Source organism: Alteromonas sp. K632G, from assembly GCF_017653625.1.
Classification (GTDB): Bacteria; Pseudomonadota; Gammaproteobacteria; order Enterobacterales; family Alteromonadaceae; genus Alteromonas; species Alteromonas naphthalenivorans.
Window position 1 is genome coordinate 57,672 of sequence record NZ_JAGGDM010000016.1, and the last position, 57,671, is coordinate 115,342.

55 protein-coding genes, 1 tRNA gene and 1 pseudogene (2 of these 57 cut by a window edge) are annotated in these 57,671 nt (G+C 44.5%); 39 read left to right on the top strand and 18 right to left on the bottom strand.

All coding sequences use genetic code 11. From position 1 onward, the window contains the following. A protein-coding gene (locus J5X92_RS15450; protein ID WP_013786384.1) for a transcriptional repressor crosses the window boundary here: on the bottom strand, nucleotides 1-348 show its 5' portion. Its footprint begins 126 nt before the window's first position; only the first 348 of its 474 coding nucleotides appear in the window; the start codon lies at nucleotides 346-348; its stop codon lies off the left edge, out of view. 74 nt (nucleotides 349-422) lie between these two features. After that, nucleotides 423-869 (bottom strand): sigma D regulator, encoded by a 447-nt coding sequence (gene rsd / locus J5X92_RS15455; RefSeq protein WP_013786383.1) that lies wholly within the window; start codon nucleotides 867-869, stop codon nucleotides 423-425. 171 nt (nucleotides 870-1,040) lie between these two features. Here rsd and nudC point away from each other — a divergent pair, with 171 nt between their 5' ends. The 3 genes from nudC (at nucleotide 1,041) to J5X92_RS15470 (ending at nucleotide 3,796) form a co-directional block, all read left to right on the top strand. Then, nucleotides 1,041-1,874: an NAD(+) diphosphatase gene (nudC, locus tag J5X92_RS15460; RefSeq protein ID WP_013786382.1), complete on the top strand. Its 834-nt coding sequence runs from the start codon at nucleotides 1,041-1,043 to the stop codon at nucleotides 1,872-1,874. Nucleotides 1,875-2,117: 243 nt separating this feature from the next. Then, a complete protein-coding gene (gene hemE, locus J5X92_RS15465; RefSeq protein WP_013786381.1) occupies nucleotides 2,118-3,209 on the top strand; it encodes a uroporphyrinogen decarboxylase in 1,092 nt (363 codons plus the stop codon). Nucleotides 3,210-3,265: 56 nt separating this feature from the next. Beyond that, on the top strand, nucleotides 3,266-3,796 hold the full coding sequence (locus J5X92_RS15470; RefSeq protein WP_126873306.1) for a hypothetical protein: 531 nt from the start codon (nucleotides 3,266-3,268) through the stop codon (nucleotides 3,794-3,796). 47 nt (nucleotides 3,797-3,843) lie between these two features. Here J5X92_RS15470 and queG read toward each other — a convergent pair whose 3' ends face one another. Further along, nucleotides 3,844-4,995 carry a tRNA epoxyqueuosine(34) reductase QueG gene (queG, locus tag J5X92_RS15475; protein ID WP_126873305.1) on the bottom strand — a complete coding sequence of 384 codons (1,152 nt, stop codon included), beginning with the start codon at nucleotides 4,993-4,995 and terminating at the stop codon, nucleotides 3,844-3,846. Nucleotides 4,996-5,001: 6 nt separating this feature from the next. On the opposite strand from queG, the gene J5X92_RS15480 reads away from it, so the two are divergent. The 14 genes from J5X92_RS15480 to J5X92_RS15545 all read left to right on the top strand — a co-directional run bounded on the left by J5X92_RS15480 (nucleotide 5,002) and on the right by J5X92_RS15545 (nucleotide 21,791). Next, the gene (locus J5X92_RS15480) at nucleotides 5,002-6,501 is read left to right on the top strand and encodes an NAD(P)H-hydrate dehydratase (protein WP_126873304.1); all 1,500 of its coding nucleotides are present in this window, start codon (nucleotides 5,002-5,004) and stop codon (nucleotides 6,499-6,501) included. 74 nt (nucleotides 6,502-6,575) lie between these two features. Then, complete coding sequence (tsaE, locus tag J5X92_RS15485; protein WP_013786377.1) at nucleotides 6,576-7,058, top strand: tRNA (adenosine(37)-N6)-threonylcarbamoyltransferase complex ATPase subunit type 1 TsaE; 483 nt, start codon at nucleotides 6,576-6,578, stop codon at nucleotides 7,056-7,058. A gap of 65 nt (nucleotides 7,059-7,123) precedes the next feature. Continuing rightward, a complete protein-coding gene (locus tag J5X92_RS15490) occupies nucleotides 7,124-8,503 on the top strand; it encodes an N-acetylmuramoyl-L-alanine amidase (protein WP_126873303.1) in 1,380 nt (459 codons plus the stop codon). 35 nt (nucleotides 8,504-8,538) lie between these two features. Further along, entirely contained in the window at nucleotides 8,539-10,308 is a 1,770-nt protein-coding gene (mutL, locus tag J5X92_RS15495; RefSeq protein WP_208806055.1) for a DNA mismatch repair endonuclease MutL, read from the top strand. After that, nucleotides 10,301-11,260 carry a tRNA (adenosine(37)-N6)-dimethylallyltransferase MiaA gene (gene miaA, locus J5X92_RS15500; RefSeq protein ID WP_013786374.1) on the top strand — a complete coding sequence of 320 codons (960 nt, stop codon included), beginning with the start codon at nucleotides 10,301-10,303 and terminating at the stop codon, nucleotides 11,258-11,260. The genes mutL and miaA overlap by 8 nt, the downstream gene beginning before the upstream one ends. A gap of 74 nt (nucleotides 11,261-11,334) precedes the next feature. After that, nucleotides 11,335-11,586 carry an RNA chaperone Hfq gene (gene hfq / locus J5X92_RS15505; protein WP_013786373.1) on the top strand — a complete coding sequence of 84 codons (252 nt, stop codon included), beginning with the start codon at nucleotides 11,335-11,337 and terminating at the stop codon, nucleotides 11,584-11,586. 17 nt (nucleotides 11,587-11,603) lie between these two features. Next, nucleotides 11,604-12,893, top strand: coding sequence for a ribosome rescue GTPase HflX (gene hflX, locus J5X92_RS15510; protein WP_126873300.1), 1,290 nt, complete (start codon nucleotides 11,604-11,606; stop codon nucleotides 12,891-12,893). Nucleotides 12,894-12,964: 71 nt separating this feature from the next. Further along, a complete protein-coding gene (hflK, locus tag J5X92_RS15515; protein WP_013786371.1) occupies nucleotides 12,965-14,116 on the top strand; it encodes an FtsH protease activity modulator HflK in 1,152 nt (383 codons plus the stop codon). 5 nt (nucleotides 14,117-14,121) lie between these two features. Continuing rightward, nucleotides 14,122-15,003, top strand: coding sequence for a protease modulator HflC (gene hflC, locus J5X92_RS15520; protein ID WP_013786370.1), 882 nt, complete (start codon nucleotides 14,122-14,124; stop codon nucleotides 15,001-15,003). Between the two features lie 290 nt (nucleotides 15,004-15,293). After that, on the top strand, nucleotides 15,294-16,892 hold the full coding sequence (locus J5X92_RS15525) for an AbgT family transporter (RefSeq protein WP_049791847.1): 1,599 nt from the start codon (nucleotides 15,294-15,296) through the stop codon (nucleotides 16,890-16,892). Nucleotides 16,893-17,049: 157 nt separating this feature from the next. Then, a complete protein-coding gene (gene hemH / locus J5X92_RS15530; RefSeq protein ID WP_129740290.1) occupies nucleotides 17,050-18,129 on the top strand; it encodes a ferrochelatase in 1,080 nt (359 codons plus the stop codon). Between the two features lie 36 nt (nucleotides 18,130-18,165). Beyond that, nucleotides 18,166-18,579, top strand: a complete 414-nt coding sequence (locus J5X92_RS15535; protein ID WP_013786367.1) for a DUF4112 domain-containing protein — start codon at nucleotides 18,166-18,168, stop codon at nucleotides 18,577-18,579. A 131-nt stretch (nucleotides 18,580-18,710) separates the two neighbouring features. Continuing rightward, entirely contained in the window at nucleotides 18,711-20,351 is a 1,641-nt protein-coding gene (locus J5X92_RS15540; RefSeq protein ID WP_013786366.1) for an acetolactate synthase large subunit, read from the top strand. A gap of 9 nt (nucleotides 20,352-20,360) precedes the next feature. Next, on the top strand, nucleotides 20,361-21,791 hold the full coding sequence (locus J5X92_RS15545) for an aldehyde dehydrogenase family protein (protein WP_208806056.1): 1,431 nt from the start codon (nucleotides 20,361-20,363) through the stop codon (nucleotides 21,789-21,791). A gap of 75 nt (nucleotides 21,792-21,866) precedes the next feature. On the opposite strand, the gene J5X92_RS15550 is transcribed toward J5X92_RS15545, so the two are convergent. Then, complete coding sequence (locus J5X92_RS15550) at nucleotides 21,867-22,226, bottom strand: DUF2237 domain-containing protein (RefSeq protein WP_041452628.1); 360 nt, start codon at nucleotides 22,224-22,226, stop codon at nucleotides 21,867-21,869. Nucleotides 22,227-22,394: 168 nt separating this feature from the next. Here J5X92_RS15550 and ubiG point away from each other — a divergent pair, with 168 nt between their 5' ends. The 5 genes from ubiG to J5X92_RS15575 all read left to right on the top strand — a co-directional run bounded on the left by ubiG (nucleotide 22,395) and on the right by J5X92_RS15575 (nucleotide 26,862). After that, complete coding sequence (gene ubiG, locus J5X92_RS15555) at nucleotides 22,395-23,204, top strand: bifunctional 2-polyprenyl-6-hydroxyphenol methylase/3-demethylubiquinol 3-O-methyltransferase UbiG (RefSeq protein WP_208806057.1); 810 nt, start codon at nucleotides 22,395-22,397, stop codon at nucleotides 23,202-23,204. A gap of 316 nt (nucleotides 23,205-23,520) precedes the next feature. Continuing rightward, a complete protein-coding gene (locus tag J5X92_RS15560) occupies nucleotides 23,521-24,462 on the top strand; it encodes a triacylglycerol lipase (protein ID WP_244360867.1) in 942 nt (313 codons plus the stop codon). Nucleotides 24,463-24,527: 65 nt separating this feature from the next. Beyond that, nucleotides 24,528-25,472, top strand: coding sequence for a lipase chaperone family protein (locus J5X92_RS15565; RefSeq protein WP_208806058.1), 945 nt, complete (start codon nucleotides 24,528-24,530; stop codon nucleotides 25,470-25,472). Between the two features lie 113 nt (nucleotides 25,473-25,585). Then, on the top strand, nucleotides 25,586-26,203 hold the full coding sequence (locus tag J5X92_RS15570) for a glutathione S-transferase family protein (RefSeq protein WP_208806059.1): 618 nt from the start codon (nucleotides 25,586-25,588) through the stop codon (nucleotides 26,201-26,203). Further along, nucleotides 26,203-26,862 (top strand): glutathione S-transferase N-terminal domain-containing protein, encoded by a 660-nt coding sequence (locus J5X92_RS15575; RefSeq protein ID WP_126873293.1) that lies wholly within the window; start codon nucleotides 26,203-26,205, stop codon nucleotides 26,860-26,862. The genes J5X92_RS15570 and J5X92_RS15575 overlap by 1 nt, the downstream gene beginning before the upstream one ends. A 39-nt stretch (nucleotides 26,863-26,901) precedes the next feature. Here J5X92_RS15575 and J5X92_RS15580 read toward each other — a convergent pair whose 3' ends face one another. Further along, nucleotides 26,902-27,852 (bottom strand): homocysteine S-methyltransferase family protein, encoded by a 951-nt coding sequence (locus J5X92_RS15580; RefSeq protein WP_208806060.1) that lies wholly within the window; start codon nucleotides 27,850-27,852, stop codon nucleotides 26,902-26,904. Nucleotides 27,853-27,883: 31 nt separating this feature from the next. Beyond that, nucleotides 27,884-29,107 (bottom strand): ROK family transcriptional regulator, encoded by a 1,224-nt coding sequence (locus J5X92_RS15585; RefSeq protein WP_208806061.1) that lies wholly within the window; start codon nucleotides 29,105-29,107, stop codon nucleotides 27,884-27,886. Nucleotides 29,108-29,447: 340 nt separating this feature from the next. Between J5X92_RS15585 and J5X92_RS15590 the strand changes: the two genes are divergently transcribed. Beyond that, nucleotides 29,448-30,413, top strand: a complete 966-nt coding sequence (locus J5X92_RS15590) for a carbohydrate kinase (RefSeq protein WP_208806062.1) — start codon at nucleotides 29,448-29,450, stop codon at nucleotides 30,411-30,413. 107 nt (nucleotides 30,414-30,520) lie between these two features. Here the strand turns inward: J5X92_RS15590 and J5X92_RS15595 are convergent, their stop codons facing one another. From J5X92_RS15595 to J5X92_RS15605, 3 genes are all read right to left on the bottom strand, one after another. Next, nucleotides 30,521-31,315: a hypothetical protein gene (locus tag J5X92_RS15595; RefSeq protein WP_208806063.1), complete on the bottom strand. Its 795-nt coding sequence runs from the start codon at nucleotides 31,313-31,315 to the stop codon at nucleotides 30,521-30,523. 155 nt (nucleotides 31,316-31,470) lie between these two features. Next, entirely contained in the window at nucleotides 31,471-33,072 is a 1,602-nt protein-coding gene (locus J5X92_RS15600) for a cisplatin damage response ATP-dependent DNA ligase (protein WP_013786354.1), read from the bottom strand. A 2-nt stretch (nucleotides 33,073-33,074) separates the two neighbouring features. Beyond that, nucleotides 33,075-34,157, bottom strand: a complete 1,083-nt coding sequence (locus J5X92_RS15605) for a ligase-associated DNA damage response exonuclease (RefSeq protein WP_244360873.1) — start codon at nucleotides 34,155-34,157, stop codon at nucleotides 33,075-33,077. 207 nt (nucleotides 34,158-34,364) lie between these two features. Between J5X92_RS15605 and J5X92_RS15610 the strand changes: the two genes are divergently transcribed. Continuing rightward, nucleotides 34,365-36,878, top strand: coding sequence for a ligase-associated DNA damage response DEXH box helicase (locus tag J5X92_RS15610; protein WP_013786352.1), 2,514 nt, complete (start codon nucleotides 34,365-34,367; stop codon nucleotides 36,876-36,878). 5 nt (nucleotides 36,879-36,883) lie between these two features. Here the strand turns inward: J5X92_RS15610 and J5X92_RS15615 are convergent, their stop codons facing one another. Beyond that, nucleotides 36,884-37,087, bottom strand: coding sequence for a hypothetical protein (locus J5X92_RS15615; protein WP_126873289.1), 204 nt, complete (start codon nucleotides 37,085-37,087; stop codon nucleotides 36,884-36,886). A gap of 89 nt (nucleotides 37,088-37,176) precedes the next feature. Between J5X92_RS15615 and pdeM the strand changes: the two genes are divergently transcribed. Then, a complete protein-coding gene (gene pdeM / locus J5X92_RS15620; protein ID WP_013786351.1) occupies nucleotides 37,177-37,911 on the top strand; it encodes a ligase-associated DNA damage response endonuclease PdeM in 735 nt (244 codons plus the stop codon). Nucleotides 37,912-38,011: 100 nt separating this feature from the next. Here pdeM and J5X92_RS15625 read toward each other — a convergent pair whose 3' ends face one another. Next, complete coding sequence (locus J5X92_RS15625; RefSeq protein WP_208806064.1) at nucleotides 38,012-38,905, bottom strand: carbon-nitrogen hydrolase; 894 nt, start codon at nucleotides 38,903-38,905, stop codon at nucleotides 38,012-38,014. Then, entirely contained in the window at nucleotides 38,892-39,956 is a 1,065-nt protein-coding gene (locus tag J5X92_RS15630; RefSeq protein ID WP_013786349.1) for an agmatine deiminase family protein, read from the bottom strand. Before J5X92_RS15630 ends, J5X92_RS15625 begins: the two co-directional genes overlap by 14 nt. A 471-nt stretch (nucleotides 39,957-40,427) precedes the next feature. On the opposite strand from J5X92_RS15630, the gene folE reads away from it, so the two are divergent. Beyond that, nucleotides 40,428-41,111, top strand: coding sequence for a GTP cyclohydrolase I FolE (gene folE / locus J5X92_RS15635; RefSeq protein WP_208806065.1), 684 nt, complete (start codon nucleotides 40,428-40,430; stop codon nucleotides 41,109-41,111). A 79-nt stretch (nucleotides 41,112-41,190) separates the two neighbouring features. On the opposite strand, the gene J5X92_RS15640 is transcribed toward folE, so the two are convergent. The 4 genes from J5X92_RS15640 to J5X92_RS15655 all read right to left on the bottom strand — a co-directional run bounded on the left by J5X92_RS15640 (nucleotide 41,191) and on the right by J5X92_RS15655 (nucleotide 45,311). Continuing rightward, nucleotides 41,191-41,379 (bottom strand): CPXCG motif-containing cysteine-rich protein, encoded by a 189-nt coding sequence (locus J5X92_RS15640; protein ID WP_129740275.1) that lies wholly within the window; start codon nucleotides 41,377-41,379, stop codon nucleotides 41,191-41,193. Between the two features lie 250 nt (nucleotides 41,380-41,629). Beyond that, a complete protein-coding gene (locus tag J5X92_RS15645) occupies nucleotides 41,630-43,579 on the bottom strand; it encodes an alpha-amylase family glycosyl hydrolase (RefSeq protein WP_208806074.1) in 1,950 nt (649 codons plus the stop codon). A 348-nt stretch (nucleotides 43,580-43,927) separates the two neighbouring features. Then, nucleotides 43,928-44,311, bottom strand: a complete 384-nt coding sequence (locus J5X92_RS15650; protein WP_208806066.1) for a VOC family protein — start codon at nucleotides 44,309-44,311, stop codon at nucleotides 43,928-43,930. Nucleotides 44,312-44,360: 49 nt separating this feature from the next. Next, a complete protein-coding gene (locus J5X92_RS15655; protein ID WP_208806067.1) occupies nucleotides 44,361-45,311 on the bottom strand; it encodes an aldo/keto reductase in 951 nt (316 codons plus the stop codon). Nucleotides 45,312-45,490: 179 nt separating this feature from the next. On the opposite strand from J5X92_RS15655, the gene J5X92_RS15660 reads away from it, so the two are divergent. From J5X92_RS15660 to J5X92_RS21465, 6 genes and pseudogenes are all read left to right on the top strand, one after another. After that, the gene (locus J5X92_RS15660; RefSeq protein ID WP_208806075.1) at nucleotides 45,491-45,988 is read left to right on the top strand and encodes a lipocalin family protein; all 498 of its coding nucleotides are present in this window, start codon (nucleotides 45,491-45,493) and stop codon (nucleotides 45,986-45,988) included. An 84-nt stretch (nucleotides 45,989-46,072) separates the two neighbouring features. Then, nucleotides 46,073-46,630 (top strand): alkylphosphonate utilization protein, encoded by a 558-nt coding sequence (locus tag J5X92_RS15665; RefSeq protein WP_208806068.1) that lies wholly within the window; start codon nucleotides 46,073-46,075, stop codon nucleotides 46,628-46,630. 28 nt (nucleotides 46,631-46,658) lie between these two features. Next, nucleotides 46,659-47,717, top strand: a complete 1,059-nt coding sequence (pyrC, locus tag J5X92_RS15670; protein WP_208806069.1) for a dihydroorotase — start codon at nucleotides 46,659-46,661, stop codon at nucleotides 47,715-47,717. A gap of 33 nt (nucleotides 47,718-47,750) precedes the next feature. Beyond that, nucleotides 47,751-49,133, top strand: coding sequence for an ATP-dependent RNA helicase DbpA (dbpA, locus tag J5X92_RS15675; protein WP_208806070.1), 1,383 nt, complete (start codon nucleotides 47,751-47,753; stop codon nucleotides 49,131-49,133). Between the two features lie 146 nt (nucleotides 49,134-49,279). After that, a pseudogene (locus J5X92_RS21460) lies at nucleotides 49,280-49,420 on the top strand (ACT domain-containing protein); the annotation flags it as partial. Between the two features lie 18 nt (nucleotides 49,421-49,438). Continuing rightward, nucleotides 49,439-49,624, top strand: a complete 186-nt coding sequence (locus J5X92_RS21465; RefSeq protein WP_260563531.1) for an ACT domain-containing protein — start codon at nucleotides 49,439-49,441, stop codon at nucleotides 49,622-49,624. Between the two features lie 139 nt (nucleotides 49,625-49,763). Here J5X92_RS21465 and J5X92_RS15685 read toward each other — a convergent pair whose 3' ends face one another. Further along, complete coding sequence (locus tag J5X92_RS15685; protein ID WP_208806071.1) at nucleotides 49,764-51,824, bottom strand: M13 family metallopeptidase; 2,061 nt, start codon at nucleotides 51,822-51,824, stop codon at nucleotides 49,764-49,766. Between the two features lie 353 nt (nucleotides 51,825-52,177). Here J5X92_RS15685 and J5X92_RS15690 point away from each other — a divergent pair, with 353 nt between their 5' ends. The 5 genes from J5X92_RS15690 to nusG all read left to right on the top strand — a co-directional run bounded on the left by J5X92_RS15690 (nucleotide 52,178) and on the right by nusG (nucleotide 55,997). Continuing rightward, entirely contained in the window at nucleotides 52,178-52,792 is a 615-nt protein-coding gene (locus J5X92_RS15690) for an RraA family protein (protein WP_126873279.1), read from the top strand. Between the two features lie 88 nt (nucleotides 52,793-52,880). Further along, nucleotides 52,881-54,722, top strand: a complete 1,842-nt coding sequence (locus J5X92_RS15695; protein WP_126873278.1) for an ABC transporter ATP-binding protein — start codon at nucleotides 52,881-52,883, stop codon at nucleotides 54,720-54,722. Nucleotides 54,723-54,932: 210 nt separating this feature from the next. Further along, nucleotides 54,933-55,009, top strand: a tRNA-Trp gene (locus J5X92_RS15700). Nucleotides 55,010-55,067: 58 nt separating this feature from the next. After that, nucleotides 55,068-55,445, top strand: a complete 378-nt coding sequence (gene secE, locus J5X92_RS15705) for a preprotein translocase subunit SecE (protein WP_126873277.1) — start codon at nucleotides 55,068-55,070, stop codon at nucleotides 55,443-55,445. A gap of 3 nt (nucleotides 55,446-55,448) precedes the next feature. Further along, nucleotides 55,449-55,997 (top strand): transcription termination/antitermination protein NusG, encoded by a 549-nt coding sequence (gene nusG, locus J5X92_RS15710; protein ID WP_013786334.1) that lies wholly within the window; start codon nucleotides 55,449-55,451, stop codon nucleotides 55,995-55,997. Between the two features lie 332 nt (nucleotides 55,998-56,329). Here the strand turns inward: nusG and J5X92_RS15715 are convergent, their stop codons facing one another. Further along, nucleotides 56,330-56,470 (bottom strand): hypothetical protein, encoded by a 141-nt coding sequence (locus tag J5X92_RS15715; RefSeq protein WP_013786333.1) that lies wholly within the window; start codon nucleotides 56,468-56,470, stop codon nucleotides 56,330-56,332. 247 nt (nucleotides 56,471-56,717) lie between these two features. Between J5X92_RS15715 and rplK the strand changes: the two genes are divergently transcribed. Together rplK and rplA are read left to right on the top strand one after the other, a co-directional pair. After that, nucleotides 56,718-57,146 carry a 50S ribosomal protein L11 gene (gene rplK, locus J5X92_RS15720; RefSeq protein ID WP_013786332.1) on the top strand — a complete coding sequence of 143 codons (429 nt, stop codon included), beginning with the start codon at nucleotides 56,718-56,720 and terminating at the stop codon, nucleotides 57,144-57,146. 4 nt (nucleotides 57,147-57,150) lie between these two features. Next, on the top strand, nucleotides 57,151-57,671 hold the 5' portion of the coding sequence (gene rplA / locus J5X92_RS15725; protein ID WP_126873276.1) for a 50S ribosomal protein L1. Its footprint extends 175 nt past the window's final position; the window shows 521 of its 696 coding nt (coding positions 1-521); the start codon lies at nucleotides 57,151-57,153; its stop codon lies beyond the right edge, outside the window.

Genomic DNA, 57,671 nt, shown 5'->3' on the forward strand with positions numbered 1-57,671 from the left:
TGTTTCTTTCAAACCTTCAGACTGTATCTCTGCAACGTCACCACAACTGTCGCAAATAAGAAACTGTACAGGGTGGTTGCAACCAAAATGATAACAGGCTACGAATGCATTGGTCGACTCAAGGCGATGAATAAAACCGAAATCGAGTAAAAAATCGAGGGCTCGGTAAACGGTGGCAGGTTTTGCACCGGATTCAGTCTCTTTTAGCGCATCTAGCAATTCATAGGCCCCCATTGGACCGTGCTTAGCGACTAATATTTCGTACACTTTCTCTCGAAGAGGGGTAAATCTAGCGCCTCTTTGCTCGCAGTATGCGCGAGCTTTGTGGATAAGCGTGGCTTTATTCATTTATTGCTACCGTGGCTATTTTACTAATTATATTGGTAATGACGTCATTAATGACAGATGTTTACCCGCTTTATTTACTCTACGTTGGCGTACATGTGTGCAATTAATTGGTCCTCTAAAGCAAAGCGCTCTTCAAGAGTTTCACCAATATTCGCAAGCTCACTGTCAAAAACGGCCGCTTGTTCAATAGTAAATGCCTCTGCGAATTTATCATTAAATTGTAAGGCTGAGTCAGTGGTTTGCGTAAGTTTTGGGTAAAGACGCTGCTTTAACGCTTTACCTTCTGCTTCATCGTCAACCAACATATCAAAGACCTCGAAGTGCCCAGCGGAAAGGTAATCCATTAGGTTTTCACAAAAATTAGCGATGTCATTTGCTTCAGGTAATGACTCGCCTTGCTGGTCTAAACCGGCTAAATGGCAATAGGACACAAGCAGCGACTGTCTGGCTAACAGCCAATTATCGACAGTGTCACTTTTGCCACCCCATTTAACTTTTACCTTCTCTAACTGCTGTAACATTTCATGATCCTTTCAATCAGCGCTTTCTATTAATCCAGCACCTGCTATTTTCCAGCATTCCATCCTAGTATAACACTCAGCCTATACGACACAAATTGAACCCACTGAGTTGTCGTAATTAAATATATGTTATCTTATCTTGTATATCTTTAATGGGTGGATAACAGTTTTATGATGATAAAGCGCAGCGATTGTGAAATCGAGACTGAGATTGGACAGTGGATCATTTTTACCAAAGGTCGGATTGTCATTCGTAAAGGCGAAATAAATGTTCCTTTAGCGCATATTAATGAATTTACCTTCCTCGAAAATTATCGCGAAGAGGTTCATCAACTCCCCCCACTACATGAATCTGCTCAGAAAAGCCCCCCCGTCTTTGTCGTCGATCTCGGTGCTGAAACAATAGAAGACGAACAATGGGACTCGGTGTCATTACGCCATTTATTGTTCGAGCAACAAGATATCGGTTTTTCAGTTGTAGGTCGGGCGTGGCAATATGTCCATTTTTTAAGAACCCATCAGTTTTGTGGCCAATGTGGTTCGCATACCGAAAGAGTAAATTGGGAAATGGCCGTGCATTGCCATCGCTGCCATCACAGAAGTTATCCCCGTGTATCGCCTTGCATTATTGTTTCAATACACAACAATGAAAAGTTGCTATTGGCAAAAGGGGTTAGGCACAAAGAAGCAAATATGTATTCTACTCTTGCTGGATTTGTCGAAAGCGGCGAAAGCTTAGAAGAAGCCGTCCATCGGGAAGTATTTGAAGAGGTGGGGGTAAAAGTAAAGAACTTACGTTACATCGATAGCCAGCCCTGGCCATTCCCGCATTCTATAATGGTTGGCTTTATTGCTGAATATGAAAGTGGTGAAATTCGGTGTCAGGAAAATGAAATTGATGATGCTCAGTGGTTTAGTGTGGATGCACTGCCAACCATTCCACCGCCATTTTCGATTGCAGGGCAACTCATCGCCAAAACCCTGTCGCAATTAGCAGACAAATAAAAAACCCTGCCGAAGCAGGGTTTCAATGAGTTTAGCACGGTCCCTTTGCGGGCTTCTTTGTCGTAGCTGTATATATTAGTAGCAAACACTTACTAGTAGTGCAAGCCCCTTTTTCAAGTATTGTTCGTCGTATTATTAGGTGTAAGTATCGCAAGTTGCCAAATTAAGACAGCTTTTTAGCACAAAATGAAACGAATGCTGGTATAATTTCGCCGTTTTATTTTTCTAATTTCAGGTGAATATATGTCGCAAAAAGCTACCAGTGCTGCTAAACCCGCTTTAAAGAATGATCGTTACCTACGGGCGTTATCAAAGCAACCTGTCGATGTCACACCTGTATGGATGATGCGACAAGCTGGCCGCTATTTACCTGAATACAAAGCAACCCGTGCCGTTGCTGGCGACTTTATGTCTTTATGCAAAAATGCCGAACTTGCCTGTGAGGTTACTTTACAGCCGCTTCGTCGTTTTCCCTTAGATGCTGCTATTTTATTTTCAGACATTCTAACGATTCCTGATGCAATGGGCTTAGAGCTTTATTTTGAAACCGGCGAAGGCCCGCGTTTTAAAAAGCCGATTACGTGCAAAGCCGACGTAGATAAAATTGGTTTGCCAGACCCAGAAGGCGAGTTGCAGTATGTAATGAATGCAGTGCGCACCATCCGTCGTGAACTAAATGGCGACGTGCCGTTAATTGGTTTTTCTGGCAGCCCGTGGACGCTCGCTACTTATATGGTAGAAGGTGGCTCGAGTAAGGCCTTTACTAAAATCAAAAAAATGGCGTTTGCTGAACCCGCTATATTGCATGCTCTATTAGAGAAGCTGGCCGATTCCGTCACGGAATACCTTAATGCCCAAATAGCTGCAGGTGCGCAATCAGTCATGATTTTCGATACTTGGGGCGGTGTGTTGTCACCACGTGATTATAAAGACTTTTCATTGCAATATATGGCGCGTATTGTTGATGGACTTACCCGTGAAGCCGATGGCAGAAAAGTACCGGTTACTTTGTTTACTAAAAACGGCGGCATGTGGTTAGAGTCAATTGCGGCTACTGGTTGCGATGCAGTAGGCCTTGATTGGACTATTGATATCGCAGAAGCCCGTGCGCGCATTGGCGACAAGGTAGCGTTACAAGGCAATATGGACCCTTCCATGCTTTATGCCTCGCCTGAAAGAATTCGTGAAGAAGTTGGCACTATCTTATCGGGCTATGGCGAAGGATCTGGCCATGTATTCAATCTAGGTCATGGTATTCACTTAGATGTACCACCAGAAAATGCAGGTGTGTTTGTGAATTCAGTTCACGAACTCAGTGCGCCTTATCATAAGTAGTCATATTCGTAGCTAAATGATTAGCTACGACTCGCCAGCAAGCTGGTAAGGAAATCATGAAACCCTGGGTTGTTATTGTACTCATCCTCTTTATTGCCGTGACAGGTTATCAGTTCGGCTTTTACCACGGTAAGTTGGCTAGTTCCAACGTGGAAAAAGAGCGTTTGAATACTGTGCTGGAGCGTTCGCGCACCACTGCAAGTAGCAACCTCAGGGTGATTAAAGCTACCCCTCAAATGTCTGGTGAAGCACACGTACAGACCTCTGACGGTGCTCACACACTTACTACGAATGAAGCACTATCAGACCTTCAGGTTCAAAACGAAATAACGGAATTTTTAGCGTTTCATCCAAGTGGGCAAAAACTTATCCTGAATACGTTTGAATGCACGCAAACAGAATGTGAGTTTACAGGGGAATACTCTGGCAGTCATGCGGGGTTTAAACGAATGCTTAACGACTTAAAAGCGCAGTCGTGGTGGCATTTTGGTGAAATGCATGAAGTGAGCAATATCGAAGAGGGAAACCCCCAAATTGGTGTTAAGTTTTCTTCTAGGCCCGTGCTTATCAGCGATGCAACGACCTAGTCAGGTTTTAATATAACCGGCTTTATTTAACGAGTACTTTGGTTTTGTTAAGCGTCTCGTGGTAACCCTTTCTCTACTGCTCGGGTTAATCTTTTTTGTTGTCTGTTTGCTTTCTCTTCTAATGCTAAGCCCACTTTTTTATTTTCTTGTTGTGCTAATGCCCACGAAATGTGTCGGTCCACTTTATCGCTCACTTTTCCAAGATTTGTCTGAAGGGCATTAACAGTTTGTTCGCTGTAGTTGGCATTTCCCAATGCGACGGCAATATTACGTTGCCATTTTTCAAATCCAATCCGTCGAATAGGCGACCCTTCTGTGTTGTTCAAAAAGGTAGCTTCGTCCCATGAAAAGAGCGTTGTTAGGCTCTGTCCATGCAAAACCTTTCTGGGGTGAAAGTCTTCTTCTTCAGTAATATCAGCATAACGATTCCATGGGCAAATAAGCTGGCAATCGTCGCAACCATAAATTCGATTACCCATTAAAGGGCGAAGATCCTCGGGAATATCTTTATCTGATTCAATAGTAAGATAGGAAATACAACGTCTAGCATCTACTTTGTAGGGGGCGACGATGGCGTTGGTTGGGCATATAGTCAAACATGCCGTACACGTACCGCAGCCTTCTTCTAGGGGGGAATCAATCGGTAAGGGTAAGTTAATAAAAAGCTCACCTAAAAAGAACCAAGACCCAGCCTCTTTATTAATGGTCAAACTGTGTTTACCAGTCCAACCTATTCCTGCTTTTTCTGCAATAGCGTGCTCTAAAACAGGCGCCGAATCGACAAAAGGGCGGTATTCAGTGTTGCTCAGCGCGCCGGTGATTTTTTCACCCAGTTGCTTCAATCGCTTTCGCAGCACCTTATGATAATCGCGACCAAGTGCATAACGACTGATATAACCTGTGTCTGGTTGACTTAGATGTTTTGCGAAAGAGGCATCAGGCGGAAGGTAGTTCATACGCACACTAATTACGCGCAGTGTGCCTGGCACAAGTTCATCGGGGCGGGCGCGCTTCATGCCATGGTTAGCCATAAAAGCCATGTCGCCGTGATAGTCGTTCTCTAACCATTGCGTTAAATGGGCTTCATGCTGATGTAAATCAATATCACTAATACCAACTTGTTGAAAGCCTAGCGCGCGGCCCCAAGCCTTGATATCTTGGGTTAATTGAATTAGGTCGATAGAATTAATAGTGGACATGTACTTATGCTAGATACTCAACTCACCTCAAGTTTATCATACAAACTGTTTCGGGCCGATCAGGTCAGAGAAAATGAAGCCGAAGCGGCTGCTCAGTCTGGCTGTGACATGTTCACGTTAATGCAACGCGCCGGTGGTGCTGTATTTGAGCAGTGCCAGAGTTTGTTCGCTAACTCTGATGTGTATTTAATTCTACTAGGCCAAGGTAACAATGCTGGCGACGGTTACATTACCGCATTAAATGCAAAAAAAGCAGGTAAAAAAGTGCATGTTTGCGCGATTGAGCCAGACCGTGTGTTAGACGGCGACGCGGGCACTGCACAAAAGCAGTGGGTAGATGCTGGTGGTAGTATAAAACCTTTCGATGTTGCCTTGATTGAAAAAGCCGACGTAGTAATCGATGCACTATTAGGTACAGGAATTAACAGCTACATTCGCAATGAGTTCGCCGACGTTATCGATGCCATCAATGATTCATCAACCCCCGTGGTCAGTATTGATGTACCTTCAGGATTAGATGCAAACACAGGCCAAAGTTTAGGACGCTGCGTGCAAGCGGATGTTACCGTTACTTTTGTGGGTATCAAGCCGGGTTTGGTTACCGGTGCAGGTAAACAGTCTTGCGGTAAATTAGTGTATGCAGATTTGGGGGTAGGAAAGGCCTTTCAAACACTAGCAAAAGCCAGCGCGACTTTATTGAATATTGATCATTTCAAGGGTATGGGCCCCCGCGATGTGCACAGCCATAAAGGCACCTATGGAAGGTTGCTGTGTGTGGGCGGAAATCGCGGAACGGCCGGTGCTATTAGGCTAGCCGGCGAAGCGGCTCTACGAAGTGGTGCCGGAATGGTACGAGTTTATACCCACGAGGCGTCTACTATTCAAGTTAGTGCAGGCCGCCCTGAATTGATGGTGACATCAAGCCATTTAGATGATGCTTTAGCCTGGTCGTCATGCGTAGTCATTGGCCCTGGGCTTGGTCAGGATGAGTGGTCAGAAAGCGTATTTACCGCTGTACTAAAACACTGCCAAAGTGAAAACAAACCTATAGTCATTGATGCTGATGCACTAAATCTTTTATGCAAGCAGTCAACTGCATATACACTGGAACACTGCGTACTCACTCCTCATGCGGGAGAAGCTGGCCGATTGCTGGGCGTGTCGGTTGATGATGTAGAAAGCGACCGATTCAATTACGCTAGGCAATGTTCGCAGCGCTACCATGCAGTATGTGTTTTAAAAGGGGCCGGTACGCTTATCGACAACGAAAAGAAAACGTGGGTTTGTCGCCATGGTAACCCTGGTATGGCAACCGCGGGCAGTGGTGATGTACTAAGCGGCATATTAGGTGCGCTAATGGCGCAAGGCCTTAGTGTTGATATCGCCGCTAAGTATGGTGTGGTGCTGCATGCTAAAGCGGGCGATGATATTGCCCAGCTTTATGGACAACGTGGTATGATAGCCAGCGATCTATTTGATGCCGTACGTGCGTTAATTAATCAGTAAATCTATTGGTATGGGCTGTGTAGGCTTAATGCCAATTTCAGCCTTTTAGTTTGAACATGTGGAACGTTAAAAAGATGTCTTACCCACACTCTTCATTTTTTGCTGCAACGCCTGAAGATACGTCATCAATGGCAAAGGATTTGGCGAATGCCGTAGCGGCTCAGCAGCCAATAGATGCCGTGATATTTTTAAACGGCGATTTGGGCGCAGGAAAGACCACCTTCAGCCGGTATTTCATTCAAGCATTAGGGCATGACGGAAATGTCAAAAGCCCTACCTATACCTTGGTGGAACCTTACGAATTAGAGAATGTCTCAATTTATCATTTTGACTTGTATCGTTTAGCCGACCCAGAAGAGCTTGAGTTCATGGGTATTCGAGATTATTTCGGCACAGGAAACATTGCCCTTATAGAATGGTCAGAAAATGGCGCTGAATACTTGGCATCACCAGACATAGTGATTAGTATAAATATTGTGCCAACTGGTCGTCAGTTCAGTGTAGAAGCGACAAGCGTGAAAGGCGCAAAGATATTGCAAGGTTGTAAAACGCTATAAATAATGAGCTTTGATAAACAATAACGACTATAAGCTTGTAGCAACAAGCAAAATAAAGGCGAAGCATGGTACGTAAAATTCTATCGGTTATGTGCATTTGGGTTGTAGTACAAACTGTCCATGCTGCACAAAATCAAATTGATGGGTTAAGAATTTGGCCCTCACCAGACAACACGCGAATTGTACTCGATATGTCGTCTGCGCCTGAATTCACTTACTTCCCCCTTAAAAATCCACATCGCCTAGTTATCGATTTATCAAATACGAGTGATAGCAAGACCTTATCCCTACAATCTGATTCTGGCGATTTAGTGCGCAAGGTGCGCTACTCTACACCGAAAAATAAACAATCTGCGCGGGTGGTTATAGAATTAAATCGTGCAGCATCGCCGTCTTTATTTGCAATGACACCCACCAAACCTTACGGTCACAGGCTAGTTATTGATTTGAAAGACAGTGGTGCGCCCGCTGCGAGCCCAAGCAGTTCAGGTACTTTTGCATCTAGCAAGTCACCGTCAAGTGCTTCGACATCTTCCGTCGTAATGGATGGTTCGAGTAGCCATAGAAACCGAGACATTATTGTTGCCATTGATGCGGGCCACGGTGGTGAAGATCCAGGTTCCATAGGGCCCGCCGGTACATATGAAAAGCACATTACATTAAGCATAGCCAAAAAACTTGAAGCCATGATTAATGGTGAGCGTGGTATGCGGGCCATAATGACTCGCAGCGGTGATTACTATGTATCGCCAAACAAGCGCCCAGAACTCGCTCGCAAGCAAAAAGCCGATTTATTAATATCTATTCACGCCGACGCATTTAGCCAACCACAACCTAAAGGGGGCTCTGTGTGGGTGCTGTCGATGCGCCGTGCCGATACAGAACTAGGTCGCTGGCTAGAAAAATCAGAGCGTCACTCTGAATTACTTGGTGGTGCTGCGGAAGTGATCAGTGATAAATCGAACGAGCGTTATCTGGCGGAAACCATTCTTGGTTTATCGATGGATCACAGTATGGCCACTAGTCATGACTTAGGCAATAAAGTGATTGAGGAAATGAAGCAGGTAACTTCTTTGCATAAGCGTGCACCTCAAGCAGCCAGTTTTGCCGTACTCACAGCGCCAGATATTCCATCCATCTTGGTTGAAGTCGGGTTCATTTCAAACCCGCAAGAAGAGAAAAACCTTAACTGGGGTAAACACAGAGAAAAGCTGGCGAAAGCCATGTTTACCGCAGCAAAACGCTATTTTAAGCAAGTTCCCCCAGATGGTACATTATGGGCACTTGAACGTGCTGATAGTCGAACCCATACTGTAAGAAGTGGAGAGTCGCTTTCGCTCCTTGCTCAGCGCTACAATGTAAACGTTAGCCGCTTAAAAGCTGCCAATAATTTAAATAGTGATGTGGTCAGAATAGGGCAAGTACTTACTATTCCAAGATCCTAACATCGCGTTAATCAAATTCTACCTACGAGTTTCTTTTGTCTATACAATTATTATCGCCACAATTGGCCAACCAGATTGCCGCAGGGGAAGTGGTTGAACGCCCTGCGTCTGTGGTTAAAGAGTTACTAGAAAATAGCCTAGATGCAGGCGCAGATAAAATAGAAATAGATATTGAGAAAGGTGGCCATAAGCGCATTCGTTTAAAAGACAACGGCGGTGGCATTGCTAAAGACGAATTACAGCTTGCGCTAAGCCGTCACGCCACTAGTAAAATATCAACATTAGATGATTTAGAGCGAATCTTATCTTTAGGCTTTCGTGGGGAAGCGCTCGCGAGTATCAGTTCGGTTAGCCGTTTAACGCTAACCTCTAAAACCGAATCACAAAACGAAGCGTGGCAGGCCTACTGCGAAGGTCGGGAAATGGCCGTTAATATTCAGCCAGCTGCTCATCCCAAAGGAACCACCATTGATGTGGCCGACCTTTTTTACAATACGCCGGCAAGGCGCAAGTTTCTGCGCGCCGAAAAAACAGAGTTTCAACATATTGAAGATGTGGTGAAGCGCATTGCCCTTAGTTACCCCCATGCTAGTTTTATTCTGAAACATAACGGCAAGACGACTAAGCGCTATATTGCCGATAAACATGGCTCACTTGCCCCTCGTATTGCCGCCGTAGTAGGGCAAAAATTCATTGATAACGCTGTACATATCAATGTGGAATACGAAGGGATTACCATGAATGCGTGGCTAGGCAGCGAAGTAATGCTGCGCAGCAGTAACGATTGCCAGTTTAGCTTTGTAAATGGGCGCGGTATGCGCGATAAGTTAATTATGCACGCTATTAGGCAAGCTTACGAAAGTGTATGGGGCGTACTAGAGCAGCCTTCTTTTGTTGTTTATCTGACACTCGATCCAAAAGACGTGGACGTGAACGTACATCCGGCAAAGCACGAAGTTCGCTTTCAGCAAGGGCGCTTGGTACATGATTTTATTTGTAAGACAGTATGTGATGCATTGCACTCAATTACCAATGAGAGTGAAACTCAACACCACGGTGATGCTGAGCGCTTTGATGAACCAGTGAAATTTAATCCACCGCAGCAAAGTCATGACTATATACGTCCTTTAAGTCATTCTCCGGCCTCGTCATCGCAATCGGGTTTAGGTGCCTCAGGTGGCGCTTCTTTATCGGGTTTATCGGGGCATAGACAATCGAAAGCGCCGACCGCCGCTTATCAATCTAATTTTAATCGTTTGATGACGCCAAATAGCGACACGCTATCGTCAACAGAGCATGAGCAAAGTCAGCATATTGCACTAAACTCATATTGTAGAATTTACGTACGCAATGAAAATGTTTACCTGCTGGATGTAAAATCTTTCGCGAACGTGTATTTACAAGATGTATTTGAAACGGCTGAACATTCACAACCTTTGCTAATGCCAGTGGCGCTTGAAGTTGCCCACGTAGAGCCTGAAAAAATTGAGGTGCTTAACGCGCTTAACTTTGAAATTAATCAAGTGGCTGGCAAGTACAGATTGCAGCAGGTACCCGCAGGAACAAGGCACTTCCCTTGGATACGTTGGTTTGAAAGGCTGTTAGAGAGTGACGTTGCAGATGATGATAAGCGCTATGAATTAGTTTTATCTGACGACCAAGATTTGGACGAAATATTATGCGCACAATTGTGGCACTGGTTGGATGAGAAAAACGACGTGAAACAATGGGAATGTATAGAGCGATTTGGTAAAGTGCGCTCGTTAGAAGGCCTGATTTCAACATGGGGAAATAACCATGGTTGATGGCATAAAATCTGCATCGTCTCAGCATAAGTCTCAATTACCTGTTATTTCCATAATGGGGCCGACGGCGTCAGGTAAGACGGGTTTGTCACTGTCGCTGGCCGAAAAAATGGACTGTGAAATTATCAGCGTCGATTCAGCTTTGGTCTACACTAATATGGATATAGGTACGGCGAAACCTACGGCTGCTGAGAAATCGTTAGTTCCTCATCATCTTATTGATATTATTGACCCAGCAGAAAGTTACTCTGTTTCACAGTTTTGTAACGATGCGGTTAGGCTTATAGAAGAGATTCATAGTCGAAATAGGGTACCAATATTGGCTGGGGGTACAATGATGTACTTTAATGCCTTGATAAATGGAATTTCGCCACTACCTAAGTCAGATGAAAAGATACGCAGCGAAATAGCCAGTGAAGCAGAAGCTTCCGGTTGGCAAAAATTGCACGACGAACTTTGCCGAGTGGATCCCATTAGTGGTGACAGAATTCACCCTAACGACCCTCAAAGATTAACCAGAGCTTTAGAAGTATTTCGTGGAACGGGCAAAACGCTAACAGACTGGCAAAACGAGAAAGGCAGTCCTTGCCCCTACGATATTAGCCAATTTGCTATTGCTCCAGAAGATAGAAGCGTCTTGCATGAGCGAATTGCTCAGCGATTTGACATGATGCTAGAAGATGGATTTGAACAAGAAGTTAGACGACTGTTTGAGCGGGGCGATCTTCACGAAGATTTACCGTCAATTCGTTCGGTTGGCTATAGGCAAATGTGGCAATACTTAGAGGGCCAATTGTCCTACGAGCAAATGCGCGAAAGGGGCATTATCGCTACTAGGCAACTTGCTAAGCGGCAGCTTACGTGGCTTAGGGGGTGGGAAAATCTCACTTGGCTAGACACATTTTGTAAAGATAATTTGACTAAAATTACAGCGAAAGTCACACTTGAATAAGTTGAGTGTGGTATACATTAGACGTGCAGTGGCCATGAGTAAGGGCCACTAATAATAAAAACTAAGGATATCAAATGGCTAAAGGGCAGTCTTTACAAGACCCATTCTTAAATGCATTACGCAAGGAGCGTATTCCAGTATCTATTTATCTGGTAAACGGCATTAAATTACAGGGACAAGTTGAATCATTTGATCAGTTCGTGATTCTACTTAAAAATACAGTAAGCCAAATGGTGTATAAGCACGCTATTTCCACCGTTGTTCCCGCTCGCGCTATTACTATGCCGAGTGCTACAGGAGAATCTGAAAATACTAAAGCTGAATAAATTAAAAGGTAACGCGCTTGTTTGACCGTTATGAAGCCGGTGAACAGGCTGTACTAGTTCATGTTAATTTTACTGATGAAAACAGCAAAGAAGATTTAGCCGAGCTCGAATTGCTTGTGTCTTCTGCGGGTGTAAACGCGGTAGAAGTTATTACAACTTCACGAAGTGCACCCCAAGCTAAATTCTTTGTGGGTTCGGGTAAAGCGGAAGAAATCGCAGCAGCAGTTAAAGCGCACGACGCTAATGTCGTCATCTTTAACCATAGTTTGTCGCCCTCGCAAGAGCGAAACTTAGAAGCGGTTTGTCAATGTAGAGTGCTAGATAGAACCGGGCTTATTCTCGATATATTTGCGCAAAGAGCAAGAACACATGAAGGTAAGCTTCAGGTTGAACTCGCTCAGCTGCGTCACATCTCTACCCGCCTTATTCGAGGTTGGACTCACTTAGAGCGCCAAAAAGGTGGAATAGGTTTACGTGGGCCGGGTGAAACTCAGCTTGAAACTGACCGCCGATTACTTCGTGGGCGCATAAAAGCTATTCTTCGTCGTTTAGAAAAAGTACAAAAGCAGCGCGAACAAGGACGTAGGTCTAGAAAGCGTGCTGAAATTCCCACAGTATCCTTAGTGGGCTATACCAATGCTGGTAAGTCTACCCTTTTCAATACTATTACCGATGCGCACGTATATGCGGCAGACCAATTGTTTGCTACGTTAGACCCTACGCTTAGAAAAATAGATTTGAAAGATGTAGGTCCTGCTATTTTAGCCGATACGGTAGGCTTTATTAGGCATCTCCCACACGACCTTGTGGCGGCATTTAAAGCCACGCTTCAGGAAACTCAAGAAGCAGATCTTTTGCTCCATGTGGTGGATATTGCAGACGCGAAATATCGTGAAACCATCGATGAAGTTAACGATGTGTTGGAAGAAATCGACGCTAATGAGATTCAACAATTACTAATATGTAATAAGATTGATAAACTAGATGACATAAAACCTCGTATTGAAAGAAACGAGGAAGGTGTTCCTACCCGTGTATGGCTATCAGCACAAACCGGCGAAGGCACCGAATTGCTTGGGCAAGCGTTAACAGAGTGCTTGAGTAAAAGTATGGTTAACTACACGCTTAAAATACCCCCAGCACAAAGTAGTCTGCGTGGTGTACTATTTGAATTAAATTGTATATCTAGTGAAGAATACGACAATCAAGGTGATTGGGTGGTAGATGTTCGAATGCCAATGGCAGATTGGAACAGACTTGAAAAGCGTTTAGAAAACGGAATATCAGAGTATGTTGTGCGACATTAACCGCTGCTAATTTTTAGCACGGCAATGCATGCGAATTTCAAAAATAAAACTGTAATCTATGGAGTATCAGCATGGCTTGGAATGAGCCGGGTGGCAATAATAACGACCCGTGGAAAAATCGCGGCGGACGTGATCAAGGTCCACCCGATTTAGATGATGTATTCAAGAACTTATTCGGTAAGTTCGGAAAATCTGGCGGCGGTAGCGGAGGCTCAGGTAAGAGCTTGGGCGGTATCGGTGCTGGTATTTTAATTGGCTTGGTAGTGATCATTTGGGCTGTAAGCGGTTTTTACACCATTCGTGAAGCTGAGCGAGGCGTAGTATTACGTTTCGGTGAGTACGCTAAGCAAGTTGAACCTGGATTACGTTGGGCACCAACGTTTATCGACAGAGTTATTCCTGTTGATGTGCAATCTATTCGCGACCAATCATCGTCAGGCTCTATGCTAACGGAAGACGAGAACGTGGTTAGCGTACAGATGGAAATGCAATTTCGCGTTGTAGATCCGTACCGCTGGACGTTTGCTGTTGAAAGCCCAGAAACGAGCTTAAGCCAGTCTTTAGACAGTGCAATTCGCTACGTGGTAGGTCACTCAACAATGGATGATGTGCTTACCGACGGTCGTGAAGTGGCTCGCCAACGTGTTTGGGAAGAGCTTCAAGCTATTATTGAACCGTACAACATGGGGGTGTCGATTATCGACATGAACTTCCGTGATGCACGCCCACCTGAGCAAGTGAAAGACGCATTTGATGATGCAATTTCAGCACAGGAAGATGAACAGCGTTTCATTCGAGAAGCCGAAGCCTACGCACGTGAGATTGAACCTCGTGCTCGTGGTCAAGTTAATCGTATGAACGAAGAAGCGCAGGCATATAAAGAGCGTGTAACGCTTGAAGCGCAGGGTGAAGTTGCTCGCTTTGAAGCGTTATTGCCTCAATACGAAAAAGCGCCTGTGGTAACACGGGAGCGTATTTACATAGAGACAATGGAAGAAGTATTGGGTAGTACCAGTAAAATCCTTGTGGATAGTAAAGGTGGCAACAACATGATGTATCTTCCTTTAGATAAAATCATGGAACGCCAGCAAGGCAGTTCAACGCCTCGTTCACGCAGCACCTTAGAAGGCTTACAAATGCCAGTGGCTGACGAAGGCCAAAACAGCCGTAATTCATCATCCACCTCTGGTGTGCGTGGTGATAGCTACAGAGAGGGGAGATAATCATGATGAAGAATTTAGCTATTGCAGTATTAGTACTTCTAGTGGTTCTTGCTTCGGGCTCTTTGTTCGTAGTAACTGAAGGTGAACGTGCCATTGTTATTCAATTTGGTAAGGTTCAACGAGATGATGCCACAGGCGATACAAAAGTATTCGAACCTGGTCTTCATTTCAAATTGCCATTCATTGACTCTGTGCGTCACCTAGACGCACGTGTACAAACATTGGATGACACGCCTGACCGTTTCGTTACCAGCGAAAAGAAAGACTTAATAGTTGATTCATACGTGAAGTGGCGCATTGATGACTTTGCCCGTTATTACCTTTCAACAGGTGGTAATAAGTTGCAAGCCGAAGCGCTATTGAAACAAAAAGTGAATAACGGATTACGTTCTGAATTTGGTACGCGTACTATTGCACAGATTGTATCTGGTGAGCGTTCAGCATTAATGAACCAAGCAATGGAGCAGGCTTCAACGTCTTCTGATGAGCTTGGTATCGAAATTGTTGATGTACGTGTTAAGCAAATCAACCTGCCTACGGAAGTGAGTAACTCAATCTTCCAACGTATGCGTGCTGAGCGTGCTGCAGTAGCAAGAGAACACCGTTCAGAAGGTCAAGAGCAAGCTGAAGTTATCCGCGCTGATATAGACGCAAAGGTAACGGTAATGCTTGCTGATGCTGAACGTAATGCTCGTCAGCTTAAAGGTGAAGGTGATGCCTTAGCAGCAGAAATCTATGCAGATGTTTATTCTAAAAATGCTGATTTTTACAGCTTCTTAAGAAGTATGGATGCATACAAAGCCAGCTTCAATAATAAGCAAGATGTGATGGTGATCGCGCCTGATAGCGACTTTTTCCGCTACATGAACGCATCTAAAGGTAATTAATACCTAACATCGTTTTTCTGTTAAAAAGCCAGTCTTTAGACTGGCTTTTTTGTGCCTGCTGTAAAGTGCGTAATTATCTGAAAGTTATACTTTTTACTGAATTTTTTCGGCGCTTTACAGAGGTTTTAAATTGTTCAATTTACCCACCTACTGCCAAAATTGCTCAAAATACGTTAAAATAAGCGCGAATTTATTATTATAAAACGCAGCATTATTGAACTATATGGCAGACATCACTGCTGCTTAGTGGGTAATGACTGGGTAATAAAAACGACAGAGGGAATGTTTTGATTCCGGAAAATACAAAAGATAAATCTGCCCAAAACCAGGGCGGACAGGGTGGTTTATTCTCCCGATTCCTCGCTACTGTGGAATTTCTTGGAAATTTACTGCCACACCCCGTGACTTTATTCGCGATGTTAGCCTGCTTTATCGTGGTGTTAAGCGGTATTCTTGGCTATTTCGATTTAGCGGTAGTTGACCCTCGCCCGGAAGGTGCAAAAGGTCGAGAAGCTGATGGCATGATTGAAGTTATCTCGTTAATGAGCGCGGAAGGCTTGCAGCGTATTGTTACTGGCCTAGTAACTAACTTTACCGGCTTTGCCCCACTTGGCACCGTATTAGTTGCATTACTTGGTGTATCAGTTGCTGAGCACTCAGGCTTGTTGTCAGCCACCATGCGCTCATTAGTAATGAATGCTTCAAAGCGTACGGTTACTTTTGCTGTCGTGTTTGCAGGTATTATTTCAAATACCGCCTCAGAGCTTGGGTATGTGGTGTTAATACCGCTTGCTGCTATGATATTTCATTCGTTAGGTCGCCACCCTCTCGCGGGTCTTGCAGCGGCCTTCGCCGGTGTATCCGCAGGTTACAGTGCTAACTTGTTACTTGGTACGGTAGACCCCTTGCTCTCAGGCATTACCGAAGCCGCTGCTCACATGATTGATCCTGATTACGTGGTAGGCCCAGAAGTTAACTGGTATTTCATGTTTATCAGTACCTTTGTGGTGGCCACTATGGGTGCTCTGGTGACCGAAAAAGTGGTAGAGCCTCGACTCGGTAAGTTCGACGAATCAGAAGCTTCTGTAGATTTAAGTAAGCAATCAATGGATGCTCCTTCTGCTATTGAGAAGAAAGGACTTCGTTGGGCGGGTATCGCCTTTGTAGTGGTATGCGGTATTTTGGCGCTCACTATTGTGCCTGAAAACGGTATTCTGCGTCACCCTGAAACCGGCGCGGTAGCGGGTTCGCCTTTCTTAAAAGGCATAGTTGCCTTCATCTTTGTTTCTTTTGCTGTGCCTGGCTTTGTTTATGGTCGTGTTACAGGCTCGATGAAAAACGATCGTGATGTGATTGATGCAATGGCAAAAAGTATGGGCGCAATGGGGTTATATATTACCCTAGTCTTTTTTGCTGCGCAGTTTGTGGCGTTCTTTAAATGGACTAATTTGGGCACAGTGTTAGCCGTTAAAGGCGCAGCGCTTCTTCAAGCGGCTGGTCTAGATGGCCCGTCAGTGTTTATTTTGTTCATCTTAATGTGTGGTGTGGTTAACTTATCGTTAGGTAGCGCCTCGGCGCAGTGGGCAGTAACTGCGCCTATTTTTGTGCCTATGCTGATGTTGATAGGCTATTCACCAGAGGTTATTCAGGCGGCGTATCGTATCGGAGATTCAGTAACCAATGTTATTGCGCCAATGATGAGCTACTTCGGTCTTATCTTAGCCATGGCAGCAAGGTATAAAAAAGATCTCGGTATGGGCACCTTAATTGCGATGATGCTGCCTTATTCCATGGTGTTTATCGTGGGTTGGACCATACTGTTTTATCTGTGGGTCTTTGTATTGGGTATGCCTGTAGGGCCAGGTGCAGCCACCTACTATCAGCCTTAACTGGTTGAAAATATTAAGACTAAAAAGGTGGCTAAGGCCACCTTTTTTAATCGCTAAATTTAATTGCATCAATCGTGCTAAATTTGTGGTCTATTCACCCAAAATTGCCGTAAATTCAGTATACTAGTTATAGTGTTTTTTTAGCGCGGAATAATTGATGAAGTTCAAAAGCAATCAGGGTTTTACTCACAGTCAATCAGACAAAATAGGCGTGTTGGTTACTAATTTAGGTACACCAGAAAGCCCAACTGCGGCGGCCCTGCGCCCCTATCTAAAAGAGTTTCTTTCAGACCCGCGGGTAGTAGAGATCCCTCGTGCGCTTTGGTGGTTCATTTTAAACCTCATCATATTAAATACACGCCCTAAGCGTTCAGCTGAAGCTTATAAAACGGTTTGGACGGAAGAAGGTTCACCGTTGCTAACGATTACCAAATCGCAAGCAAAGGCAATAGAGGCGCGCTGCAAAGCAGAATATGGCGATGATGTCGTTGTCGATTTTGCAATGCGTTACGGTAACCCTGCTATTAGTGACACTATTGAACGCATGTTGTCGCAGGGCGTAAGAAAGTTAGTAGTCTTGCCTTTGTACCCTCAGTATAGCGCCTCTACTACGGCGTCTACTTTTGATGCTATTGCTAAAGACTTTACTAAACGCCGCTGGTTACCAGAACTACGTTTTGTGAATCATTACAACGACAGGCCTGATTACATTAAAGCTCTGGCAAATAAAGTACGTGCATACTGGGAAGAACACGGTAAAGCGGATAAGCTTATTCTTTCTTACCACGGTATTCCAAAGCGCTACTTATTAAATGGCGACCCCTATCACTGCGAATGCCATAAAACATCGCGCTTGTTGGCCGAAGAACTTGGGTTAACTCATGAGCAGTACATGACCACCTTCCAGTCTCGTTTTGGTAAAGCTGAGTGGTTAAAACCCTATACTGACGAAACGATGAAGTCGTTGCCTGGCAATGGGGTGAAGTCGATACAAGTGATGTGCCCCGGTTTTTCCGCAGATTGTCTAGAAACTATCGAAGAAATTGGCGAAGAAAATCGCGAATACTTCATGGAAGCGGGTGGTGAAAAGTACGAATATATTCCAGCATTAAACAGTGACGAAGCACATATTGATATGTTGTTCGATTTGGTAAAAGAAAATCTACATGGTTGGACTGTGAATAAAGATACAGCATTACGAGCTGGCTTAGCTCGCGCGTTAGGCGCTGACAAATAGCCAGTATTTGTTATTACATTAATAAGGTAGCTAAACATGGATAGTAAAGCCCCAAAGGCACTGTTAAAAGCACAAAAGTTAGCAAATTTACTTGATACGGCTGTTAAGTTACCGATTATTCCTATTCGGATAGGCCTCGACTCTATCGTTGGCCTTATTCCAGGCGCGGGTGATGCACTAATGCTGCTCGTTTCTTTACGTATTGTGTGGTTGGGGAAATCATTGGGAATGCCTAGTGCATTGGTTGCGCAAATGGTAAAGAATTCCGCTATCGATTTTGGTCTAGGCTTTGTCCCCTTCATTGGCGATATTGTGGATGTATTTTATAAAGCGAATCAAAAGAACGTGCGCTTAATGGAAAAGTGGTGGATAAGCGAAAATAAAGCCGACGTAGATGCCCAAACTCAGAAAAAATTAACGGAGTGGGAAAAGAAATTAGACCAGCAATAAGCGCCAATAGGTTGGTGTTGTTGAATAGTTTCACAAAACCACATTAATCGTTATCTATACTCTTTGCGTAGCAACCTTTACTAATACGCGTTTGCCGCGTGAATACTAACGTAAAATGGAGTGTAGGATTAATGAAAGCGTCTGACCTTTTCGTAAAAGCGTTGGAGGCTGAAGGTGTAGAATACATCTTTGGCATTCCTGGCGAAGAAAACCTCGACTTGCTTGAGTCGTTAAGAACCTCCTCAATTAAACTTGTACTTACCCGCCATGAACAAGGTGCAGGTTTTATGGCAGCCACTTACGGAAGACTAACCGGTAAAGTTGGCGTGTGTCTATCTACCCTTGGCCCAGGTGCGACCAATCTAGTTACCCCTGCTGCGTATGCGCAACTTGGGGCTATGCCCATGTTAATGATCACAGGGCAAAAGCCCATTAAAACCAGCAAACAAGGCCGATTTCAGGTTATCGACATTGTCGATATGATGCGCCCCATCACTAAATTTACCACGCAAGTGGTCAGCGGCGATCGTATTCCCTCAGTCGTACGCGAAGCATTTCGGTTAGCATCGGAAGAGCGCCCAGGCGCTGTCCATATAGAGCTTCCTGAAGATATTGCTGATGAGCACACCTCAGTACCCTTATTAACACCAAGTACGTCAAGACGGCCTATTGCAGAATACAAAGCGATTTCATCAGCCATTTCAATGATTGAAGAGGCCACCTCTCCGTTGTTGCTAATTGGCGCGGGAGCAAATAGAAAACTAACCGCAAAAATGTTGCGGGAATTTGTTGATAAAACCTGCATACCCTTTGTGACCACACAGATGGGTAAAGGGGTGCTGAACGAAAGCGACCCAAGGTTTGCGGGAAATACCGCTTTATCAGATAACGACTTTGTTCATAGAGCGATAGAAAGAGCCGACCTTATTATTAATGTTGGGCATGACGTGGTGGAAAAGCCACCTTTCTTTATGCATGACAATGGCAAAAAAGTCATTCACATGAACTTTGAGTCAGCTGCTGTCGACCCCGTGTACTTTCCACAACTTGAGGTAGTAGGAGACATTGCCAATAGTATTTGGCAAATAAAAGAAGGCATTACGCCGCAAGAGGGTTGGAAACTCGATTTCTATAAGGACGTACACGATGCCTATGAAAAACACAGAGCGGAAGCGGAAAACGACAACCGATTCCCGATATTACCAGAACGATTTGTTCGCGATATTCGAAAAGTTATGCCAGATGATGGCATAGTCACCTTAGATAACGGTGTATATAAAATTTGGTTTGCGCGAAATTATCCCGCTTATCATCCTAATACCTTGCTGCTAGACAATGCGCTGGCGTCAATGGGTGCAGGTTTACCCTCGGCAATAGCTGCAAAACTAGTGAAGCCGGATGTGCCGGTAATGAGTGTGTGCGGAGACGGCGGTTTCATGATGAACAGTCAAGAGATTGAAACGGCGGTTCGTCTCAAACTTGACCTTATTGTGATCATACTGCGTGACGATGCGTATGGAATGATTAAATGGAAACAAGCCAATATGCAGTTTGATGAGTTCGGTTTGGATTACGGTAATCCAGATTTTGTGAAGTACGCAAAAAGCTACGGTGCCCATGGTTGGCGCGTAGACAGTACCGAGTTGCTAATCCCTATGGTAGAAAGTTGTTTAAATACGCCTGGCGTTCACGTTATCGACTGCCCCGTAGACTACAGCATGAATGACGAAACACTTAACCATACGATTGCCGAACTAAGCGCAAAATTATAAGGAGTGAACATGTTAAAAGACAGCTATCCCTATTACCTTGCAAGCGAACCTTGTTTTGCTAATACCGATTTAGACGTTACCAATAAATACACGGGTGAAGTGGCCACAAAAGTAGCGTTAGCCGATGCACAAGTGATTGATAAAGCTATAGCCGCTGCTGAAAAGGCACAACCTGCAATGACAGCGCTCGCACCTTACGAGCGCCAAGCAATATTAGAGCATTGCGTTAAGCGCTTTACAGAGCGTGCAGATGAATTAGGTAAAGCGTTGTGTATTGAGGCTGGTAAGCCTATTAAGGACGCTAAAGGCGAAGTAGGCCGGTTAATTGATACGTTTAAAATTGCGGCGGAAGAATCGGTAAGAATTAATGGTGAAGTGGTTAATTTAGAAATTTCTGCCCGCGCCAAAGGATACCAAGGTATGACGAAAAAAGTGCCTATTGGCCCTTGTTCGTTTATCTCACCGTTTAACTTCCCGCTGAACCTAGCTGCGCACAAAGTGGCACCGGCTATTGCCGCGGGTTGCACGTTTGTACTTAAGCCTGCTTCTCGCACGCCTATTGGTGCGTTGATTATTGGTGAAGTGTTAGCAGAATGCGAGCTAATGCCAAAAGGCGCATTTTCCATTCTTCCTTGTAGCCGCGATGGCGCCGATTTATTTACCACCGATGAGCGATTGAAGCTACTAAGCTTTACTGGCTCACCTGATGTGGGATGGGCATTAAAAGCGAAAGCTGGCAAAAAACCTGTGGTGTTAGAGCTAGGCGGTAACGCCGCTTGTATAGTAGATGAAGACGCTGACATTAGTGACGCTATCGACCGAATTATCGTTGGAGCCTACTACCAATCAGGGCAAAGCTGTATTTCTGTGCAGCGCTTGTTGGTGCATTCTGCTATTTACGATGAATTTAAGTCTCGCTATGTAGAACGAGTTGAAGCGTTAGTGTCTGGCGATCCTAGCGATGAAGATACTTTCATTGGCCCCATGATTTCAGAAGGTGAGGCCAAGCGTTTGGAAGGTTGGATTAAAGATGCCAAAGAGGCTGGCGCAAGTGTGCTATGCGGCGGCGAAAGAGACGGTGCCATGTTGCAAGCGACGGTAATGGAAAACGTACCGAAAGATTGTGATGCAAGTGCTGAGGAAGCATTTGGTCCGCTATCTATATTACAGCCGTTCGACGATTACGACAGTGCATTAGAGGAAGTGAATAACAGTCGTTATGGGCTGCAAGCCGGTATCTTCACTCGTGATATCTATAAAGCACATAAAGCATGGAATGTGCTTGAAGTAGGTGGTGTAGTCATCGGCGACGTGCCTAGCTGGCGTGTAGATAACATGCCCTATGGCGGCGTAAAAGATTCAGGCCTTGGCCGTGAAGGCATTCGTTATGCCATAGAAGACATGACAGAAACACGACTTATGGTTATTCGAACGCCTTAGGGCTCAAAACGACCTAGCGTTCAAATAGACTAGACAGTTCAAAGGCGGGTACTTCCAATGGAAGTCACCCGTTTTTTATTCTGCAGCAAAAGCTTCAAGGGTGGCCAGAGGGATAATATCTAGCGCCCGTTCATGAGTCGCTTCTAATCGCACTTTGGGAGCAACGCCTGCTTCATAAGCTTGTAACCATCTGGCGGCACATAAGCACCACCTGTCGCCCGCCAGTAAGCCAGCAAAGTCCATACTAGGCCAAGGTGTAATCAAGTCGTTGCCTTGACGTAATGAAAATTGTAGAAATTCATCGGTAACTACCGCACACACACTGTGGTTTCCTACATCTGCATCGGGCACGTAGCAAAAGCCTTCCCGGGTGTAACCTGTGTTACCACAACATAGTTGTAGTGGTCTTCCATAGACATTTTTAGCATTGGCCAAAACGAATACCTCTTTTTGCGCGTATAAGCATTGATTGTATACCTATTATTCATAAAACTCAGGCATCTGTTAGCCGTGGGCAGCACAATACCCCATAAGCTTTACTTACGGGAAGCTAGCGGAGATAGATTTGAATGACTTACCTTTTTTATAAACTGGTGTTAGTGCATGTTAGATAAAAGCCAAAAATCAGCGCCCATTAATTTTTCAAAACAGGAAATCGACCGCTTTGATGCGCTGGCTGAAAGCTGGTGGGATCCCAATGGAAATTATAAAACGGCATTAGATTTCAATCGTGCACGGTTATCTGTCATTGAATCTCAAATAACCAGCCACTTTATAAAAAGCGAGCAAGCGCAGCGCGTTGTTCAAAAGGCGTCTAAAACAAACTTCCAAACGAACCCTATGGATAAAACCAAGCCTTTCTCTGGGCTCTCAATCGTAGATATTGGTTGCGGGGGAGGGCTAATCAGTGAACCGCTGGCGTTGGAGGGGGCGGATGTTACCGGCATAGATGCAAGTGCTATGAGTATTGAAGTAGCAAAGCGGCATGCAAAGCAAAGTAACGTGGAAGTAAACTACATGCATGGGCTTTCGTCCGATTTAGTAAGCCAAGAGCGTCAATTTGATATAGTGATTAATGCGGAAGTCGTTGAACATGTACCTGATCAAGTGCAGTTAATAAAAGAGTGTGCAAGCTTAGTGAAGCCCGGCGGCTTATTGGTGCTTGCTACATTAAATAGAACTATAAAGAGTTATATTATCGCGATTGTAGGCGCTGAATATGTCATGCGATATTTACCTGTCGGTACTCACGACTGGCAAAAATTTGTTAAACCCACTGAACTCAACCAATGGGTAGGTGAAGAGTTTACGCTTAATCATGAGACAGGCATGGCATTAAATCCATTCACCAAAGTATGGAAACTTACTCCCAGCCTAAGCGTCAATTACCTACAGGTTTACCATCGGAAGTAATTAAGCCAAATAGCCGGAGCATATGACTCTCGATTGCATAGGGCGGTTAACATTTTCCCTAGCTATAACCTCTCCCTATTCTCTTTATTCGTTTATTAAATAGTATAAAGGCTTATACCCTATTTTCAGGGTAGACTTCTGAATATAAAGCATTTTACGTTTTTCTTTCCTTAATAACCCTGACTATGTGTAAAGCCTCTAAGTAATTGCATAGGGCGTCGTTCTCTAATTTATCTTGTTATTTACATTAAATTAACATATAAATAACTCAGGTCTGGCCTCAGACCACTAATGTTTATAATTAAGGGAACATGCAATGAAACTAAGAACGAAAATAACAACGCTCGTGCTGTTTTTGCTTGTCGCAGTATTGCCAGCTCAATCTTGGGCAGGCAACTATGCTAAAACACAATATCCTATTGTACTGGTTCACGGTCTCTTCGGTTTTGATGACATCTTGTTTGTAGATTACTTTTACAAGGTGCCACAAAAACTATCTCGAAACGGCGCAGTAGTTTATATCGCAGAAGTGTCTCCTTCTAACTCTACTGAAGTGAGGGGAGAGCAGTTACTTAACTATATTGATGAGGTACTTGCACTTTCAGGCGCCGATAAGGTTAACCTTATCGGCCATAGCCATGGGGGCCCTACGGCGAGGTATGCCGCAAGCGTAGCGCCCAGCAAAGTAGCCTCGGTTACCTCCGTAGCCGGTGTGAACTGGGGAAGCGCTGTGGCCGATATATTGAAAAGTGGGCTTACGGAAGGGTCTGTACAAGAAGGAACTGTGGGGTTGATCACCGACGCTTTTGCTAATCTTATCGAACTTGCTTCAGGTTCAGACCCTCGAGATAAACCTACCGACTCTGTGGCTGCGCTAACCTCGCTATCAACCTCTGGTTCAATTGCGTTCAACGCACGCTACCCAGAAGGCATGCCCTCGGCCTACTGCCGCAATGACGGCAAACAGTTAGGTGAGAATGGTGTGTACTATTATTCTTGGAGTGGTGGTAGAACTTACACAAATGCGCTGGACGTGGTCGACCCTTTTCTTGCCATCACTGGAATAGCATTTGGTGAAACCAATGATGGGCTGGTGTCTTCTTGTAGCTCTCATTTAGGTAAAGTGCTTAAAGATAACTACAAGATGAATCACCTTGATGAAGTTAACCAAAGCTTTGGCATCACTCATTGGTTTGAAACTAATCCAGTGGATGTGTTTGTTGACCAAGCAAACCGTCTAAAGAACCTAGGCTTATAATGATCATGCGGGTGTTAATAGGAGGGGGCGTCGCCCTCTTTTTCGTATTCGTAGTTATTATTCCATTGAGCGAGAGTCGGATTGTCGGTGAGGGGGAGATACGTGAAAATCGCCAACTTTCAACGTCAGCATTACCCAATAAAGATGCGACAGAAACTGAAATTAAAAAAGCGGTTCAGCCAGTCAAGAAAGTCAATGACCACGGTTCGAAATTGCCAGTATTCACCTTATATTTTGGCGTGAAAGACAATTTCGATCGCTTTATTTTTGCTAATGAAGGCGCTTCAGATAACGAAGTTACTGCACGGTTTAGTGTGAATGCTACAGACATGTATGAGGCTAGATCTGCCATGTACGCCGCTGATGTATTCACGCGATATGTTGAATATAAAGTAGCATTGGCAAATACCGATGCTGAAATTGACAAGGTGCTCACCGTATCAAACGAGAGCACCGTCACCGACATCACTTATGCTGGTATTTCGTTAAGTGACGTTGAACAAAAGCTAGCAACAAGAGATACGCTGCGTCTTAGTTACTTTTCTCAAGAAGAGTATGAGTACTTGTTTTCTGCCGATGCGGCCATTGACGCAAGGGCTCTTGCTCGCCTTGCTATTGCTCAAGATCGTGAGCTCTCAAGAGAACAAAAACGAAATGAGATCTTTGGTCAATTAAATGCACTAGATGAACAGGAAAAAGCGGCTTTTCAACCTACCTTAGACATGGAAAAAATTAACCAAATTAAGCAAAGATATGCAGATTCAGAGTCTCGTTACCAGGCTATTGCCGCTGAGTTTGGTCATCATGTAGCTGAGCGTTTTTCGGTATTATGGGAGGCGCAGGCACTATGGCAACAACGTATAGATGCCTACCGCAAATACCAGCAACATATAAGCGCTAGTGGGATGAAAGAGGATGCACGGCAAGATGCCTTGTCAACGTACAGGCGCACTCACTTCTCGAATACCGAACAAAAGCGGTTGCGTGTGTTAGTCGCTACAAATTCGTGAACAGGTATAACCATTCAACCTTTTAATAGTTGTACCCCAATGGAATATGATTTGAACCCACGCGCAAGCAGCACTAGTCTGGCTGTTAACATTCCAACAATACAATAATGCCTATGAAAATTTACGAGACCAAAACAGCGCCTAATCCTCGCCGTGTTCGCATGTTCCTTGCCGAAAAAGGGATTGAAAAGTCACAAGTAGAGTATGTACAAGTAGATATTCAAAAGGGTGAAAATTTAAGCGCTGAAATGCGTGCGAAAAACCCACTAGGTAAAATTCCTATTTTAGAGTTGGACGACGGTACCTGCATTGCTGAAACCGACGCGATTTGTACTTACTTTGAAGCCATTCATCCAGAACCTTCCTTGTTAGGCACTACGCCTATTGAAAAAGCCACCATCTCGATGTGGCAGCGGCAAGTTGAAATGGCGCTAATGTTACAAGTAGGCATGTGCTTTCAACACACCACAGGTTACTTCAAAGACAGAATGGTACCTGTGCCAGAATACGGCAAAGAAGCCGGTATCAATGCTTCGAAGTACTTTAATATTCTCGAACGCCGACTCGAACTAAACGAGTTTATAGCGGGAGACACCTTTTCTATTGCGGATATTACTGCGCAATGTGCCATCGATTTTGCACGGGTGGTCGATATTCGAATTAAAGATGAACAAACGAATCTTCAGCGTTGGTATGACAATGTTAGCAGCAGAGCGAGTGCAAAAGCCTAATGATTGATTTATACACCGCAGCAACACCCAATGGCTGGAAAGCCTCAGTAGCACTAGAAGAAATGGAACTCGACTATACCGTGCACGGGGTAAACTTAATGAAAGGCGAGCAAAAAACCGCTGAGTTCCTCGCCATGAACCCAAATGGCAGGATTCCCGTTATTGTGGACAAAAGCGAAGGCGACCATGTGGTTTTCGAATCTGGCGCCATCATGCTTTATTTAGCTGAAAAGACAGGCAAGTTTTTACCCACAGATGTCAAAGGCCGAAGCCAAGTAATGCAATGGGTTATGTTTCAAATGGGCGGTATTGGGCCAATGATGGGGCAGGCGAATGTATTCCATCGCTATTTAGAAGAAAAAATCCCTATTGCTATCGACCGCTATCAAAATGAAGTACGCCGATTGTTTACAGTGCTAGATGGGCGATTAGAAGACAACGAATATTTAGCCGGCGATTACAGCATTGCCGATATGGCGAACTGGTGCTGGGTGCGAACCTACGAATGGTCGGGCGTGAGCATAGAAGGGCTAGACAACTTAACTCGCTGGAAAAACAGTATCGAAGCACGGCCTGCGGCGCGCCGTGGTGTTGAAGTACCCAATAAAATCGATAAAGAAGCGTTAATAAAAGGCGCTAAAAACGTGGTCACGCGTTAGTCGCTGGTACGGGCAAAATAGCAGGTGATTGATTGCAAATCAGTCTGCTATTTTTGAATGGTTAGCTAACCCTTTCGCCAAGGCTTTTATATGGTCAGGGCCTATGCCGCAACATCCACCTACAATTGTAGCGCCAGCGTTCACCCACGTTTGTGCGTACGCTAGGTATTTCTCAGGGGTGACGTCCTCACGCAACGTCGACAGCATTTCGTTAGCATCATGCTTTCTAACATGCTCTGAAAAGCTATTGGCATAAACACCGATGTTCATATCGGTATTATGCAGGTGTGTGAACTTAATGGCTGCTTCCATCTCTTCAGGTTGCGAGCAGTTAAACAACACGGCATCCAAGTTGTCTAGTGTGGGCAGTATAGCATTAAGTGACTCACCAGACCGCAAGGTCACCGGGTTTGAAAAGTTATGACGATTACTGAGCGAGTAAGAAAGCCAAATTGGTTTAGATGAGTGTGCTTTTATTAAAGAGGTTACCGCGCTGGCTTCTTCTACCGAAGAAACAGTTTCTACAAGCCAAAAATCGATGTAGGGTGTTTGTGCTTCAATCAACGGCAGCAAAATAGAAGAGAGTTGCTCGGCACAGAATAGCTCAGGTTTGTAAGAGCCAAAAGCTGGAGGAATACAGCCAGCAACTGAGATATCATTCTTTTTAGCCACAGTACTGGCAATACTGGCCGCGCGCGCGGCAAGCGAAAATGCTTGCTCATCAAACTGTTTTTGCCCTATATGAAAAGGCACTAACGCGTAAGTGTTGGTGGTAATAATTTTTGCACCCGCATCCACGAAGTTTTGATGCACTTGGGCTACTAAATCGGGCGCTTCCATTAAAGACAAAGCAGACCATTCAGGTTGCCGGAAGGGAGCCCCAACTCGTTCTAATTCTCTGCCTAACCCACCATCAAGAATTAAAACATTTGACGATGCGGTAGTTGATGAAGCGCTAGCGGTCTTGCCTGTGAGTGTAGTTGTAACCACGTTACCCCTGCTTTTATTTAACATATATAAACTAATAGTAGTTCGCGATAAGTGACAAATTAGCGCTGCCGATAGACTGCGCTTTACTCCCTACGTTACCGGCACTAATACTACCTTGAGTAATGCCCCGAAAATCAGCATCTTTTAACGCGTTTTGCACGCAGGTAACCAATTCATGCTTTATATTCTGCGGCATGGCACCGTCGATGATAATGCCATCGAGGTCGAGCATGCTAAATGCGCAGTGTGTGGCAAAGGCAATCCCCTGGGCGGCCTGTTCCATCCACACTTGAACGATGCGCATAAATTCTGGATTAGTTTTTAAGCCAGACCAGTGTTCAGGAGCTTCATACAATTTATTACCATCAAGCCCCGCATCATTCAGCTGCTTTTCTAGCAAGTATAGCGATGATTGGGTGATGAGTTGTTGCTGTTGGTTATGGGCGTTAGACAAGAAAGGCAAGGAACCAATTGCACCGGCATTACCCGATTTCCCTGTAAATAGCTGATTGTTAATAACCAAGCCACCGCCAAGAAAAGTGCCAACAAAAACATAGAGGAAGTGGTTAAATCGATGTGGATTACCAAAGGCCATTTCTGCACTACACGCTGCCGTCGCATCGTTACTCACATAGATGGGTAAGTCTAGTAGTTCAAATAGCGCAGTCTGAATATCAAGGTTTTTCCATGCTTCTAACGCAGCAGCAGGGGCCCCAGCTTCTTCTACCCAATTCCAAATTTCAAACGGCATGGCGATGCCTAGTCCGCGAATACGAGTGCGCTGCTCGTTACTGAGTTGTTGTGTTAGTACAGACACACCGCGCTGTGTAAATGACAATAAATGATCAACGGTGGGGTAGGCTACTTTTTCGTGAAGCGAAGCTTTCACATTGCCAGCCAAATCTAGCAAGGTCATATCAAAACTGCGGCGGCCAATTTTTAAGCCTAACCCAAATGCACCATCTGCATTCAAGCCAAAAGGAACTTTAGGCTGCCCCACACCACCGCGAACTGGCGGCAGTCGCTTAACAAGGGCTTCGGACTCTAGTTTCTTAATAATGACTGTGGCCGACTGTGCAGATAAACCCGTACGTTGAGCAATATCTGCTTTCGGAATAGCGCCATCATGACGAATCAGGGTGAGGATATCCCGTTCATTTTGAGTACGGTTATCTAGTAAGGCAGTTGCACCGTGGTGCGAGTCTATTTCTGATGCGCTCTGTGATGAAACCGAGTGCTCGTGGGATTTTGTCATTTACAGTGTACCTGAATCATTATGAAATGAATGTTATAACAAACAGCACCACTAAGTCATGGATAGATACTAATTCAATATATTTAACATAATTAACCAAGAGCAGTTTCTCTCTACCAATCAAGCCGATAGATTACATATTCAATAGTCAGTCTTTAATGATGATAAAATATTAAATCAACAAGGTTGATTTATTTGTTTTGCTAGTTAATACTGTGCCCCAATTAATTAACTATAATTTAACGTGCCCGTCGGAAAGTCCCTCGGCTACGCTTATTATCCATGACTGCAGCGGTTTAAAGACTAATGTTATCGCTGTAAGCTTCAGCCAGAGGTGTTTATGAAAATTTTATGTTTAGGCGAAGTGCTTATCGATATGTTAAGTGCGGGTGCAGCGGACCAAAGCGAAATGCCAGCAATGAATTCATTCCAGCCTTATGCTGGTGGTGCGCCTGCTAACGTCGCGGTTGCTGTTGCTAAACTTGGTGGTCAAGGCGCTATGGTGTCTAAAGTAGGTGACGATACTTTTGGTCGTTTTCTTCAAGACATGCTTAGCTATCACAACGTAAACACTGATTATGTTTGGAGTACGAAAGAAGCGAATACAGCATTGGCTTTTGTTAATCTAGATAAAGACGGTGAACGTTCTTTCGATTTCTATGTTGATAATGCTGCACATAAGCACATTGGTGAAGACGACTTGGCCACGGTTGCATGCGACGATACTAGCGTGCTGCACTTTTGTTCTGGCTCAATTTCAGGCCCTGAATTGCTTCCCGGCACCGACTATATTCTAAGCAAAGCTAAGCAAGAAAATATGCTGGTATGTTTAGATATTAACTATCGCCCAGCGTTTTGGGACGACACGGCTAATGCGCCAGGTCGAATTGATGAAGTAGCTAAAAAAGTGAGTATTTTAAAAGCAAGTCGCGAAGAGCTGGCTGAGCTTTACGGTGAAGAAAATGCGCAGACTCACGTACAGCAGTGGCTAGATAGCGGCGTTAAAGTGGTATTAGTGACCGATGGCGGCGAACCTATTCAGTACATTACAAAAGAATTTAGCGGCACTTTGGCCTCGCCAAAAATGGACGTGAAAGATACGACTGCCGCTGGCGACTCATTCATTGGTGGTTTCCTGTATTTCTTATCTACCAAAGTGGCTAATAGCGCAGAATTCGATAAGTGGGCAAGTAGCTTTGAAAACGTAAGCGAAGCCACCGAGTTTGCTATTCGCTGCGGTGCATACACGGTAACGCAATACGGTGCGTTTAGTGCATTGCCTACTATGAAGCATATTGCGAAATAGGCAATATATTGGCGCATAACCTGTATTGATATGAGTTTAGGTGTATTAATGAAAGCAAGGCGAGTATGCCTTGCTTTTTTATTGTCGCGAATACAAAGCGATACGATTTATGCGAAGAGGCTACGCCCATTTACCTCTATATGGTTTCGTCTAGACTCAGTTTTGATGAAAAGAACTATACAGATAGAAAGTAGCAAAATGACTAACGAACTAGGCTCGGAAACAAAGTAGTTATCTACACCACTGTCGGCAACTAGCGCTAGAGAAGCGACGCCCGAATTAACTTGTGCCCACTCTAAAAAAGCATCGAAGTGATCGGTGCGAGGTGAGGATAGATTCCTGCCCATTATGCTGTTATTCCTAATAAGCCCGTCTGGATTGAGTGCACCGCCATTGTATTCATCGAATAAGCCAATCATGTGGCCAAATTCATGAGCAGCTATTGTCCCCTGACGATTAAACGAATAACCTGATGGCCTACCCGTGTACCATTGAGTCAAGTTCACATTTCCATTACCTTCATTGACAGTAACTGTATGGTCAGCGCCCACGCTAGTGCTCAGCCAATCCACATTAAATACGGTGTCGTAAAAATAGGTGCCGTCAGATAAGTCAAAGGCATTACTCCAAATGGATTCAATACCATCTTCCCAAATGTCTCTAAGTGCACTGCCGGGTTCATCACCCCTTAAATAAACATCGACATCAATAAGTAAATCTTGATCGACAAAGCTAATATCGTAGCTAGCTGTCCACCCGAAGTTACCCCAAGGATTTTGAGATAAAATACTGTATCTGACCGTTTCAGTCGCAATATTAGTAATTAGGCCAGCATTACTCGCTGTGGAAAAAAGGAGAAGGAAACCAATAAGGCAATGTTTGAACGATCGCGAAAACAACATTTTTTTGTCCTTGGCGCAGCATTAACTCATGCAGGCGCACTTAAAAATTTTTCTGTAATTTCTTTTCTAACAGTAGGTTAGATGGAACAGAAAAAGCTAATATACTTTAAGTGTAAGCTAAAAACAGGGTTTGTAAAAAAAATGTTTCATTAAGATTATGATTCGATAAGTGCCTTCACGTTGATAAGTGTATCTGCCTCGTTCGCAGGCTTATCCCAGCGGATACGGTGTATACGAGGAAATCGTAGCGCTACGCCTGATTTATGACGGTTGGAGGGATGAACTGCATCGAAAGCCACTTCTAGTACCAGCTCTTTTTTAACTTCACGCACTGGCCCGAAACGGCCTATGGCGTTTCGTCTTACCCAGTTATCTAGCTTCTTAAGCTCTTCATCGGTGAAGCCCGAATAAGCGTTGCCAATAGGCAGCAATTGCTCATCTTGCCATGCACCAAAGGTGTAGTCGGAATAAAAACTCGAGCGCTTACCGTGGCCTCGCTGGGCATACATCATTACCGCATCGACCACCAGTGGGTCGCGTTTCCATTTATACCATTGTCCCTTTGGTCTACCTGGCACATAAGGGCTGCTTAAACGTTTTATCATGAGCCCTTCTACAGCACGGTTTTTACACACGTTTTTATGTAGAGTACGAAGCCCTTTTGGTGAATCGGCAGATAAGCACTCAGATAAATGCAGTCGTGAATCATTGTCGTGTTCCTGAATGCCATTTTTGTCAAACCACGTTTCTAGCGCTTCACGTCGGGTAGTAAGGGGGTAGTCGGTTAATTGCTTACCGTCTAGCACCAGTGCATCGTAAACAATTAGCCCCGCAGGGTTGGTTGCCATTAATGCAGCAGTAGGCTTTTTCTTATTAAGCCTTTGTTGTAGTGCGTTGAAAGTATCTACTTCTTGGTTATGCATCACCAACAGTTCACCGTCTAGCACCATATTGCCGCTGACACTATCGAGTAGGTCGGGGAAAGCGTGGCTGATGTCATCCCCAGTGCGAGAGAATAGCGCCTTTTCAGGCTCTTCTTTCGTGGTGTTGCACACTAACTGCACCCGAATGCCGTCAAACTTATGTTCTATTTGCCATTGTTCTGGAGCAAAGTCATCGACATCATCTTGCGCGATGGGGTGAGATAGCATGACAGGATGAAAGGTAACCGCGTTACTGATATCCGGTTTAGATCCGTTACCTTCAAGCCATTCGAGAAGGTCGGTATAAGGCGGCGCGACGCCATGCCACAGTTTCTCTATTTCGGTGATGTCTTTATTGCCATATTCCGCCAAAATTTGTTTGATAGAGCGAGCAGACACACCAATTCTAAGCCCCCTAGTACCAAGTTTTAAGAGTGCCCAGCGCTGAGATGGGGTCATTATGGTGAGGTAATTCGCTAACGTTACTGCGACTTTTGGTTTACTGATATTGGCAAATGTATCTACCACTTCAGACAAGCTAGGCAATGCTTTATCAGGCGTAAACTCGGGCCATAAGTGGGCTACCGTTTCACTCACTTCCCCCACATAATCATAGCTCATTGCAAATAGTTCTGGGTCTACCCGTTCGGTAATCAGTTTTTTTACCGTATTGCGCTTAAAAAAATCAAACTTGAGCGTGCCTGCCATAGCAGCAATGGCCCAGCCACGATCGGGGTCTGGCGTAGTAGCAAGGTAATGCAGAATAAGCTGCGCTTTGGCTTTGGTTCCGGCGGTATAGTAAAGCTGTTCAAGTAAGTCACTAAATGCCTGCATTGCTATTCCTCCTGCGCCGCTTCATCGTAACCTACCAGCGATAATGCTCGCGCTTTAAACCCCATCTTTTGTGCCTGATACATTAAGGCATCTTCACGACCGTGGGTCACCCATACCTCACTAGGATTGACTTCGGTAAGGGTTTGTAACAACTCGGGCCAATCGCAGTGATCTGAAATAATAAGTGGCAACTCAGCGTTGCGCTGCTTAGCTCTAGCGCGAATTTGCATCCAGCCCGACGCCAACACAGCACGAACGTGGGGTAAGCTTCTCGACCACCTGTCGGCTAAGGCTGAAGGGGGGGCCAACACGATTTCACCCGCTAATAACGCTTTATCCTCCACCTCGCTAACCGGAGTGATTTTTCCTAAATCAATGCCCTCTCGTTCATATAAGTCACATAGCTTCAGTAGCGCACCGTGAAGATAAATAGGTTTAGCATAGCCGGCTTCTCGAAGCGCTAAAATAACCCGTTGGCATTTGCCTAATGCGTAGGTTCCTACTAAATGACAACGTGTAGGAAACACGTCAAGGGAGTGAAGAAGCTTTTGGATTTCTTTTTCGATTGGCGGGTGGGCAAATACCGGTAAACCGAAAGTGGCCTCGGTAATAAGTACATCGCAAGGTACTACTTCAAACGGCGGACAAGTGGGATCGTGCCTACGTTTGTAATCGCCAGATATCACTAGCCGATAACCCGCATACTCAATAAGCAATTGTGACGAACCTAGTATATGGCCAGCAGGGTAAAAAGTGACTTTTATCTTGCGTTGCTCCTGTTCAGTTGAGGCACTGTTACTATCAGTAGTGATTACCTCATCAAACTCTACGCTCTCGCGATAGGGCACTGGTATTTGTACTTCAGCCATATCGTCGCCATAACGGGTGGTCATAATTGCCATGGTTTGCGGGTGGGCGAACACTCGTTTGTGGCCGGCTCTAGCATGGTCAGCATGGCCGTGGGTAACAAGCGCGGTTGCTACAGGCTGCATGGGGTCTATATAAAAATCGCCCGGCACACAATACAAACCAGCGTCGTCCGTTTTCATCCACTTTGAGGGGTGTATTGCATTTTCAGCCACCATATAAAAAAACCACATGCTGTTAGTTAGCGTTTCATATGACTACGGTGGTTTTACGCAATTGGTTGAGCGTAGAGGAAAATTAAACCCTTCTGGTGAATTAACGTATATCTACTATTGCTTACAATTGAACTAGCGGCGGTTGGGATAGTTATGGTGAAGAATTTATTGCGATTACAAAAACGGCTAAAGGTTTAGTTGTCATCCTCTATGCCTGAAGAAAAAGCCGCACCTAAGAAAAAGCCTCAAACCGAAAGTAACATTCTACCTTTGGTTTTTACTCAATGGTTTAAAAATAAAGGGTGGGAGCTACGAGATTACCAGAGGAAAATACTTGAACAGAGTATTAAGCAAACTGCTGGCCGTAAAAGGAAAACTTACAACACCACTTTGCTCATTGCCCCAACAGGCGCAGGTAAAACTTTATCGGGCTTTCTACCTAGCTTAGTCGAGTTAGCTCAATCGCCACAGCAAGGGCTTCACACCTTATACATTTCGCCACTTAAAGCACTAACCCAAGATATTCATCGCAACTTATTGCAACCTATTGAAGAAATGGACCTGCCGATAACGGCGGAAACCCGTACAGGCGATACACCTTCACATAAACGGCAGCGCCAACGAAAAAAACCGCCAAATTTGCTGCTTACTACCCCAGAATCACTCATGTTAATGCTGAGCTATGCTGATGCTGACAAACTATTTGGAAAACTAAAGCGAGTGATTATTGATGAAACCCATAGCCTAGTAGCAAACAAGCGAGGAGACTTTTTGTCATTAGCGCTAGCACGGCTTTCAGTATTGTCACCCGAGATGAAGCGGGTAGGGTTGTCGGCCACGGTAGCTTACCCAGAAACGCTAGGTGCATGGCTAGCTGGCACAGAAGGCACCGCTAATATCATCAGCGTGAAAGCGGGTGAAAAACCGAAAGTAGAAATGCTGCAATCTGAAAACCGCATGCCATTCGGTGGTTTTATGGCGCGCTATGCCATTACCGATATATATAAGGCCATTGAAGACGCAAAAACCACTTTGGTGTTCGTGAATACCCGGGCCCAATCCGAACTGATTTTTCAAATGCTGTGGGAACATAACACCGCTGCCTTACCCATAGCCTTATATCACGGCAGTTTAAGTAAAGAGCAGCGGCGTAAAACAGAAGCCATGATGTCTAGCGGATTGTTACGGGCAGTAGTGTGTACCTCGGCGCTAGAACTAGGTATTGATTGGGGCGATGTAGATAAGGTAATACAAGTTGGAGCCCCAAAAGGGGTAAGTCGATTGCTGCAACGTATAGGGCGATCAAATCATAGGTTAGACGAACCCAGCGAAGCTTTGCTGGTGCCAGCTAATCGCTTTGAAGCCCTTGAATGCCAAGCCGCTATTAATGCAATTAACAAAGGCGAACTAGATGGCGATGCCCCACAGCCGGGGGCATTGGATATTATCCCCCAGTTTATTGTGAACTGCCTTTGCAGTAATGCCGACACGCCAGATACCCTTTACGAGCAAATCCTTCTAGCATCGCCCTATCAAGGGCTGGATAAAAGTGATTTTGAGAAGTTATGGCAGTTCGCATTGGATGGCGGGAGTGCGCTTAATGCCTACGAGCGTTATCAGCGCCTAATGCAGAACGAGGACGGCACTTTTTCGCCTGCCAACAGGCGGGTAATACAAAGGCATCGGCAGAACATAGGCACTATTGTTGAAGCGGGTAGGCTAAAAGTAAAACGTATTCGCCGTGGTAATCAGGGCAAAATTATTGGTGAAGTGGAAGAGTACTTTGCCCAGCAACTTACCCCAGGCGACACCTTTTATTTTGCCGGTGAAGTGCTTAAGTACGAAGCCATTCGCGATATGCAACTACATGCTCGCCCCGCGAAAGCAAAAGAGCCAAAAATACCCAGTTATTCCGGTGGCCAAATGCCACTGTCGACGTATCTGGCTGATGGGGTTCGAGCAATATTAGCGAATCCCAAGAGTTGGCGTAAATTACCCGCGCAAGTACGAGAATGGTTGAATTTACAACAACAGTTCTCACAGCTTCCTGAGCCCGAAAAGGTATTGGTGGAGCAGTTTCCTTTTCGTAATGTAAACCATACGTTGTACTACACCTTTGAAGGACGAAAAGCGAACCAAACCTTGGGCATGCTGGTTACCCGTAGAATGGAAAAAATAGGAATAAAGCCATTGAGTTTCAGCGTTACCGACTATGGTTTATCGATAAGTGCGGTTAAACAAATTACCGATACTCAACTGCAGCAACTGTTTCAGCCAGATATATTAGGCGATGAACTACAAGACTGGATGCTACAAGCGCCTATGTTAAAGCGTTCTTTCAGGCAGGTGGCAGTAGTAAGCGGCTTAACGGAACAGCGTTATCATGCTAGTCAGAAAACCATGAAGCAGGTAACGTTTTCAACTGATTTAATTTACGACACGCTGCGTGAGCACGACCCAGATCATATCCTTTTAGCGGTCGCGCGGGCGGATGCTGAGCGGGAGTTGTTGGACTTGCAGCGCTTGGCGAATTTGCTCATCCGCTTTGTTGATAAAACCACGTTAGTAAACTTAGAAAAAGTATCGCCCATGGCCATCCCTATCGTGCTGAACATGCGAAGTGAACAAATAAAAGGAGCGGGGGCGCAAGCGATACTCGAGCAAGCCGATTTATATGCTGAAGCAGAAAATATGCTAGATGAAGTACGGGCATTGTTGTCTTGAGAATATTAAGTTTGGTCGAGCAGTATTAGCCCCAGAAACACGCCGTAAATACATCCATGTAGGCTCTGCCGCAGCATCCATGCTGCGGAAGGTTTCCAGTGCCAATACTGCTCACCCAGTCTAATTCTATTGGTGTTAAAGTGAGTGAATATGAATTGAATACATCCATGTAGGCTCTGATGCAGCATCCATGCTGCATAAGGCTCCATACCCAACCGCACTCCACCGCTATAGGAGAGTTCGTTTGGGAGTTTGGAGGTGGTGGGATGGCGTTAAATATTATGAAAGAGGTTAATCAGTGGCAATAAGTGAGCAGTGGCTATCTTCACAGGTGGCGTTGCGTAGTATTAGTATTGTGAAGTTTGCAGAGCTGCTTTGGTTGCTAGATGCCAGAGGTGTGGCGTATTTGCCTGCGCTTGATTGGCTGGTGGTATCTGATTTACACCTTGAAAAAGGCAGTTATTTACGTAGTTATGGTAATCCGCTGCCAAGTGTTGATTCTGTTGCTACGCTTAAACGCCTGCAGCACATTATTCACGATTATAATCCTGCTCGGGTGATTAGCTTAGGTGACAGTTTCCACGATAAATACAGTATGTCTCGTATGACCGATGAAGACAGAAACCTCTTATGTGAGATTATAAATAGCGTTCCTGATTGGGATTGGGTGGAAGGTAATCATGACCCTGATTTACCCGAAGGAATTCCCGGTAATCCATGCCATGAAATAGTGCAAAATAATGTGGTGTTTCGCCATGAGCCAGAGATGCACGGAATCGAGCTAAGTACGAAGGGCAAGGTTCAAATCAAGCAGCAAGTTATTGGCCATTACCACCCTAAAATACGTAAGACTATTTCTCGTCGGCGATTTTCAGGCAAGTGCTTCGTTGTCACAGAAGACCTATTTATCATGCCAGCTTTTGGGCAATTCACAGGGGGCTTAGATGTGGATGAAGAGGTTATGCTAGCGTTAGCATCTAAAAAATCCCGTGCTTGTTATATGTTGTATGACGGAACGATTTTTAAAGCTTAATCGGCAAATTTTCATAATGCTGAGCGCCAAAAAAAACGGGCATTTTAGTTGCCCGTTTTAAACTTTGATAAGCCCTTGTACAAGGGCATGAGGCGCTAGCCTAATCGCGCCAGCGCTTAGTTAGGTCTTCGTAAGCATCAATGCGACGGTCACGGAAATAAGGCCAAATGCGTTTTACTTTTTCAGTGCGGGTTAAATCTATCTCAACCGAAAGGGTAGTTTCACCTTCAGCTTCTGCTTTCGCTAAAATTTCACCTTGTGGGCCTGCTATAAAACTTTGCCCCCAAAACTGAATACCTGGGTCGCCCGCCACTGGCGATGCTTCAAAGCCTGTGCGATTTGCTACGATAACCGGTACCGAGTTTGCTACCGCATGTGAGCGCTGAATGGTTTCCCATGCGCCATGTTGACGGCTACGCTCTTCTTCGGTATCTGTGCTATCCCAACCAATTGCCGTAGGATAAAACAGTAAGTCAGCCCCTGCCATTGCCATTAAGCGTGCCGCTTCTGGATACCATTGATCCCAACATACTAATACGCCCAATTTACCCACGCTAGTTTCAATTGGTGTAAAGCCCATGTCGCCCGGTGTGAAGTAAAACTTCTCGTAAAAGCCTGGGTCGTCAGGAATATGCATTTTGCGATATTTACCGGCAATTTCTTTGCTTCTATCAAATACCACAGCGGTATTGTGATAAAGGCCAGAGCCGCGCTTTTCAAATAAAGAGGTCACTAACACAATATTGTGTTTCTCAGCCAGTTCGCCAAAGAATTCTGTTGCAGGACCTGGAATAGGTTCGGCTAAATCAAAGGCGTCTGTATCTTCCTGCTGACAAAAGTAAAGGGTGCTATGAAGTTCTTGCAGCAAAATACACTCACAGCCTTCGGCGGCGAGTTTTGCAACTTGCTCAGCACTTTTATTCCAGTTAGTTGCTTTGTCGTTATCAGCAACAGACTGTTGTACCAAGCCTATCTTTAGCTTAGTTCGTTGCATGTACAGACACTCCTTTTGAGAAGGTGGAAATAACAGATTCTTTCAACGTATTTGTGGGTACCTGCATGGAAATACAATGCAAGCTGCCAAATTGCTTTACCAACACCGAGCAATCTATAGGCTCGATAATATGGTCGGGGTAAGCCAGCTGCATTTGGCTAATCGCCGCTTCATCTTCAGGTTGCCCGTAAATAGGTAAGAGCACCGCACGATTACAGATCAAAAAATTGGCGTACGATGCGGGCAAACGCTCGCCCTCGTCGTTAACAATATTAGGTAGTGGCAATCGATATTGTTCGTGCTCAGGCATTGCACTGGCGCACTCATCGCAAAGTGCACTTAACCCTGCATAATGACTGTCGTCTTTGCGATTATCAGCCGCTTGGATAACCAAGCCTTTATTGGGCGTGAAACGCACAAGGGTATCTACATGCCCGTCAGTATCGTCACCTTCAAGGTGACCATGTTCTAGCACCGTAAACGTATTGCAGCCTAACATGTCATTAAAGGTTTCAGCGTAATCATTGATAGTCATATCACCGTTGCGCTTAGGGTTTAATAGACACTGAGAGGTGCTAAGCAAGTGGCCTAGGTCATCAATTTCTAACGCGCCACCCTCAGCCACCACTGGGCTACTTCGAAGGGGCAATTTACACAATGAAGCAAGGTAGCGTTGGTTAGCCATATTGTCTTCACTGGCATCAAACTTTTCACCCCAGCCATTGAAGCGAAACTCTACTGGCGCCCCAAAACCTTCTGAATCACGACAGGTCAAAAAACCGTAGTCACGCACCCAGGTGTCGTTATAAGACGCAGGCAGAATGAGTACACGTGAGTGATCGCCTAAACGCGATTGCACATTATCAACATCGTCAGGGGCGCATAGCAATATCACACCAGCATGATAACGGTTGACCGCTGCAATCACGTTCAAATAAGTTTCACGGGCTTCTTCTAGCCATGGCGCCCAGTCGGTTTCTGCATGCGGCCACGCCAGCATTACAGCATCAACGGTTTCCCATTCAGGAACCAGTTTACGACTACCTTGCATGTTTATTCTCGATAGAAATAAATAATGCATCGATTATAACTATCCTACTCACGCCAACCAATAGCAAACTTGATGAAATTCTTTTCTTGTCACGAACAGTGTCACAATTAGAATGATGACATGATAGAAAAGGTGCGATTTATAGTAGCGCTATTTAACGTTTATTTTTTGATCTCATTTACTTTAATGACCGTTTTATCTCAATAACTATAAAACACGCCTTTAATAGCATTTTCAGATTAGGCTAATCTCAGCATTTGCTCGATCAATAGCCGCTAGAATGCTAAAATATAGCCATTAGAAGTCGCCAAACCTTTGCCAAAGCGTAGATATATGCCTTGGCCGTAATCATGCTATTCAGTAGTCTTGCGTTGGCTTTCAGGCGGTATTGTCATTTGCATCTTGGTATCAAGTTAGCCTTAATCGTGTTGATTACGTTTAAGGGTAAAGAAGTATTTACGGATAGGGTTAATGTTAGCAAAAGAAGCGGTCATTGTGCGTGACGCACTAGAGCCATCAATTTCTGAATCGGCACAACGTGTTAGAGCAGCGCTTGAAGAAAAAGGGCTGGAAACACCTATGGTGGCGAACGGTTTGTCCGACGAGCAAAAGCGTCAGAAGATTGAAATTGCAATGCGTGATGTGATGAATACGCTTGGGCTCGATCTTACCGATGATAGTTTGCACGACACGCCAACCCGTATTGCAAAAATGTACGTGAACGAAGTGTTTGGTGGTTTAGATTATCGTAATTTCCCCAAAATAACCCAAATCGAAAATAAGATGCGTCTTGATCAGCCTGTTCAAGTGTCTGATATTAGTTTAACGAGCACATGCGAACATCACTTTGTGACTATTGATGGGCTCGCTACCGTATCTTATATTCCTAAAGATACTATTATCGGTTTGTCGAAATTAAACCGCTTAGTGAGTTTCTTTGCACAGCGCCCTCAAGTGCAAGAGCGGCTAACACAGCAAGTGCTAGTTGCCATTCAGACATTAGCCTCTACCGAAGATGTAGCGGTAAGCATTAATGCTACGCATTACTGTGTAAAAGCCAGAGGTATACGCGATACTAATTCGTATACGAAGACATCCGCGCTAGGTGGAAAATTTTTGTCTGATGTCGAATTGCGAAGAGCATTTTTTAGTTAGTTACTTAAGAAAAATACTAACTGCTTTGGCCAATAAAAAACCGCTTTTAAAGCGGTTTTTTATTATGAATGGATTTTATTTATAGTTCGCTGATGACAAGGTTAATACGACCTTCTACCCCATTTGCTGCGGTAAGGCTTAAATTCTTTTTGCAACATCCACAAGTTTCAACCTGCTCTTGATACATATCGCGAATGGTGTCTTCAGAAAATTCATTGAAAGCGCCGCAATAGGGGCACATGTATTCTAGAGGTGTTTCGGTCTTCATATATTGTCCTTTTAAGCTTCACCCATATCCATATGGTGACTGCATACATTAAACTTTGGTGTTGAATAACAGCGTCTATTCGCAGAGTAATACGATGGACTTAACCAAATCGATTACTCTGATTGAAGTATAGTTGCAAATTAATAGATTGCCTGTGGAATACGCCAAATTCTCGCTAAGTTGCGGCGGAGTAACAGAAATTAGATTTTCCGTTACTGGCTGCCAATAAAAATAGGGGCTAAATGAGCGCTTATTGCTCTAGCCAAAGCTGTTGAAAAGGGGCAAGCGAGATTGTTGGCTCGTCGCCGTTCAGTATATCGCCGGTAAGTAAGTCGGTAGAATTTGTGTTCCCAAGAATACCGAGTAAGTCACTGCTTGTTTGCTGGGGTTGTTCGCTGAAATTGCAAATAGCCAACAGCTTTTCACCCGAATCGTTTTCTCTTACATAAGCGAAGCAATGTTGATTGTCGGTATCTAAAATGGTGGTACGTGATGCTCCAAAGATAGGGTTGTTACGTCTTATCGCTAACATATTTTGCAAGCCTCGAAATACTTGCAGGCTAGCATCTTGTTCAGCCGTTAGCTGACTGCTTGGCTCAGAAAGCGCAAGTTCAGTATCTTCTTGGGTAACAGCAATTCTATTAACCCATCTGTCATCGTGGCGCTTGGATGGGTCATTCAAGTAATCATAGTCATTTAACTTGGCCAACTCGTCACTTGAATACAGCAAAGGAATACCGCCGATACTAAAGGTAATACCGTACATAAGCAGCATGCGGTTAATAGCATCTTCAATGCCTTGTTGGTCATTGGTATCAAGTGCTTCTTCTAAGCCGCAAAGTGAAGCCAGTGAGCCACATACACGGCAATCACCATTCGATGGGTTTTCAGCAAAAGGCACACCATTAGCAAAGCTACCTTCAAATCTGCCAGTAAAAAATTGATTTAAGAAAAAACGGTGGTCGTGGGGGATTATCCCAAGCTCGTTGGCAACATTATCGTCAAACGTCCACCCAATATCATCATGACAACGCACATAGTTAACCCAAGTGCACTCATCGCTAATTGAAAAGCTTTTTTGCATTGAGCGCGTTAACAGACGTGTTTTACGGGTAGCTAAACTGTTCCACAACAATGCCATTAATAACGGGTTATAGGAAAGTTGGCATTCGTTTTTACCAATGTATTTAACCACTTCATCGGGATGCACAATAGCTTCAGACTTAAACACCACCGCTGGTGCAACAATTTGCAAACAAGTATTAAAGGCTTGAATGAGCAGGTGGGCTTTCTCTTGGTTCTCACAGTCAGTTCCCATTTCTTTCCAAATGAAAGCAAGGGCATCAAGTCGCAGTGCCGCACAACCAATATTGGCAAGAAACAGCATTTCACCGGTAATGGCATTGAATACCTCGGGGTTACTGTAATTTAAATCCCATTGAAAGCTATTAAATGTTGTCCATACCCACTTTTGCATGTGTTCATTAAAAGTAAAGCTTCCGCGCCTAACCTGAGGAAATATTTCTCTAAGCGTATACTCGAACTGATCTGGTACTGTGCGGTCATTGAATAAGTAGTAGTAATTTTGAAACTGTTTGTTTCCCGCTAATGCTTCTTTTGCCCACTCGTGCTCGTCTGACGTATGGTTAAACACAAAATCGAGAACGAGATTTATGCCTTCTTTTTGTAGTGCGGTCGCTAACGATTCAAGCTCTGACATGGTGCCTAGGCTAGGGTTTACTTTGCGATAATCAGATACAGCATAACCGCCGTCGCTGTCTCCTTGAGGTGAATCGTAAAGTGGCATTAGGTGTAGATAAGTTATACCCAGCGCTTTGTAATAAGGAATACGCGTGTGCAAATCTTTGAGGGTTGGGCCAGCAAGGTCTACGTACAGCGCCATACCTACTTGGTTTTCATCTTTATACCAGTTAGGAGATCGAAGTCGAAGATTATCTAATTTTTTCAGCGCAGGTTTACGTTTTTTAACGCCATCGCGCAGCACATTGATAAGCTGTTGAAGATGAAAGTAACAGTCGAACTGGTGGCCGTAAATAGTGGTGTACTTATCGAACAAGTCGCCAAAATTCGCGTTAACTCGGCGAGTAAACAGGGCGGCATCTTTTTTAGTTAGCATGGATAAATCAGTGTTTGCCATAATACGGTCTAAGCAGACATGACTATCAGCGGCATAGTTCATAACATATTCCATTTTCATCACCTTAAAACTACCTTACAAAAAGCGCGGCAAAGTAAGCTCTGTTTAGTTTTTGTGTTCGACGAGTTTAGCGTGAGTATTACGCTAAACCACAATGTGACTTAATCGATTAAGCTGTATTGTAGTTTAGGTTTGTAAATGAATCTACTTATCTGTTTAGTACCACACTCTTCATTGCATAATGTGCAGCAAAAATCGTTAAACATTAGCGGCATAAAGTCGAAAAAAAGCAGGCTAAGCCTGCTTTCTAAGTGGTGTAACGGTACTTTTTACGTAACTATTTTCATCAATGTGTTCATACGGGCAAATTATTCGCCCTGTTCATAAAAACTACATTTCATAGAGTTCAAGCGGCAACCCATCGGGGTCTGCGAAAAAGGTAAACCGTTTCCCAGTGTATTCATCTACACGAATGGGCTCGCACTCCACTTTATTTGCAGTTAAATGCGCAATCACCTCATCAATATCGTCTACTCTAAATGCCAAGTGACGCAACCCTTGAGCCTCTGGCCTTGATGGTCTAGCAGGTGCACCCGGGAATGAAAATAGTTCGAGTTGTCCGCCATCAGGTAAGGCTAAATCACACTTGTATGACTTTCTTGCTTCGCGATAATTTTCTGCAATAACGCTAAGGCCAAGAATCTCAGTATAAAACCGTTTAGAAACAGGGTAGTCGCTACAAATTAATGCAACGTGATGAATTCCTTTTAACATAAATAAGCTCCGTTAAAACATGAAACTAGAGTGTGACACACACCCTGCCTTATGGCATTTCCTGGCCACGAGCAGTTTCTAATAATAAGTACCAATGTTCGCGAGTCAGTTGTACATCCACCGATTTATGGCAGGCTTTTATTCGCTCGATATTGGTTGTACCAAGTACTGGCTGAATATTGGCAGGATGGCGCATTAACCACGCTAATACGATAGCTTCAGGGCTAGTCTGGTATTCAGCGGCCAGAGAATTCACTAGCGCTGCAGTGGCGGCATCCGCTTCGTTGTGGGTACTGGCACCTGTATATTTGCCTTGTGCCAAGCTGCCCCAAGCCTGCAATTGCACCTTGTTCATCATGCAATATTCAAGGGTGCCTGGTGCATAGCCAGAGTTACGGTTTGCTGGGCTATTAGTGGTAACGCCGTCTTCTAGCCAGTCGCGAAACGCTAAGCTCATTTCCAATTGGTTTGCCACAATTGGGCTTGAAAGCGCCGATTGTAGGTACGCCATTTGATGCCCATGCATGTTTGATACGCCAACGTGCTTTATCTTTCCTTGCTGCTGTAAGGAAGAGAGCGTGGTAGCAACTTCATCCAGTTCCATTAATGGATCGGGGCGATGAAGCAGTAAAATATCAAGTTGCTCTATGTTCAAACGCTGCAAAATCCCTTCTACCGAAGATTCAATCCATTTTGCAGAGAAATCGTAGCGCTTTGGTCCTAAATCATCTTCGAACCGTATCGCACATTTAGACTGCAGAATCATACGTTCTTTTAACGAAGGGTTTTCTTTTAAAACCTTGCCAAACACTGTTTCAGCTTTGCCAAAAGTATAGATATCTGCATGATCGAACACATTTATATCAAGAGCCAATGCTTGTTCTATTACCTGGTGTGCTTGTGACACATGTTCTTTTGTTGCTGCTTCGTTGTTCCAGCCACCACCAAGGCCCATGCAGCCATAAACGAGTCTGCTTGCGTCTGGGAAATAGTTTTGCATCTTATACTCCGAATAAATGTGCAACTGCGTTGGCAGTCACAATAACGTGCTATTTTGCTAAAGTAAGCCATATATAGATGAAGCTAGGGGATTAGTCGATGTTTAACACATTGAATACGTATGAAGGTATTTTTCGCCGATTGTTTAGCCAGCATAGTAAAAAATGGTTCAGTGTAACCATGTTATTTATCTTGGTTGGATGTACATCCGTGCCAGACGGCGTCAAGCCGGTGGAAGGATTTGAGTTAGACCGTTATTTAGGTCAGTGGTACGAAGTAGCGCGCTACGATCACAGCTTTGAAGAAGGGCTATCCAATGTAACGGCCACCTACACTATGCGTGACGATGGTGGCGTAAAGGTTATCAACCGAGGTTACTCTCAAGAAGAAGCAATATGGGATGAAGCCGAAGGTAAAGCTTATTTTGTATCGACTGCCGATACTGCGCATTTAAAAGTATCATTCTTTGGTCCTTTCTATGCCAGTTATGTGGTGATGGCATTAGACAAAGAAGACTATCAATATGCCATGATAACAGGGCCTGATAGAGATTATTTGTGGATCTTAGCGAGAGAAAAATCCTTACCTCAAGAAACTATCGACGCGCTTTTAGCCCAAGCTACACAAAGCGGCTACGATACCAGTAAATTGATTTGGGTGTCTCACGACACGCCTTAACCATGATTAGCAGGCGTTTTTGCCAGCCCCTATTTAGCCGAATTGTGGTATACTTTGCGGCAAAATATTGTAGGGACATTTGCTGTGCTTCAAGAAGCTGTTTTCAATCGAGCGGATAACGCTTGCGAGTTGTGTAAGAACACCGAAAATTTAGACGTTTACATGGTACCCGAGTCACCAGATGAAACTGCTGGCTGCGCGGTACTTACTTGCCAAACCTGCCGCACGCAACTTAACAGTGAAGCCGACATAGACACCAACCACTGGCGTTGTCTTAACGACGCCATGTGGTCACCCACACCCGCCGTTCAAGTGGTGGCTTATCGTATGCTTAATAAAATAAGCGGTGAAAGCTGGGCACAAGATTTGTTAGACATGGCCTATTTAGAAGACGATGTTAAACAGTGGGCTGAAGCGGGACTTATCGAGCAAGAAGCGACGCTTGATTGTAACGGCACTGCGCTGCAACCTGGCGATAATGTACACCTAGTTAAAGACCTTACTGTGAAAGGGGCTAACTTCACAGCGAAGCGCGGCACACCAGTAAGAGGCATTAGCCTAAGCGATAACCCTTTGCATATTGAAGGTAAAGTGAATGGTACCCGCATTGTTATTATTGCGGCATATACAAAAAAATCTTAATTGGTCTTAAAGAAGAGAGCTTTCGGTTATGCAAACGCTAACGATTAGAACCCCCGATGATTGGCACTTACATTTTCGTGACAACGAAATGTTAGCAGAAACTGTTCCCGCTACAGCCCGTTGTTTCCAGCGAGCCATCGTAATGCCTAACTTGGTTCCACCTGTGGTGAATGCAAGTATGGCGGTTGCTTACAAACAGCGAATAGAAGCGGCTCGCCCTACGGGTAGCAGCTTTGAACCTCTAATGACTCTCTTTTTGACTAACACCACATCAGTACAAGATATTGCTGATGCGAAGGCCGCTGGCGTAACGGCGTGTAAGCTATACCCGGCTGGCGTAACGACCAATTCAGATGCTGCTGTAAAAGGTATCGAGGCGTTATACCCTGTTTTTGAAGCCATGGAGGCTCACGGGTTATTACTACTTATCCATGGTGAAGTTACCGAATCGCATATTGATATCTTCGACCGTGAAAAAGTGTTCATCGATACGCATTTGTCACCTATCGTGGCGACTTTTCCGAACTTAAAAGTGGTGTTTGAACATATTACTACCGCAGACGCAGCAGCTTTTGTGGTAGATGCTAGCGCCAACGTGGGCGCGACAATTACGCCGCAGCATTTATTGTTAAATCGCAATGATTTACTGGTTGGTGGCGTTCGACCACACAATTACTGCCTACCTGTATTAAAGCGAAATACACATCAAAAAGCGCTGCAAAATGTGGTAGCCAGCGGCAATACTAAATTCTTCTTAGGTACCGATTCAGCACCTCATGCCAAACACAAAAAAGAGAACGCGTGTGGTTGTGCTGGTTGCTATAGCGCATGGTCTGCCATCGAGCTTTATGCTGAAGTGTTCGAGCAGTTGGGCGCATTAGACAAGCTAGAAGGGTTCGCCAGTAACTACGGCGCAGACTTTTACGGACTACCAAGAAACAACACAACAATGACGTTAGTAAAAGAAGCGTGGACAGTACCTGAACAGGTCACGTTGGCTGATGGTACTGATATGGTGCCTTTCTATGCAGGGCAGACGCTTCAATGGAAACTACAAGATACTTTCCAAACGCGCTCGGCTGACTAACGCTACGTATATGCATCTTTGGAAAAAATAGAAATGACAATTGAAACTGTAAAGCAGTTGGAAATAATTCCAGCTATCACAAAAGCGTTAGATGCACAGGGTATTTTTACCTTATCGCCCATTCAAGCACAGTCTTTACCTCATGCATTAGCAGGTAGCGACATTATTGGTCAAGCGCAAACAGGCAGTGGTAAAACACTTTGCTTCGTAATACCGGCGCTTGAAAAGATTGATCCTACATTATTTGCCACTCAAGTACTGGTATTGTGCCCCACGCGCGAGTTGGCAGACCAAGTGGCCGTGCAGTATAGAAACGCCGCAAAGCAAATTGGCAATATAAAAGTGATGACCATCTGTGGCGGCCAACCTATGGGCCCTCAAATTCAATCGCTTAAGCACGGCGCTCATGTTGTAGTGGGCACGCCTGGTCGCGTGATGGAGCACGTAGAGAAACGCAGGCTGATGTTAAAAGATGTACGTTTACGCGTGCTTGATGAAGCCGACCGAATGCTAGACATGGGCTTTGAAGATGACTTAAAAGTCATTTTTTCACCGATGAAGAAGGGCGTACAAACCTTACTGTTTTCTGCTACCTATACAGAAGAAATTGAGCGTATTGCCGATCAGTATTTAACCGAACCTGTAATTTGTAAGGTTGAAAGTGATGAGTCGAACAAACCGTCGATTACTCAAATCGGTTACAACGTACTTCCGCACACACGAATACAAACGCTGAAAGCCATTCTGACCGATTCTCAGCCTAAAACAGCTATCGTGTTTTGTAACCGCCGGGTACAGGTGACTGAAGTGGTCGCGTCGTTACTTGAAGATGGCTTTAGTGCTGCAGGTTTACAGGGAGAAATGGAGCAGTACGAGCGTACAGCTGTACTTAACCAGTTTGCTAGTGACGCACTACAAGTGCTGGTTGCTACCGATGTAGCTGCACGTGGGCTTGATATTGATGATATTCCATGTGTGATTAACTACACCGTGAGCGAAGAGCCGGAAACGCATATTCACCGTATTGGTCGTACTGCTCGTGCGGGCGCTGAAGGTACAGCAATAACGTTAGTGGGCGACGAGGAAGAGCATTTCTTGCGTAAAATTGAAGTGCTACAAGGCACTGATATTCCGCTAAAAGGCGCACAAGGCTTACGTTTCCATAAAAACCGCATCATCGAACCTGAATTTAGCTGTATTTCACTGAGTGCGGGTAAAAAGCAAAAGCTTCGTCCTGGGGACTTAGTTGGTGCGCTGACTAAAGACGCAGGCATACCAGGTGATGATGTAGGCAAAATTGCTGTGCAAAATAGCCAAAGCTTTATTGCGGTTAAATTGCGTAGTGTAAAGCGTGCTATGAATCACTTCCGCGAAGGTAAAATTAAAGGCAAACGTGTGAGAGCACGTAAGTTATAGGTGGTATCACCTATAACAGCTTAAGCGCATTACACAAAGATTGTGTCAATATGTTTAACGAGTTGGATAGGCAGAGCAAAGGCGATTAGATGTCAGGCGAAACAGATTTAACTACCTTATTACAAACACTATAGCCAGAGCTAAGCGCTGAAGCGTTTGTATTTGTTAGTGTGCCGTACGCTGTTTCGCCAACTCAATTGGCCAATGCATTAATGGTGTATAAAGAAGATGAAGGTACAACTCTTATTCTTGAATCATCTTTTGCAAGTAACGAAGGTTTTGCAGTAGATAGCACCTTTAAGCGTATTACATGTAATGTCCATTCAAGTTTAGATGCAGTAGGTATGACCGCAGTAATGTCCGCTGCACTTACGCAGGCTAATATTAGCGCGAATGTGGTAGCCGGTTATTATCATGACCATATTTTCGTTCCGGCTGGCCGAGCCGACGAAGCCATTGCTGTATTGTTTGAATTGGCCAACCCTTCATAAGCCTAATGCACTCTGTCTAAGTACATAAACGTGGCTAGCGAATTAGGCTATCAATTTCCAAACGATTCACACATTCAATGCAGATATAAAAAAGGCGACAATGAATTGTCGCCTCGTTAATGACATTAGCAAATACCTATTACCAAATTTTAACGCGCTCTTCTGGCGGTAAATACAAATCATTTTCCTCGGTAACATCAAACGCCTCGTAAAATTCAGGAACGTTGCGCAGTGCACCGTTAGTACGGAATTTAGTTGGCGAGTGGGTGTCGGTCTGAATTTGGTTGCGTAAGGCTTCATCACGATACTTGCTTGCCCATACTTGGCCGTAACCAATAAATACGCGCTGATCGCCAGTGTAACCGTCAATAACAGGGGCTTCTTCACCCTCTAAGGTTAAGTGATAGGCTTTAAGCGCAATACTAATGCCGCCCAAGTCTCCAATGTTTTCACCCAGGGTATATTCACCATTAACGAAGAGTTCTGGCAGGGCTTCGAATTCATTGAATTGCTCGACAAGTTTCGCCGTTCTCGCTTCAAATTCTTGTCGGTCAGTATCAGTCCACCAGTTTCGTAACGCGCCATCGCCATCAAACGTCGAACCTGCATCATCAAAACCATGACCAATTTCATGTCCGATAACGGCACCAATACCACCGTAGTTTACTGCGTCTTCAGCATTCATATCGAAAAATGGCGGTTGAAGTATGGCTGCTGGGAAAACAATTTCATTCGCCGTTGGGTTGTAGTAAGCATTAACGGTTTGAGGCGTCATACCCCACTCATGCTTCCACACTGGGCCGCCTTGTTTCTTAAGCATTTCTTCGTAAGCAACATCGGCTGAACGCTTTAAGTTGCCAAATAAATCGCTGCCTTTCACTACCAGCTGAGAATAGTCTTTCCACGTATCGGGGTAACCAATTTTAACCGTGAATTTAGAGAGCTTATCTAACGCCTGCTCACGGGTTTCATCTGTCATCCAATCTAGCTTTTCAATACTGTCCTTGTAGGCAAGTAAAAGATTGCTCACCATGTCGGTCATACGCTCTTTGGCTTCAGGCGGGAAGTATTGTTTCACATAAACTTTACCGATAACTTCGCCAACATGCGCATTAGAAAGGCTAACAGCCCTGCGCCAGCGTGGCTCAGGCTCTTCGACACCGCGGAGTGTTTTGCTGTAAAAGTTGAAATTAGCGGTGTCAAAATCTTCACTCAAACGACTGGCTGAGGCATTAAGTAAGCCCCATTTTAGAAATACTTTCCAATCTTCCAGAGAGGTTTCAGTGATGAACGTATCCATTTGCTTCATGAAATCAGTTTGTAAAAACACAATGCTGTCTACGTCGTCCAATTCCATTTCATTAAGAAAAAGTGACCACGGGAAGTTAGGCATAAGAGTGCTTAGGTCTGACACAGGCACTTTATTGTAGTTAGCCGCCCAATTACGTACTTCTTCTTTCTTCATATGAAGCTCGGCAATACGGCTTTCCATATCAAACAACATTTGTGCGTTATCTGATGGCGCATCAAATTCAGCGAGGGTAAACATAGTTTCAATATGTTTAACGTAGGCATCGCGAATTTCTTGTGATTTTGCGTCGTCTTTAAAGTAGTAATCTCGCTCAGGCAGACCAAGGCCAGACTGCCATGTATAAATCATATAAGACTCTGGCGATTTGAAATCTGCATTTTGGCCAACGTTGAATGGGGTCACATAGCCGTACCGAATGGCATAGGCAAAGTATGCCGCTAATTCATCGTAATTTGTGATAGCTTCAATTTTTTCAATGTCGGCATTAATTGGGCTTATACCCAACTCATTTAGCGTATCCGTATCCATGTAAGCACGATAGAAGTCGCCCACTTTTTGTTCATCGGTGCCATCTGCAAAGTCGCCTTCGGCAGAACTTTTAATAATCTTCATCACATGATCTTGAGATTCATCACGCAAAATGGTGAAAGCGCCGTAACTCGATTTATCGGCTGGGATTTCAAGGTTATCCACCCACGTGCCATTCACGTATTGGAAGAAGTCGTTGCCTGGATCGGCCGTTAAATCCATGTTTTTTTTGTTCACGCCAGACTTTAATTCTTTTTGTTGCGTTACCGCGGTTGGGGCTTGGCTTTCAGGTTGTGTATTTTGTGGGCTACATGCAGTGAGTGCTAATGCAACGCTTAAGCTAACTACGCTTTTCAACATTGATTGTAATTCCTATTTTTATAAGCTGGTGTGAACCAAGTCGTGATTAAATTGTGTCGTTAAGTGCATATCTCGTTGGCTGAATACCGACTATGGCCTTTATTGCTATTTGGTGATGCACGGGTGAGTGTATGCTCTCTAAAATTAGAGCCTTTAAAATAAGTGTCTTTAAAAATAAGGCGCAAAAGACAGTATTTTCTTACCCTAATATTTATCACGCTCCTTCCATTAGAAAAAGCACTTATAGTGAAAATACATAGCTTGTAACAACTTCTGTGTCTAATTTCGATATATTGACTACATTGGGCTGGCAAAATCACTTTTGCACTTCACTTAATATTGAAGGAATTAACATGATTCAATTCGATACCGTGTCACCTTGCGAGTACGCCGACGCATTGCCTCGCAAGCAGTTTATGGATTATAGAATTAAGCCATTGTGGCAACCGATCCCCCGTATTGCTGGGCCTGCTTTTACAGTGAAATGCGAGGCAGGAGATCACCTTATGCTTCATGCGGCTATTTATCGCGCTAATGCTGGCGATATCATCGTGGTTGAGGCGGATGAGAAATTCGCGGTGGCGGGCGGTAACGTGTGTGCAATTGCACAGTCTAGAGGTATTAAAGGGTTTATTATTGACGGTGTCATAAGAGACTTGGCTGAAACCCGAGAAAATCAATTCCCTGTCTTTGCTCGCGGTGTAATTCCTAAGCCGGGCGCTAAAAAGTGTATATCGCCCCTCAATCAGCCTATTCAATGTGGTGGCGTGACGGTGAATGCCGGTGACATCATCGTGGCTGACGAAGAAGGTATTGTGGTAATTCCGCAAGCACAAGCACAAGAAGCTTTTGATATAGCCTTTGCCCGTGGTGAAAAAGATGCAGCCATGACACTTCAGCAGTGGCAAGCGCAGCATAGCGAAAAGGTAGAGAGTATTCTGAGAAACTTAGGCTACAACGATGAGTAAGCCGATGTTTTAAACCCGAGCATTGAACATATCGTGTAGAATGACGTAATTAAACGAAGTTGATGTAGAACGACACGAGTTTTGTTGCATGTTTTCATTTTTTGAACGATTAACACAGCCTTTCCCAAAAGCCCCACCAGGGCAACCTCCAACAGGTATTGTTGCCTTTTGTAAGTACTACACCCAAGGAATGTGGGGTGTTATTGCCACCGTCTCTATTTTAAGTGCCATTGTTGCGGTGCTAGAAGTGGCGCTGTTTGGTTTCTTGGGCCAATTAGTAGATTGGTTTTCAGAACAAAACCGAGAAACTTTTTTAGCCGAGCAAAAATGGACCTTAATTGGCATGGCCGTTACCGTGCTAGTGCTGATTCCAGGCTTTATCCTGTTACGTTCATTGTTTTCACGCCAGTCGCTTATGGGAAATTTCCCCATGCGTATTCGCTGGCAAGCCCACCGCTATTTACTCGGCCAAAGCTTAACCTTTTTCCACGATGAATTTGCGGGTCGCGTGGCTACAAAAGTCATGCAAACCGCGCTATCGGTACGTGAAACCGTAACCAAAGTCCTCGATTTACTGGTGTATATCAGCGTCTACTTTATTTCTATGGTGGTACTGGTGTTCAGTACTGATTGGCGCTTAGCGGTGCCGCTTGTGGTGTGGTTTTTTGTGTACATGTTCATCTTGCGCATGTTGGTACCCAAGCTTAAAGAAGTGTCACAAAAGCAGGCCGACGCGCGCTCTATGATGACGGGTCGAATTGTAGATAGTTACACTAATATCACGACAGTAAAGTTATTTTCTCATAGCCGCCGGGAAGCTGACTACGCCAGAGAAAGCATGGATGGCTTCTTAAAAACTGTTTATCCACAAATGCGTTTAGTGACGGTACTAGAGTTTTGCGTTGAAATGTCGAATGCCATATTGGTGTTTACCATTGGCGCATTGTCTGTGTATTTATGGATGGAAAATTTGGCCACACCTGGCGATATTGCCATTGCGATTAGTTTATCTCTTCGCCTAAATGGAATGTCGCATTGGATCATGTGGGAAGTATCGGGCTTGTTTGAAAACCTAGGCACGGTGCAAGATGGTATGAATACCCTAGCCCAACCTATCGCAGTGAAAGATAAGCCTAAAGCCACAGCGCTAAGTGTGCAGGGTGGTGGTATTAAGTTTGATAACGTGGACTTTGCCTACGCAGGTGCAGATAACCAACCCATCGATGTATTTTCTAATCTAGAGCTTGCCATACACCCGGGTGAAAAAGTGGGCTTGGTAGGGCGTTCAGGTTCGGGTAAATCAACATTGGTTAATTTGCTGATGCGATTTTACGATACCCAATCGGGGCGCATTATTATTGATGGGCAAGATATAACCCAAGTTGGCCAAGAAACCCTGCGGGCTAAAATTAGCATGGTGACGCAAGATACCTCGCTTATGCACAGGTCAGTACGTGACAACATTCTTTACGGGCGCACCAATGCCAGCGAAGAAGAAATGATAAACGCCGCCAAGCTATCAGAAGCTCACGAGTTTATTCTCACGCTCACTGACAGCCAAGGAAGAACAGGCTACGACGCCCATGTTGGGGAGCGAGGCGTGAAGCTATCGGGCGGGCAACGACAACGTATTGCGATTGCTCGCGTGCTACTGAAAGACGCGCCAGTATTAATCTTAGATGAAGCCACTTCTGCCTTAGACTCAGAAGCTGAAGCCGCTATTCAAGCAAGTCTAGATAAAGTGATGGAAGGTAAAACCGTATTGGCTATCGCGCATAGGCTTTCAACGATTGCGCAAATGGACCGATTATTAGTGTTAGAAAAAGGGCAGATAGTAGAGCAGGGGACACATGCCGAATTGATTGCACATAATGGTATTTACGCCAAGTTATGGGCACATCAAACAGGCGGCTTTATTGGCGTGGAATAGTTTTTCACTGAGATAACGAGTTTAACGGCACAGTAAGTTGCAGAACAACTTGCACTGAGGGAATTACCACCAACATGGTTAACAAAAACCTTGTGCCGCTTGTTATCTTGAGTATAATACGCCTCCCTCCCTTGCGATACCGCACTTTCCATTGAAATGACGCTGAATTCCCAAGGGTAGTGTAAGTAAAATTTGTGAGTTAAACACCACAGGGGTGTAGTTCGAATTGGTAGAACAGCGGTCTCCAAAACCGATGGTTGGGGGTTCGAGTCCCTCCACCCCTGCCAAATTACAAGTTCGCGTATTAGCGCGAGCAAAACGACGCTGTAGTGCTAGGATCGTGACATGAGCGAAAAGACGGAAAATCAGTCCAATGCATTGGACATGTTTAAATGGGTAGTGGTATTTGCCCTACTTGCTGGATTGGTTACGGCCAACACAGTGTTCGGTGAAATTTCAGTATTATACCGTGCAGTTACCGCAGTAGTGGTAGTGGTTGTTGCTGGTTTTATTGCAGCATCAACGGTTAAAGGCAGCACTTTCCTTAGCTTTGCTAAAGAGTCGCGCACTGAAGTTCGCAAAGTAGTATGGCCGACCCGTCAAGAAGCAAACCAAACTACTATCATCGTACTAGCGGCTACGTTGGTAATGGCATTAATCCTTTGGGGATTAGATGGTATTATCGTTCGTGTTGTTGGATACATTACTGGAATAGGAGCATAACGTATGTCTGAAGAAGAAATTAAAAAAAGATGGTACGTAGTACAAGCATATTCTCAGTACGAAGGTCGCGTTCAAAAAACGCTACTTGAATATATCAAGATGCACGGTATGGAAGAGCACTTCGGTCAGATTCTAGTTCCGACTGAAGAAGTTGTTGAAATGCGTGCTGGCCAAAAGCGTAAATCTGAGCGTAAGTTCTACCCAGGTTACGTATTGGTAGAAATGGCAATGAACGAAGAATCTTGGCACTTAGTGAAAAGCGTTCCTCGTGTACTTGGTTTCATCGGTGGTACTTCTGACCGCCCAATGCCAATTACCCAAAAAGAAGCAGACGCCATTCTTAACCGTCTTGAAGAATCAGTTGATAAGCCTAAGCCGAAGACATTGTTCGAGCCAGGCGAAGTGGTTCGCGTTACAGACGGTCCATTTGCAGACTTCAATGGTGTGGTAGAAGAAGTAGACTACGAAAAGAGCCGCGTAAAAGTGTCGGTACTTATCTTCGGTCGTTCTACACCGGTAGATCTAGAATTCGGACAGGTAGAAAAAGGCTAGGTCTTTTTATCTATCTCTAAATTCATATAAAAAAGCCCCTTAATAGGGGCTTTTTTGTATGAGGAGCTTTTGTGTTATTCAGATAGTAATGGGTGAAACATCATTACTTCTTTTTTTGTAAAAAATAGGTTGTTAATTCACCCACACAAACACGCTCAAAAAAGCAAAAAATGAAAATATAAATTGCAGAATTAGGCTCGTGTTTTGGGATATTTTTTTGCTACTACTAAAAGAGTCCCAAAATCCGACATTTAAAGCGCGCTTTAAAATGCAGTTGACTATGATAAGGCAAACCATCCAGACTAGAAATTTAGTGGCATGTTCCATTTTTTTTATTCATCTGTTGTTGCTGCATCTTCGGCGTCTGAAAGTACGTTGACAATTGCACCTGAAGCCACACCCCCTCCAACTCCCCACAACGCTCCAGACACTTGGGACACTTCTTCTTTGTTTAATTCGATTAGTTCTCTCATAGTATTAAATAAGCCTTATTTGTTAAAATTAAGGCTTAGTGCAACTTACACCAAAGCCGCGTTAATTTTGACAACCCTGAATATTTAATAAAACTGGCCATGAGATCGTTTTTTAGTCACATTTATGCTTGCATACCATTTGAACACCTTATATAATGCGCGCCCTTTTAAACGGAAACGGGAAGCCGATTGAGCAGGTAATCTCTGTACTTGCAAGGCGCTATACCCAAACAAGAGAGCATTTAAAATGGCTAAAAAAGTAAGCGGTATTATTAAGCTTCAGGTTGCAGCAGGCGCTGCTAACCCAAGTCCACCAGTTGGTCCTGCACTAGGTCAACACGGTGTGAACATCATGGAATTCTGTAAAGCGTTTAACGCAAAAACAGATAGCCTTGAGAAAGGTGCTCCGGTACCTGTAGAAATTACGGTTTATGAAGATCGTTCTTTCACATTCGAAACTAAGACTCCTCCTGCGTCTTACCTGCTTAAGAAAGCAGCGGGCATCAAGAGCGGTTCTGGCCGTCCTAACACTGAAAAAGTGGGTACTGTTACTCGCGCTCAGTTGGAAGAAATCGCCAAAACTAAAGAACCAGACTTAACTGCAGCTGACCTAGATGCAGCGGTTCGCACTATCGCGGGTTCTGCTCGCTCAATGGGCTTGAACGTAGAGGACTAATCGAATGGCTAAATTATCTAAACGCGCTCGCATTATCCGCGAAAAAACAGACGCGACTAAAGAATACGAAATCAACGAAGCAGTTGCTTTGCTTAAAGAATTAGCGACAGCTAAATTCGCTGAAAGCGTTGATGTTGCAGTAAACCTTGGTATCGACGCTAAGAAATCTGACCAAAACGTTCGTGGTGCTACTGTACTACCTAACGGTACTGGTAAAGACGTTCGCGTTGCAGTATTTACTCAAGGTGCTAACGCTGAAGCCGCTAAAGAAGCTGGTGCTGATATCGTTGGTATGGAAGACCTTGCTGAGCAAGTGAAGAAAGGCGAAATGAACTTTGACGTTGTTGTTGCCAGCCCAGACGCTATGCGTGTTGTTGGTCAACTGGGTCAAATCTTAGGTCCACGTGGCCTAATGCCTAACCCTAAAACGGGTACAGTAACGCCAGACGTTTCTACTGCTGTTAAGAACGCTAAAGCTGGTCAGGTTCGCTACCGTAACGATAAGAACGGTATCATCCATGCTAG

Coding starts and splice junctions, on each gene's coding strand:
- rsd (WP_013786383.1), bottom strand. CDS start 869: ATGTTACAGCAGTTAGAGAAGGTAAAAGTTAAATGGGGTGGCAAAAGT.
- nudC (WP_013786382.1), top strand. CDS start 1,041: ATGATGATAAAGCGCAGCGATTGTGAAATCGAGACTGAGATTGGACAG.
- hemE (WP_013786381.1), top strand. CDS start 2,118: ATGTCGCAAAAAGCTACCAGTGCTGCTAAACCCGCTTTAAAGAATGAT.
- J5X92_RS15470 (WP_126873306.1), top strand. CDS start 3,266: ATGAAACCCTGGGTTGTTATTGTACTCATCCTCTTTATTGCCGTGACA.
- queG (WP_126873305.1), bottom strand. CDS start 4,995: ATGTCCACTATTAATTCTATCGACCTAATTCAATTAACCCAAGATATC.
- J5X92_RS15480 (WP_126873304.1), top strand. CDS start 5,002: ATGCTAGATACTCAACTCACCTCAAGTTTATCATACAAACTGTTTCGG.
- tsaE (WP_013786377.1), top strand. CDS start 6,576: ATGTCTTACCCACACTCTTCATTTTTTGCTGCAACGCCTGAAGATACG.
- J5X92_RS15490 (WP_126873303.1), top strand. CDS start 7,124: ATGGTACGTAAAATTCTATCGGTTATGTGCATTTGGGTTGTAGTACAA.
- miaA (WP_013786374.1), top strand. CDS start 10,301: ATGGTTGATGGCATAAAATCTGCATCGTCTCAGCATAAGTCTCAATTA.
- hfq (WP_013786373.1), top strand. CDS start 11,335: ATGGCTAAAGGGCAGTCTTTACAAGACCCATTCTTAAATGCATTACGC.
- hflK (WP_013786371.1), top strand. CDS start 12,965: ATGGCTTGGAATGAGCCGGGTGGCAATAATAACGACCCGTGGAAAAAT.
- hflC (WP_013786370.1), top strand. CDS start 14,122: ATGAAGAATTTAGCTATTGCAGTATTAGTACTTCTAGTGGTTCTTGCT.
- hemH (WP_129740290.1), top strand. CDS start 17,050: ATGAAGTTCAAAAGCAATCAGGGTTTTACTCACAGTCAATCAGACAAA.
- J5X92_RS15535 (WP_013786367.1), top strand. CDS start 18,166: ATGGATAGTAAAGCCCCAAAGGCACTGTTAAAAGCACAAAAGTTAGCA.
- J5X92_RS15540 (WP_013786366.1), top strand. CDS start 18,711: ATGAAAGCGTCTGACCTTTTCGTAAAAGCGTTGGAGGCTGAAGGTGTA.
- J5X92_RS15545 (WP_208806056.1), top strand. CDS start 20,361: ATGTTAAAAGACAGCTATCCCTATTACCTTGCAAGCGAACCTTGTTTT.
- ubiG (WP_208806057.1), top strand. CDS start 22,395: ATGTTAGATAAAAGCCAAAAATCAGCGCCCATTAATTTTTCAAAACAG.
- J5X92_RS15560 (WP_244360867.1), top strand. CDS start 23,521: ATGAAACTAAGAACGAAAATAACAACGCTCGTGCTGTTTTTGCTTGTC.
- J5X92_RS15570 (WP_208806059.1), top strand. CDS start 25,586: ATGAAAATTTACGAGACCAAAACAGCGCCTAATCCTCGCCGTGTTCGC.
- J5X92_RS15575 (WP_126873293.1), top strand. CDS start 26,203: ATGATTGATTTATACACCGCAGCAACACCCAATGGCTGGAAAGCCTCA.
- J5X92_RS15585 (WP_208806061.1), bottom strand. CDS start 29,107: ATGACAAAATCCCACGAGCACTCGGTTTCATCACAGAGCGCATCAGAA.
- J5X92_RS15590 (WP_208806062.1), top strand. CDS start 29,448: ATGAAAATTTTATGTTTAGGCGAAGTGCTTATCGATATGTTAAGTGCG.
- J5X92_RS15595 (WP_208806063.1), bottom strand. CDS start 31,315: ATGTTGTTTTCGCGATCGTTCAAACATTGCCTTATTGGTTTCCTTCTC.
- J5X92_RS15600 (WP_013786354.1), bottom strand. CDS start 33,072: ATGCAGGCATTTAGTGACTTACTTGAACAGCTTTACTATACCGCCGGA.
- J5X92_RS15605 (WP_244360873.1), bottom strand. CDS start 34,157: ATGGTGGCTGAAAATGCAATACACCCCTCAAAGTGGATGAAAACGGAC.
- J5X92_RS15610 (WP_013786352.1), top strand. CDS start 34,365: ATGCCTGAAGAAAAAGCCGCACCTAAGAAAAAGCCTCAAACCGAAAGT.
- J5X92_RS15615 (WP_126873289.1), bottom strand. CDS start 37,087: ATGGAGCCTTATGCAGCATGGATGCTGCATCAGAGCCTACATGGATGT.
- J5X92_RS15625 (WP_208806064.1), bottom strand. CDS start 38,905: ATGCAACGAACTAAGCTAAAGATAGGCTTGGTACAACAGTCTGTTGCT.
- J5X92_RS15630 (WP_013786349.1), bottom strand. CDS start 39,956: ATGCAAGGTAGTCGTAAACTGGTTCCTGAATGGGAAACCGTTGATGCT.
- folE (WP_208806065.1), top strand. CDS start 40,428: ATGTTAGCAAAAGAAGCGGTCATTGTGCGTGACGCACTAGAGCCATCA.
- J5X92_RS15640 (WP_129740275.1), bottom strand. CDS start 41,379: ATGAAGACCGAAACACCTCTAGAATACATGTGCCCCTATTGCGGCGCT.
- J5X92_RS15645 (WP_208806074.1), bottom strand. CDS start 43,579: ATGAACTATGCCGCTGATAGTCATGTCTGCTTAGACCGTATTATGGCA.
- J5X92_RS15650 (WP_208806066.1), bottom strand. CDS start 44,311: ATGTTAAAAGGAATTCATCACGTTGCATTAATTTGTAGCGACTACCCT.
- J5X92_RS15655 (WP_208806067.1), bottom strand. CDS start 45,311: ATGCAAAACTATTTCCCAGACGCAAGCAGACTCGTTTATGGCTGCATG.
- J5X92_RS15660 (WP_208806075.1), top strand. CDS start 45,491: ATGTTATTTATCTTGGTTGGATGTACATCCGTGCCAGACGGCGTCAAG.
- pyrC (WP_208806069.1), top strand. CDS start 46,659: ATGCAAACGCTAACGATTAGAACCCCCGATGATTGGCACTTACATTTT.
- dbpA (WP_208806070.1), top strand. CDS start 47,751: ATGACAATTGAAACTGTAAAGCAGTTGGAAATAATTCCAGCTATCACA.
- J5X92_RS15685 (WP_208806071.1), bottom strand. CDS start 51,824: ATGTTGAAAAGCGTAGTTAGCTTAAGCGTTGCATTAGCACTCACTGCA.
- J5X92_RS15690 (WP_126873279.1), top strand. CDS start 52,178: ATGATTCAATTCGATACCGTGTCACCTTGCGAGTACGCCGACGCATTG.
- J5X92_RS15695 (WP_126873278.1), top strand. CDS start 52,881: ATGTTTTCATTTTTTGAACGATTAACACAGCCTTTCCCAAAAGCCCCA.
- secE (WP_126873277.1), top strand. CDS start 55,068: ATGAGCGAAAAGACGGAAAATCAGTCCAATGCATTGGACATGTTTAAA.
- nusG (WP_013786334.1), top strand. CDS start 55,449: ATGTCTGAAGAAGAAATTAAAAAAAGATGGTACGTAGTACAAGCATAT.
- J5X92_RS15715 (WP_013786333.1), bottom strand. CDS start 56,470: ATGAGAGAACTAATCGAATTAAACAAAGAAGAAGTGTCCCAAGTGTCT.
- rplK (WP_013786332.1), top strand. CDS start 56,718: ATGGCTAAAAAAGTAAGCGGTATTATTAAGCTTCAGGTTGCAGCAGGC.